The organism is Pseudomonas sp. SDO55104_S430 (assembly GCF_054070595.1).
Map to the genome: position 1 here is coordinate 1 of NZ_JBSVXG010000014.1, position 57,671 is coordinate 57,671.

Consider the following 57,671-nt stretch of genomic DNA (forward strand, 5'->3'; position numbering starts at 1 on the left):
AAGATCGCCTTCGCCGGCAAGCCGTGCTCCTACAGGGGGCTATTTTTGTTAGAATGCGAAACGCGCCGCTCACCCGGCGCGTTTTTTTTCGCATCCGGTTCACCCCTTACGAGGGTAGCCACCTGGAGATTCACCCATGACACAACCGATTGTCGTGGCGGCACTGTATAAGTTCGTCACCCTGGAAGATTACGTCGCCCTGCGCGAGCCACTGCTGCAGGCAATGGTCGATAACGGCATCAAAGGCACCTTGCTGATCGCCGAAGAAGGCATCAACGGCACTGTTTCCGGCAGCCGCGAAGGCATCGATGGCCTGCTGGCCTGGCTGCGCAGCGATGCGCGCATGGTCGACATCGACCACAAGGAATCCTACTGCGACGAGCAGCCGTTCTACCGCACCAAGGTCAAACTCAAGAAAGAGATCGTGACCCTGGGCGTCGAGGGCGTGGATCCGAACAAAAAGGTCGGCACCTATGTCGATCCGCAGGACTGGAATGCGCTGATCAGCGATCCGGAAGTGCTGTTGATCGATACCCGCAACGATTACGAAGTGTCGATCGGCACCTTCGAAGGCGCGATCGATCCAAAAACCACCAGCTTTCGCGAATTTCCCGACTACATCAAAGCCAACTTCGATCCGGCCGTGCACAAGAAGGTCGCGATGTTCTGCACCGGCGGCATTCGTTGCGAAAAAGCGTCGAGCTACATGCTCAGCGAAGGCTTCGATGAGGTCTATCACCTCAAGGGCGGCATTCTGAAGTACCTCGAAGAGGTGCCGCAGGAAGAAACCAAGTGGCAGGGCGACTGCTTCGTGTTCGACAACCGCGTGACGGTTCGCCACGACCTGACCGAAGGCGATTACGATCAGTGCCATGCCTGCCGTACCCCGGTCAGCGTCGAAGATCGCGCCTCCGAGCACTATGTGGCCGGCATCAGCTGCCCGCATTGCTGGGACAGCCTGAGCGAGAAGACCCGTCGCAGCGCCATCGACCGGCAAAAGCAGATCGAATTGGCCAAGGCACGCAACCAGCCTCACCCGATCGGCTACAACTATAAGCAAGCATCCTCCGAGGCCTGAACCATGTCTGCATGCCGCCTGCTCTATGTGATGGACCCGATGTGTTCCTGGTGCTGGGGTTTTGCACCGGTCGCAAACGCATTGGTCGAACAGGCGGCGGCAGCGGGAGTGGACGTGCATCTGGTGGTGGGCGGTTTGCGCACCGGCAGCGGCGCGGCACTGGAGCCGTCCACCCGGCGCTACATTCTTGAACACTGGCAGGCGGTCACCGAGGCCACCGGCCAGCCGTTCAAGGTAGAAGGCGCCTTGCCCGAAGGATTCGTCTACGACACCGAGCCTGCCTGCCGGGCATTGGTGACCGCCCGTAGTCTGGCGCCGGATTGCGCGTGGAAACTGCTGGGGCTGATCCAGCATGCGTTTTATGCGCAAGGGCGCGACGTTACCCACGCCAGCGTGCTGGTGGAACTGGCGGAACAGGCCGGTCTGCCACGCATCGAGTTCGCCGGCGCCTTCGACCGCGCCGACATGCACACCGCGACGGCTGCCGATTTCACCTGGGTCCAGGACCTGGGTATCGCCGGTTTCCCTACCTTGCTGGCTGAGCGAAACGGTCAATTGGCGCTGCTGACCAATGGCTATCAACCTCTCAGTGTGCTGTCACCGCTGCTCGGCCGCTGGCTGGAGCGCGCTGCCTGTGCATGACCTGCCCGACGACATTCAAACCGCAAAACGCGTCGACCGCTTGAGCTGGGCGGAAATCCGCCGTCTGGCCCTTCAACACAAAAAATCCCTGTGGATCGCCAACGGCGTCGCCGTGCTGGCGACCCTGTGCAGCGTCCCGATCCCCTTGCTCCTGCCATTGCTGGTCGATGAAGTGCTGTTGGGACACGGCGACGCCGCGCTGAAAATCATGAACCTGGCACTGCCCGAGGTTTGGCAAAAAGCCGCGGGCTACATCGGCCTCATGCTCATAGTGACCTTGGCCCTGCGTTGCGCGGCTCTGTTGTTCAACGTGGTGCAGGCGCGACTGTTCGCGTCCCTGGCCAAGGACATCGTTTACCGCATTCGTATCCGCTTGATCGAGCGCCTCAAGCGCATCTCCCTCGGCGAATACGAAAGCCTGGGCAGCGGCACGGTGACTACGCATCTGGTCACCGACCTGGATACCCTCGACAAATTCGTCGGCGAAACCCTCAGTCGTTTCCTGGTCGCCATGCTGACCCTGGTCGGCACCGCCGGGATTCTGATGTGGATGCACTGGAAGCTGGCGCTGCTGATCCTGCTGTTCAACCCGCTGGTGATCTACGCCACGGTGCAGTTGGGCAAGCGGGTCAAGCACCTGAAGAAACTCGAGAACGACAGTACCTCGCGCTTCACCCAGGCGCTGACCGAAACCCTCGACGCGATCCAGGAAGTTCGCGCCGGTAACCGTCAGGGCTTTTTCCTCGGTCGTTTGGGGCTGCGCGCCAAGGAAGTCCGAGATTACGCGGTCAGTTCGCAGTGGAAGACCGACGCCTCGAACCGTGCCAGCGGCCTGCTGTTCCAGTTCGGCATCGATATCTTCCGTGCCGCCGCGATGCTCACCGTGCTGTTCTCCGACCTGTCCATCGGCCAGATGCTCGCGGTGTTCAGCTACCTGTGGTTCATGATCGGTCCGGTGGAGCAACTGCTGAACCTGCAATACGCCTACTACGCCGCCGGCGGCGCGCTGTCGCGGATCAACGAACTGCTGGCCCGGGCCGATGAGCCTGAATACCCCAATGGCGTCGACCCGTTCACAGGTCGCGACACTGTAGGCATTGAAGTGCAGGGCCTGAGTTTCGGTTACGGCGACGAATTGGTGCTGAACCAGATGAACCTGTCCATCGCACCCGGTGAGAAGGTCGCGATCGTCGGCGCCAGTGGCGGCGGCAAAAGTACTCTGGTTCAACTGCTGCTGGGCTTGTACACGCCACAGGCAGGGACGATCCGTTTCGGCGGCTCGACCCAGCAGGAGATCGGTCTGGAAACCGTGCGGGAGAATGTCGCGGTGGTCCTGCAGCATCCGGCGCTGTTCAACGACACCGTGCGCGCCAACCTGACCATGGGCCGTGAGCGCAGTGATGAAGCCTGCTGGCAGGCGCTGGAAATCGCCCAGTTGCACGCTACGATCCGCGAATTGCCCAATGGCCTGGACAGCATCGTCGGGCGTTCCGGAGTGCGATTGTCCGGCGGGCAGCGCCAGCGTCTGGCGATTGCGCGGATGGTATTGGCCGATCCGAAGGTGGTGATTCTCGACGAAGCCACTTCAGCGCTGGACGCCGCCACCGAGTACAACCTGCACCAGGCGTTGGCCCGGTTCCTCAGTCACCGCACCACGTTGATCATTGCCCATCGCCTGTCGGCGGTGAAACAGGCCGACCGTGTGCTGGTGTTCGATGGCGGGCAGATTGCCGAAGATGGTGACCATCAGCAACTGATCGCCGATGGCGGTTTGTACGCCAAGCTTTACGGCCATTTGCAGCAGCATTGATCGGCACGCGACGCGCGCGGTGGTGGAAGCCGCGACGGGCTGATCCAGAAGGGCAACGCAAGTATTAATAATAAGTAGAGAGTGCGCCTGAATGTTTTCCATTCATGACTTGCCGGGATTTGTAACGCCCCCTAGTCTAGCTGTAGCGATCACGTTGGATGATGATCTGGCAGTGCTAAGTCAAGGGAACTCATGAAACAAGCGCGGACTCTCGCAACGCCTCGGTTGCTGGGCATCGTATGGCCCTTTATCGCCGTCGTGCTCTTCCAGGCCTTGTTGGGCGGCGTCAGCCTTTATGTACTGTCGGCCGTCCGGGGCTATGTAGCCGGTGAAAGCCTGTGGTCCAAGGGCCAGAAAGACGCCATCTATTACCTCAACCTCTACGCCGACAGTGGCGATGAGGCCATTTTTCTCAAGTACCAGAATGCGATTGCCGTACCCCAGGGCGGTCATGAGTTGCGCGTGGCGCTGGATCACGAGCCAACCGATATCGAAGCGGCGCGCAAGGCAATCATCAAGGGCGGCAACCATCCTGACGACGTCTCCAGCCTGATCTGGCTGTACCTCAATTTCCGACATTTCAGCTATCTCGAAAAAGCCATCGACCTGTGGACGGTCGGTGACTCCTACCTGGTCAAGCTCGATGACGTCGCCCAGGCTATGCACCGGCACATCAATGCCGGCCCCGCATCCCGTGCAGACATCCAGCGCTGGAAGGAACAGATTTTCGCCATCAACGATGAAGTGACGCCAGCGGCGAAAGCTTTCAGCGATGCTTTGGGTGAAGGCTCGCGGGTCATTCTGCGTCTGCTGCTGGTGACCAACCTCGCCACGGCGCTGATTCTGATCGCGCTGGCCCTGATGCGTACCCACAAGCTGCTCAAGCAACGCCACGCCTTTGCCGACGCGCTGCAACTGGAGAAAGACCGGGCGCAGATCACCCTGCAATCGATCGGTGACGGGGTGATCACTACCGATGTGTCGGGTGCCATTGCCTACATGAACCCGGCGGCCGAAGCCTTGACCCACTGGAAGGCCGAGCAGGCGACCGGTCTGCCGCTGGCGGCGCTGTTCAACCTGCTGGACGAGAACGCCCAGGCTGACGGTTTCAATTTGATCGAACGCATTTTGAGCGGTCATCTGAGCGGTGGCAGCGAACATTCCAAACTGATCCAGCGCCTGGACGGCAGCACGGTGTCGGTGACCCTGGTCGGCGCGCCGATCCGCAATGCCGGCAAGGTCAGCGGTACGGTACTGGTGCTGCACGACATGACCCAGGAACGGCAATACATCGCCAATCTGTCCTGGCAGGCGACCCATGATGCGCTGACCGGCCTGGCCAACCGCCGCGAGTTCGAATACCGCCTGGAGCAGGCGCTGCACAATCTGACGCGCCAGTCGGGGCGTCATGCGTTGATGTTCCTCGATCTGGATCAATTCAAATTGGTTAACGATACCTGCGGCCACGCCGCGGGCGACGAGTTGCTGCGGCATATCTGCGCACTGCTGCAATCCGGCCTGCGCGAGGGCGATACCCTGGCGCGTCTGGGCGGCGATGAGTTCGGCATCTTGCTGGAAAACTGCGGCCCGGATGCGGCGGAGAAAATCGCCGAAGGCTTGCGCCAGACCGTGCAGAACCTGCACTTCGTGTGGAAGGGCCGGCCATTCGTGACCACCGTGAGCGTGGGGCTGGTGCATGTTTCACACAATCCGACCACCCTCGAAGCCTCGCTGCGAGCGGCTGACATGGCCTGCTACATGGCCAAGGAAAAAGGCCGTAACCGGGTTCAGGTCTATCACCCCGATGATTCGGAGTTGTCACTGCGCTTCGGCGAAATGGCCTGGGTGCAGCGTCTGCACATGGCGCTGGAAGAGGACCGCTTCTGTCTGTACGCCCAGGAAATCGCGCCGCTGGGTACCAGCGACGAAGGCGGGCATATCGAAATCCTCTTGCGTCTGCACGATGAAGCCGGGCGCATGATCCTGCCTGACAGTTTCATTCCCGCCGCCGAACGTTACGGCTTGATGACTTCCCTTGATCGTTGGGTGGTGCAGAACGTTTTCCGCATCATTGCCCAGTGCCGGGCCGAGAAGCGCAAGGGCCCTCTGGCGATGTGTGCGATAAATCTGTCAGGCACGACCATAGGAGATGAGGCGTTTCTGGACTTCCTTAGGGAACAGTTCGTTACGTATTCGATTCCGCCTGAAATGATTTGTTTTGAAATCACCGAAACAAGCGCAATTTCCAATTTAGGTAGCGCAATCAGATTTATTAATGAACTCAAAGGGTTAGGTTGTCATTTTTCACTCGACGACTTTTGCGCCGGTATGTCTTCATTCGCTTATCTGAAACATTTGCCTGTAGACTTCTTGAAGATCGACGGGAGTTTCGTAAAGGATATGCTGGACGACCCGATTAACCGCGCCATGGTCGAAGTGATCAATCACATCGGCCATGTCATGGGTAAACGCACGATTGCCGAGTTTGTAGAGACGCCCCAGATCGAGCAGGCATTGCTGGAGATCGGTGTGGATTACGCTCAGGGCTATGTCATAGAACGCCCGCAATTGTTTACCTGCGACAGTTTGCAAAGTCGTCCTGCCAGGCCTCAGCCTTTGCTGTTCAAGGCGCCTGGCACATTTCGTTGAAGTCTCTTGCCGGTCCAACAATCACAATCAAAAGGAGCTCGACAGTGATCGACACATTCATCCGAACCGGCCCACTCATGGAAGCTGCAAGTTATCCTGCCTGGGCCCAGCGCCTGATCCAGGATTGCAGCGAGAGTAAGCGCCGGGTTGTCGAACACGAACTGTATCAGCGCATGCGTGATAACAAACTCAGCGCAAAAACCATGCGTCAGTACCTCATCGGTGGCTGGCCTGTGGTCGAACAGTTCGCGTTGTACATGGCACAAAACCTCACCAAGACCCGCTTTGCCCGTCATCCGGGCGAAGACATGGCCCGTCGCTGGTTGATGCGCAACATTCGCGTTGAACTCAACCATGCCGACTATTGGGTCAACTGGAGCCGTGCCCATGGCGTCAGCCTTGAAGATCTGCAGGCGCAAAGCGTGGCCCCGGAGCTTCACGCGCTGAGCCACTGGTGCTGGCACACAAGCTCGGCGGATTCGCTGATCGTCGCCATCGCCGCCACCAACTACGCCATCGAAGGCGCGACCGGTGAATGGTCGGCCGTGGTCTGCTCCACGGGCGTGTACGCCGAGGCCTTCCCCGAGGAAGAGCGCAAGCGTGCAATGAAGTGGTTGAAGATGCATGCGCAGTACGATGACGCGCATCCATGGGAAGCGCTGGAGATCATCTGCACGCTGGCGGGCATGAACCCGAGCAAGGCGTTGCAGGTGGAATTGCGTCAGGCGGTGTGCAAGAGCTACGACTACATGTACCTGTTCCTGGAACGTTGCATGCAGATCGAGCACTCGGAAAAAGCACCGGTAGCCCGTGAGCGGTTGGAGCTGGCGGAAAGCTGATCCAGAGGTATGCAATAAACCCTGTAGGAGCGAGCTTGCTCGCGATGGTAGACGATGCACCGCGGGACTACTGATGCCCCGCGTTATCGTTAACCTCCATCGCGAGCATGCTCGCTCCTACAGTTGTTTTGGGTGATCTTCAGCCCGCCATCGTCAGGCGGTTACGCCCCTCGCGCTTGGCGATGTACAGCGCATTGTCGGCGCGTCTCAACAGACTCTCGGCCGATTCCCCCGGCAGCAGGGTCGAACAGCCAATGCTGATGGTCAGGGCGATCGCACGACCCTCGGCCAGATAATCCTCGGCCTGCACCGCAAACCGCAATCTCTCGCCCACCATCGCTGCCGCTTCGCGCGGGGTGTTGGACAGCAGGGCCAGAAACTCCTCCCCGCCATAACGAAACACCATGTCCACGTTACGCAGCTGGCTTTTGATCGAAGTGGCCACGGCTCTGAGCACCTCATCGCCGACGCTGTGGCCATGGGTGTCGTTGATCAATTTGAAGTGATCGATGTCCAGCATCAGCAAAGACAGCGGCTGCAGGTGACGCCGCGCGACTTCGATCTCCCGCGCCAAGGTCTGGTCCATGGCAATCCGGTTGCCGGTGTCAGTCAGCGGATCGCGCAGCGCTTTCTGGGTCGCGGCGCGGTAGAGCAGGGTGTTGCGCATCGGGTAGAGCAAGGCTGCCAGCAGCGACTCGAGGCTGCCTTGATCCTGCTCGCTGAAACGCTGGCTGCGGCGAAATACCAGTTCGCCCAGATGTTCGCCTTCATGGCTGAGGCTGTAGCTGATCGAATGACGGCCGCGTTGACCGAATTCCAGGCGCAGATCGCTGCTCTTGTGCTCGTAGGTCAAGGCATCGAGAGGGACGAGTCGCTGAACTTCACGGAAAAACAGCCCGAGAATGCGTTGAGGCTCAAGACTGGTCTGCAGCTGCATGCTCAGTTGCTGGCGCAATTGCGCAAGACTGACTGGCCTTTCCAGAACCGGTGGCTGCTGACCAAAGCCCAGGCGTTGCAATTTGGCGCTATCGAAGTCAATTGCGTTGGTCTGGGAGGGTGATTTCATATGGCGCGTGCTCTTGAGCAATCAGGCTGTCATACAAGCTGGGTGAGAGCGGCCTGGGGCAGCGCGTCATACTGGTCCGTCAGTCCCGTAGGACATTTCTTACAAGTCTAATCCGCTTTGTACAAGTTTTGCCTGCGCAAATGCCGCGACGAGAGGTCGGCGCGGCACAAAAGCGACGTACGGCACTACTGGGCGTTGAAAGCCTGGCCGTTGATGCCCGTGCTGTCCGGGCCCATCAGGTACAGATAGACCGGCATGATCTCTTCCGGGGTCGGGTTGTTCAGCGGGTTTTCCCCCGGATACGCCTGGGCACGCATGCTGGTGCGCGTGGCGCCCGGGTTGATGCTGTTGGAGCGCACGGGCGCCACGGTGTCGACTTCATCGGCCAGGGTCTGCATCAGGCCTTCGGTGGCGAACTTGGACACGCCGTAAGCGCCCCAATAGGCGCGCCCCTTGCGCCCGACGCTGCTGGAAGTGAACACCACCGAAGCGTCCTGGGACAGCTTGAGCAATGGCAGCAGGGTGCTAGTGAGCATGAACATCGAATTCACGTTGACCTGCATCACGCGCATGAAGTTCTCGCCGGACAGTTGCTCGATCGGCGTGCGCGGACCAATGATCGACGCGTTGTGCAGCAAACCGTCGAGGTGGCCGAATTCAGTCTCGATCATCGCCGCCAGCTCATCGTATTGATGGGGCAGGGCGGTTTCGAGATTGAACGGGATCACGGCGGGTTGTGGATGCCCGGCAGCTTCGATTTCGTCGTAGACCTGGGACAGGTTGGCTTCGGTCTTGCCTAGTAGCAAGACGGTCGCGCCGTGGGCGGCATAGGTCTTGGCGGCGGCAGCGCCGATGCCACGACCGGCACCGGTGACCAGAATGACGCGGCCCTGGAGCAAATCGGGGCGGGCGGAGTAATCGAACATAAAGAACCTCGACAAGTCGGCGGTGCCCCAATGCCAGTCGGTTAAGAGATTCAACTGGCGATGAGGACATTGTGGCGAGGGGGCTTGCCCCCGTTGGACTGCGCAGCAGTCCCATTTTTTGGGGCCGCTTCGCGACCCAACGGGGGCGAGCCCCCTCGCCACAGGTATTGTGTTCGGCTTAACTGACGGGCATTAGGCCGAAACATTTTCAGGATGTGAAACCGGATCTCAGCAGCCACACAGCGCGCTATCAAGCACCTTGCGCAGCTCCAGCGGATGATCAACCACCACATCCGCCCCCCAATGCCGCGGATTGTCATCCGGGTGGATATAGCCAAAGGTTACCGCGGCAGTCTTGGTGCCGGCATCGCGTCCCGACTCGATATCACGCAAATCATCGCCGATGAACAACACGCTGGCAGGGTCCAGATCCAGCATCTTGCAGGCAAGGATCAACGGCTCCGGATCCGGCTTGCTGTTCTTCACGTGGTCCGGGCAGATCAGCAGCGCCGACCGCTCGGCCAGGCCGAGTTGCTGCATGATCGGCTCGGCGAAGCGCAGCGGCTTGTTGGTGACCACGCCCCAGATCAGGTTGGCCTTCTCGATGTCCGCCAGCAGTTCGCCCATGCCGTCGAACAGCTTGCTGTGAACTGCGCAACCCACCAGGTAGCGCTCGAGAAATTCCTGGCGCAGCTCCTCGAACCCCGGGGATTCAGGATCCATGGCGAAGGTCACGGCGACCATCGCCTTGGCGCCGCCGGAGATTTCATCCCGGATGTGCTTGTCATTGATCGGCGGCAGGCCGCGGTCGGCCAGCATCGCCTGACAGATCGCGATGAAGTCCGGCGCGGTGTCGAGCAGGGTGCCGTCCATGTCGAAAAGAACTGCTCTGATTGGCATCGGCTTATTCCTCGCGCAGGGTCTGGATCATGTAGTTGACGTCCACGTCGGCCGCCAGCTTGTAGTGCTTGGTCAACGGGTTGTAGGTCAGGCCGATGATGTCCTTGACGGTCAGGCCGGCCATGCGGCTCCAGGCGCCGAGCTCTGAAGGGCGGATGAACTTCTTGAAGTCGTGGGTGCCGCGCGGCAGCAGCTTCATGATGTATTCGGCGCCGACGATGGCGAACAGGTACGCCTTCGGGTTGCGGTTGATGGTGGAGAAGAACACCTGGCCGCCGGGCTTGACCATGCGGAAGCAGGCGCGAATCACCGAGGATGGATCGGGAACGTGCTCGAGCATTTCCAGGCAGGTGACCACATCGAACTGCTCCGGCATTTCTTCGGCCAGGGCTTCGGCGGTGATCTGCCGGTATTCGACGCTCACCCCGGATTCCAGTTGATGCAGTTGAGCGACCGCCAGCGGCGCTTCGCCCATGTCGATGCCCATTACGGTGGCGCCGCGCTGGGCCATGGCTTCGCTGAGGATGCCGCCGCCACAACCGACGTCGAGAACTTTCTTGCCCGCCAGGTTGACGCGCTCATCGATCCAGTTGACCCGCAGCGGATTGATGTCGTGCAGCGGTTTGAATTCGCTTTCCCGGTCCCACCAGCGATGGGCCAGGGCTTCGAACTTGGCGATTTCGGAGTAGTCGACGTTGCTCATGGTGTAGTCCTCGAAAAACTTGAAAAATCCTGATGCCCCGGTTTTGAGTCCGGGGGACTTACGATTCGGTGTGGCCGCTGATGCGCTCGCCCCAGCTCCTGGCCGTGGCGCAAAGCTGTTCTTCATCCAGGCGCGTCAGGCGACGGTCGTCGAGCAGTTGCTTGCCTGCGACCCAGACGTGTTTCACGCAATCGCGACCGGTGGCGTATATAAGCTGCGAAACCGGGTCGTAGACCGGTTGTTGAGCCAGGCCGGAGAGATCGAAGGCTACGATATCGGCAGCCTTGCCGACTTCCAGCGAGCCGACCTCGGCTTCAATTCCCAAAGCGCGGGCGCCGTTGAGGGTGGCCATGCGCAAGGCGCGATGGGCATCCAGCGCGCTGGCCGAGCCTGCGACGGCCTTGGCCAGCAGGGCGGCGGTGCGGGTTTCACCGAGCAAATCCAGATCATTGTTGCTGGCGGCACCGTCGGTACCCACGGCAACGTTGACCCCGGCTTGCCAGAGACGCTCCACCGGGCAGAAACCGCTGGCCAGCTTCAGGTTCGATTCCGGGCAATGAATGATGCTGGTGTTGCTTTCTACCAGTAGCGCCAGGTCTTCATCGCTGATCTGGGTCATGTGAACCGCCTGGAAGCGCGGCCCCAGCAAGCCCAGGCGAGCCAGGCGGGCCAGCGGGCGTTCGCCGGTCTGCTCCACTGCCTGCTGCACCTCGAAAGCGGTTTCATGTACGTGCATGTGGATCGAGGCGTCCAGCTCTTCGGCGATTACCCGGATTTTTTCCAGGTTTTGGTCGCCCACGGTGTAAGGCGCATGGGGGCCGAAGGTGATTTTGATGCGTTCGTGGTGCTTGAGATCGCCGAACAGCTCGACGCCCTGACGAATGGCTTCGTCCGCCGTGCTGGCGCCGGGAATCGGGAAATCGAGGATCGGAATCGCGATTTGCGCGCGAATGCCGCTGTTGTGCGCGCGTTCGCTGGCAACCTTCGGAAAGAAATACATGTCAGAAAAACAGGTGATGCCGCCTTTGATCTGCTCGGCGATCGCCAGATCCGTGCCGTCGCGCACGAAATCTTCGTCTACCCATTTAGCCTCGGCGGGCCAGATGTGGTTTTCCAGCCAGGTCATCAGCGGCAGATCATCGGCCAGGCCGCGAAACAGAGTCATCGCTGCGTGCCCGTGGGCATTGATCAGGCCGGGACTGAGCAGCATGTCTGGCAGTTCGCGGGTTTCGGCTGCGTTGAGTTTCGATGCGGCCGCGCGCGGGCCGATGAAGACGATGCGCCCATCACGGATGCCCAGCGCGTGATCCTTGAGGACAACACCGGCGGGTTCGACGGGTACCAGCCAGGTCGGCAGCAACAGCAGGTCGAGCGCAGCGGCAGTGTTCGGCATCGAGGGGCGGTTCCAGTGCTTTTGTAAAAGGATGGCGAAGTATACCCGAGCGTCTTGGCTGGGGGATCGCTATAATCGGCGGCTTTTGTTCATGAGTGCGGGGTGTGGGATGCGCGATCGACTGTTGGCAGCGGAGAAGGTGAAAGCCATCGATTGGCGAGATGGCGCCCTGCATCTGCTGGATCAGCGTATTTTGCCGTTCGAGGAAACCTGGATCGCCTACACCAGCGCCGCTGGCGTGGCCGAGGCCATTCGCTCGATGGTCGTGCGCGGCGCGCCGGCGATTGGCGTCACTGCCGCCTATGGCATCGTGCTCGCGGCCCGTGCCCGGATCGCTGAAGGCGGCGACTGGTACGCGGCGCTGGAAGAAGATTTCGCGCTGCTGGCCGATTCCCGTCCTACCGCCGTCAATCTGTTCTGGGCGCTCAATCGCATGCACGATCGCCTCGATCGCTTGAAAGAGAATGTCGATCCGCTGGCCGCGCTGGAAGCCGAGGCCATCGCCATTCATGAAAGTGATCGCGAAGCCAACCTGACCATGGCGCAACTGGGCGTGGATCTGATCCGCAAGCACCAGGGCAATGCCCAGACCATTCTGACTCACTGCAACACTGGAGCGCTGGCCACAGGCGGCTTCGGTACGGCGTTGGGCGTCATTCGAGCGGCGTTCATCGAAGGCATGGTCGAGCGCGTGTATGCCGGCGAAACCCGCCCGTGGCTGCAAGGCTCGCGTTTGACGGCCTGGGAGCTGGCGAACGAAGGCATCCCGGTGACGCTCAATGCCGACTCCGCTGCCGCGCACATCATGAGAACCAAGGGCATTACCTGGGTCATCGTGGGGGCCGACCGGATCACCGCCAATGGCGACGTGGCCAACAAGATCGGCACCTATCAGTTGGCGGTTAACGCGATGCACCACGGCGTACGTTTCATGGTAGTGGCGCCGAGTTCGACCATCGACATGACCCTGGCCAGCGGCGACGACATCCCGCTCGAAGAGCGTGACGGTCGTGAATTGCTGGAGGTCGGCGGTCAGCGGTTGGGCGCGGATGTCGATGCATTCAACCCGGTGTTCGACGTGACGCCGGCGGATCTGATCGATGCCATCGTCACGGAAAAAGGCATCGTCGAGCGTCCGGATACCGCGAAAATGGCGCAGTTGATGTGCCGCAAGCGCCTGCATTGATGGTTTTCTGCGCTTGAACAATCCATTCGCGGGCAAGCCTCGCTCCTACAGGTTCCATATTTCTGTAGGAGCGTGGCTTGCCCGCGAAGAACGATGACTCAATTTCCTCCTGTACTTTCACAAAATTCACTTGCAAATCCCGGGCTGCAATAGCTCTAAGCCCCTCAGATCCCCCTCAAGCCTGTCATCGGTCAACTAACTATGCTCCATGCGCATCTGGGGGATAGGTGCGTGGCGGCTCTTGTGATAACATCCGGCGGTTTCCAGGGTTGCCCGGCGTGGCGACCTTTACTACGCAGATCCAAGGCATAACTCGTTGATTTGTCGTAAGTCGGTGCATGGCATTCAGCCTGCAACGGCGAGCTTCGTTCTTCCCATATGGATGTGACGGAGTTTCACCAGAAAAAGGAATCAGGCTTCTCATGGGCGAACTGGCCAAAGAAATCCTCCCGGTCAATATCGAAGACGAGCTGAAGCAGTCCTACCTCGACTACGCGATGAGCGTAATTGTCGGTCGGGCACTGCCGGATGCGCGCGATGGCTTGAAGCCCGTGCACCGGCGCGTGCTGTTCGCGATGAGCGAGCTGGGTAACGACTTCAACAAGCCGTACAAGAAATCTGCCCGTGTTGTCGGTGACGTAATCGGTAAGTACCACCCGCACGGTGATACCGCGGTGTACGACACCATCGTTCGTATGGCGCAGCCATTCTCGCTGCGTTACCTGCTGGTAGACGGTCAGGGCAACTTCGGTTCGGTGGACGGCGACAACGCCGCGGCCATGCGATACACCGAAGTGCGCATGACCAAGCTGGCGCACGAGCTGCTGGCTGACCTGCACAAGGAAACCGTGGACTGGGTGCCGAACTACGACGGCACCGAACTGATCCCCGCGGTCATGCCGACCCGTATTCCCAACCTGTTGGTCAACGGCTCCAGCGGTATCGCCGTGGGCATGGCGACCAACATCCCGCCGCACAACCTCGGTGAAGTCATCGACGGTTGCCTGGCGCTTATCGACAATCCCGAGCTGACTGTCGATGAACTGATGCAATACATCCCCGGCCCGGACTTCCCGACCGCTGCGATCATCAACGGTCGCGCCGGCATCATCGAAGCCTACCGCACCGGTCGCGGCCGCATTTACATGCGCGCACGCTCGATCATCGAAGACATCGACAAGGTCGGTGGCCGTCAGCAGATCGTCATCACCGAACTCCCTTACCAACTGAACAAGGCGCGTCTGATCGAGAAGATCGCCGAGCTGGTTAAAGAGAAGAAGCTGGAAGGCATCACCGAACTGCGCGACGAGTCCGACAAGGACGGTATGCGCGTTGTCATCGAGTTGCGTCGCGGCGAAGTGCCTGAGGTCATCCTCAACAACCTCTATGCCCAGACCCAGCTGCAGAGCGTGTTCGGCATCAACATCGTTGCGCTGATCGACGGTCGTCCGCGGATCCTGAACCTCAAGGACCTGCTGGAAGCCTTCGTCCGTCACCGTCGCGAAGTGGTCACCCGCCGTACCGTGTTCGAACTGCGCAAGGCGCGCGAGCGCGGTCACATCCTCGAAGGTCAAGCCGTTGCCCTGTCGAACATCGACCCGGTCATCGCCCTGATCAAGGCCTCGCCAACACCGTCGGAAGCCAAGGAAGCGCTGGTCAGCACGCCTTGGGAATCCTCGGCCGTAGTGGCGATGGTTGAGCGTGCCGGTGCCGATTCGTGCCGTCCGGAAAACCTCGATCCGCAATACGGTCTGCGCGAAGGCAAGTACTTCCTGTCGCCAGAGCAGGCGCAAGCCATTCTGGAACTGCGTCTGCACCGCCTGACCGGTCTGGAGCACGAAAAGCTGCTGGCCGAGTACCAGGAGATCCTCAACCAGATCGGCGAGCTGATCCGCATCCTCAACAGCGCCACGCGCCTGATGGAAGTGATCCGCGAAGAACTGGAAGTGATCCGCGCCGAATACGGCGATGTGCGTCGCACCGAGATTCTCGACGCGCGCCTCGACCTGACCCTGGGCGACATGATTCCGGAAGAAGAGCGTGTCGTGACCATTTCCCACGGCGGCTATGCCAAGACTCAGCCACTGGCTGCGTACCAGGCTCAGCGTCGCGGCGGTAAAGGCAAGTCGGCCACCGGCGTCAAGGATGAGGACTACATCGCTCACCTGCTGGTCGCCAACAGCCACACCACGCTGTTGCTGTTCTCCAGCAAGGGCAAGGTTTACTGGCTCAAGACCTACGAAATCCCGGAAGCGTCCCGTGCCGCTCGCGGCCGTCCGCTGGTGAACCTGCTGCCGCTGGATGACGGTGAATACATCACCACCATGCTGCCGGTCGAGGAATACACCGAAGGTCACTACATCTTCATGGCGACTGCCCTTGGCACCGTGAAGAAGACCCCGCTGGAATCCTTCAGTCGTCAGCGCAGCGTCGGTCTGATCGCGCTGGAACTGGACGAAGGCGACGTACTGATCTCCGCGGCCATCACCGATGGCGAGCGTGAAGTGATGCTGTTCTCCGACGGCGGCAAGGTCACTCGCTTCAAGGAATCCGACGTCCGCGCCATGGGCCGTACCGCTCGCGGTGTTCGCGGCATGCGTCTGCCGGAAGGCCAGAAGCTGATTTCCATGCTGATCCCGGAAGAAGGCAGCGAGATCCTCACCGCTTCCGAACGCGGCTACGGCAAGCGTACGGCGATCACCGAGTTCCCTGAGTACAAGCGTGGCGGTCAGGGCGTTATCGCCATGGTCAGCAACGAGCGTAACGGCCGTCTGGTCGGCGCGGTCCAGGTGCTCGACGGCGAGGAAATCATGCTGATTTCCGATCAGGGCACTCTGGTTCGTACTCGAGTCGACGAGGTTTCCAGTCTGGGTCGTAACACCCAGGGCGTGACCCTGATCAAACTGGCCAAGGATGAAACCCTGGTCGGCCTTGAGCGGGTACAGGAACCTTCGGAAGTCGAGGGTGAAGAGTTTGAAGGTGAAGAGGGCGAGGTATTCGAGGGTGACGTCGTGATCGACGATGCCGTGGAAGACCAGCAACTCGACGCCGCCGCTGACGAAGAACCACAGGAATAAGCGTACATGCAGGGGGGCGGATGAGAATTCGCCCCCTTGTTGTTTATCCCTTATGAAAAAATCGACACCACCACGATTCCCTGTGGGAGCGGGCTTGCTCGCGAAGACGGACTGACATTCTCCAGCGATGTCGCCTGATACACCGCTTTCGCGAGCAAGCCCGCTCCCACCTTGAATCGGCGTCGACTGAAATGTTTGCACGACCTACCAAATCAGAGCGAGATTGGATGTGAGCAAGAGAGCCTATAACTTCTGCGCGGGTCCCGCGGCACTTCCCGAAGCTGTCCTGCAGCGCGCCCAGAGTGAACTCCTTGACTGGCACGGCAAGGGCCTGTCGGTGATGGAAATGAGCCATCGCAGCGATGAGTTCGTGTCCATCGCCACCAAGGCCGAGCAGGACCTGCGTGATCTGCTGAATATCCCGTCGAACTACAAAGTGCTGTTCCTGCAAGGCGGCGCCAGCCAGCAGTTCGCCCAGATTCCGCTAAACCTGCTGCCGGACAACGGCACGGCCGACTATATCGACACCGGTATCTGGTCGCAGAAAGCCATCGAAGAAGCCTCGCGCTACGGCCACGTCAATGTCGCCGCGACCGCCAAGCCTTACGACTATTTCGCCATTCCCGGCCAGAACGAGTGGAAGCTGTCCAAGGACGCGGCCTACGTTCACTACGCGCCGAACGAAACCATCGGCGGCCTGGAATTCCAGTGGATCCCGGAAACCGGCGATGTACCGCTGGTGGCTGACATGTCTTCCGACATCCTCTCCCGTCCGGTAGACGTCTCGCGTTTCGGCATGATCTACGCCGGTGCCCAGAAAAACATCGGCCCGAGCGGCATCGTCGTGAACATCATTCGCGAAGACCTGCTGGGCAAGGCCCGCTCCCTGTGCCCGACCATGCTCAACTACAAGGTCGCGGCCGACAACGGCTCGATGTACAACACTCCGCCAACCCTGGCCTGGTACCTGTCCGGCCTGGTGTTCGAGTGGCTGAAAGAGCAGGGCGGTGTCGAAGCCATTGCCAAGCTGAACGACGTGAAACAGCGCACGCTGTACGAATTCATCGACGCCAGCGGCCTGTACAGCAACCCGATCAACAAGTCGGACCGCTCCTGGATGAACGTGCCGTTCCGTCTGGCAGACGACCGTCTGGACAAGCCGTTCCTGGCCGGCGCCGACGAGCGTGGCCTGCTGAACCTCAAGGGACACCGTTCCGTGGGCGGCATGCGCGCCTCCATCTATAACGCCGTCGACATCAACGCAATCAACGCGCTGGTGGCGTACATGGCAGAGTTCGAGAAGGAACACGGCTAATGTCTGAGCAAGAACTCAAGGCACTGCGCGTTCGCATCGATGCTCTGGACACCAAGATTCTGGAGTTGATCAGTGAGCGTGCGCGCTGTGCCCAGGAAGTCGCACGAGTAAAGATGGCGTCGCTGGCTGAAGGCGAAGCGCCAGTGTTCTATCGCCCGGAGCGCGAAGCTCAGGTGCTCAAGCGTGTGATGGAACGTAATCAGGGCCCGCTGGGCAACGAAGAGATGGCGCGGCTGTTCCGCGAAATCATGTCTTCATGCCTGGCTCTCGAGCAGCCGCTGAAAGTGGCTTATCTCGGCCCTGAAGGCACTTTCACCCAGGCGGCGGCCATGAAGCATTTTGGCCACGCGGTGATCAGCAAGCCGATGGCGGCGATCGACGAAGTGTTCCGTGAAGTGGCGGCCGGTGCGGTGAATTTCGGCGTGGTCCCGGTGGAAAACTCCACCGAAGGCGCGGTCAACCACACCCTCGACAGCTTCCTCGAGCACGATATGGTGATCTGCGGCGAAGTCGAGCTGCGTATTCACCATCACCTGTTGGTTGGCGAAAACACCAAGACCGACAGCATCAGCCGTATCTACTCCCACGCTCAGTCCCTGGCCCAGTGCCGCAAGTGGCTGGACGCCCATTACCCGAATGTCGAGCGCGTGGCGGTGTCGAGCAACGCCGAAGCGGCCAAGCGGGTCAAGGGTGAGTGGAACTCGGCGGCGATCGCCGGCGACATGGCTGCTGGCCTGTATGGCTTGACCCGACTCGCCGAGAAGATCGAGGACCGTCCGGACAACTCCACGCGGTTCCTGATGATCGGCAACCAGGAAGTGCCGCCGACCGGCGACGACAAGACCTCGATCATCGTTTCGATGAGCAACAAGCCAGGTGCACTCCACGAGCTGCTGGTGCCGTTCCACGACAACGGCATCGACCTGACGCGCATCGAGACCCGTCCGTCGCGCAGCGGTAAATGGACCTACGTGTTCTTCATCGATTTTGTCGGCCACCACCGCGATCCGCTGGTAAAAGGTGTGCTGGAAAAAATCAGTCAGGAAGCAGTGGCACTCAAAGTGCTGGGTTCCTACCCGAAAGCAGTTCTCTAAGGGGCGGTAGCAATGAGTGGCAATTTCCTCGCTCTGGCACAGCCGGGCGTGCAACAACTTTCGCCTTACGTTCCGGGCAAACCCGTGGACGAACTGGCTCGCGAGCTGAATCTCGATCCGGCCAGCATCATCAAGCTGGCAAGTAACGAAAACCCGTTGGGCGCCAGTCCCAAGGTTGTGGCAGCCATCCGTGATGCGCTGGACGAGCTGACCCGCTATCCGGATGGCAACGGCTTTGCCTTGAAATCCCTGCTGGCCGAACAGTGCCGCGTCGAAATCGATCAGGTGACTTTGGGCAACGGTTCCAATGACATCCTCGAACTGGTCGCGCGCGCCTATCTGGCCCCGGGCCTGAATGCCGTGTTCAGCGAGCACGCGTTCGCCGTCTATCCGATTGCCACCCAGGCGGTCGGCGCCCAGGCCAAGGTCGTTCCCGCCAAGGAATGGGGGCATGACCTGCCGGCCATGCTGGCGGCCATCGACGCCAACACCCGCGTAGTTTTCATAGCCAACCCGAACAACCCGACCGGGACCTGGTTCGACGCCCAGGCACTGGACGACTTCCTGCAAGACGTACCCGAGCACGTGCTGGTCGTGCTGGACGAGGCGTACATCGAGTACGCCGAAGGCAGTGATGACATGCCGGACGGCCTGGATTTCCTCGCCGCCTATCCGAACCTGCTGGTTTCCCGGACCTTCTCCAAGGCTTACGGCCTGGCGTCGTTGCGGGTCGGTTACGGCCTGTCCACTCCGGTGGTCGCCGACGTCCTGAACCGTGTACGTCAACCTTTCAACGTCAATAGCCTCGCCCTGGCCGCCGCTTGCGCTGCGGTGAAGGACGACGAGTATCTGGCTGAAAGCCGCCGCCTGAACGAAGCCGGCATGCAGCAGCTGGAAGCGGGTTTCCGTGAGTTGGGCCTTAGCTGGATTCCGTCCCGCGGCAACTTCATCTGCGTCGATATCGGTCGCGAAGCCGCTCCGATCTTCCAGGGTCTGCTGCGCGAAGGCGTGATCGTGCGTCCGGTGGCCAACTACGGCATGCCGAACCACTTGCGTATCACCATCGGCTTGCCGGCGGAAAACAGCCGCTTCCTCGAGGCGCTGACCAAGGTTCTGGCTCGTGGTTGATGTCACTGCACTGCAATCTGCCGAGCCCATGATCGGTCGCCTGGTGGTGGTCGGTCTGGGATTGATCGGCGGTTCGTTTGCCAAGGGCTTGCGTGAAAGCGGCTTGTGCCGCGAAGTGGTGGGTGTCGATCTCGACCCGCAGTCGCGCAAGCTGGCGGTTGAATTGGGTGTAGTGGATCGCTGCGAAGACGATCTGGTTGCCGCTTGTCAGGGCGCCGACGTCATTCAGTTGGCTGTGCCGATCCTCGCCATGGAAAAAGTGCTCGCGCGATTGGCGAGCATGGATCTGGGCGGGGCGATTCTCACCGACGTCGGCAGTGCCAAGGGCAATGTCGTGCGCGCCGCCACCGAAGCGTTTGGCGGCATGCCGTCGCGTTTCGTGCCGGGTCATCCGATTGCCGGCTCCGAGCAGAGCGGGGTGGAAGCCTCCAATGCCGAGCTGTTCCGCCGTCACAAGGTGATTCTGACGCCTCTGAAGCAGACCGATCCGGCTGCGCTGGCGGTTGTCGATCGCCTGTGGCGCGAATTGGGCGCCGATGTCGAGCACATGCAGGTCGAGCGCCACGACGAAGTGCTGGCAGCGACCAGTCATTTGCCGCACTTGCTGGCGTTCGGTTTGGTCGACTCGTTGGCCAAGCGCAATGAAAACCTTGAGATCTTCCGTTACGCTGCGGGCGGTTTCCGCGATTTCACGAGAATCGCCGGAAGCGACCCGGTCATGTGGCATGACATCTTCCTCGCCAACCGCGAAGCTGTCCTGCGCACACTCGATACATTTCGCAGCGACCTCGACGCCTTGCGCGACGCGGTCGATGCAGGGGATGGGCACCAATTGTTGGGCGTTTTCACTCGCGCCCGGGTTGCTCGCGAGCATTTCAGTAAAATCCTGGCCCGCAGGGCCTATGTGGACGCTATGAATTCCAACGATCTGATTTTCCTGGCTCAACCTGGTGGCCGCCTGTCCGGTCGGATTCGCGTACCAGGCGACAAATCGATTTCCCACCGTTCGATCATGCTCGGTTCCCTCGCTGAAGGCGTCACCGAAGTCGAAGGTTTCCTCGAGGGCGAAGATGCCCTGGCCACCCTGCAGGCTTTCCGCGACATGGGTGTCGTGATCGAAGGCCCGCACCACGGTCGCGTGACCATTCACGGCGTCGGCCTGCACGGCCTGAAGCCGGCTCCTGGTCCGATCTACCTGGGCAACTCCGGCACTTCGATGCGTCTGCTGTCCGGCCTGTTGGCCGCGCAGAACTTCGACAGCACCCTGACCGGTGACGCTTCGCTGTCCAAGCGTCCGATGAACCGCGTGGCCAATCCGCTGCGTGAAATGGGTGCCGTGATCGAAACCGCCGCTGAAGGTCGTCCACCGATGACCATTCGTGGTGGCAACAAGCTCAAGGGCTTGACCTACACCATGCCGATGGCCAGTGCCCAGGTGAAATCCTGCCTGCTGCTGGCCGGTCTGTATGCCGAAGGCAAGACCACTGTGACCGAGCCTGCGCCGACCCGTGACCATACCGAGCGCATGCTGCGTGGTTTCGGTTACCCGGTGACCGTCAACGGCGCGACCGCTTCGGTCGAATCCGGCAACAAGCTGACTGCTACCCACATTGAAGTGCCGGGCGATATCTCCTCGTCGGCGTTCTTCCTGGTGGCGGCATCCATCGCCGAAGGTTCGGAGCTGGTGCTGGAACACGTCGGCATCAACCCGACCCGTACCGGCGTCATCGACATCCTGCGTCTGATGGGCGCTGACATCACTCTGGAAAACCAGCGTGAAGTGGGCGGCGAACCAGTAGCCGAGCTGCGCGTACGCGCGGCTAAACTCAAAGGTATCGAGATTCCCGAAGAGCTGGTTCCGCTGGCGATCGACGAATTCCCGGTGCTGTTCGTCGCGGCTGCCTGCGCTGAGGGTCGTACCATTCTGCGCGGTGCCGAAGAGCTGCGTGTCAAGGAATCGGACCGTATCCAGGTGATGGCCGACGGCCTGCTGGCGTTGGGCGTCAAGTGCGAGCCGACTCCGGACGGGATCATCATCGACGGCGGCCAGATCGGTGGCGGCGAAGTGCACGGTCACGGCGATCACCGGATCTCCATGGCGTTCAGCGTTGCCTCGCTGCGTGCTTCGGCGCCGATCCGCATCCATGACTGCGCCAACGTCGCGACCTCGTTCCCCAACTTCCTCGCGCTGTGCGCGCAGGTTGGCATCCGCGTTGCCCAAGAGGCTCAGTCGTGAAAAACATTGCACCGGTCATCACCATCGATGGGCCAAGCGGCTCCGGCAAGGGCACGGTAGCCGGGATTCTGGCCAAGCGTCTGGGCTGGAACCTGCTGGATTCCGGTGCGCTTTACCGCTTGCTGGCGTTCGCCGCGCAAAACCATGGCGTCGACCTGACCAACGAAGAGCTGCTGAAGAAACTTGCCGCTCATCTGGATGTGCAATTCATCGCGGCGACGGAAGGTCAGTTGCAGCGCATCATTCTGGAAGGTGACGAAGTCAGCGATGTGATCCGTACCGAGAGCATCGGTGCCGGTGCTTCCCAGGTGGCTGCATTGCCCGCCGTACGCGAGGCGCTGCTGCAGCGCCAGCGTGCATTCCAGGAAACTCCTGGTCTGGTGGCTGACGGTCGGGACATGGGAACGGTGGTTTTTCCGGACGCTCCGCTGAAGATTTTCCTTACCGCCAGCGCCGAGGAGCGGGCGCGCCGCCGATATTTGCAGTTGAAGGGCAAAGTCGAGGGTGTTAGTCTGTCGAGTCTGCTAGATGAGATACGTGCACGCGACGAGCGTGACACCCAGCGAGCGGTAGCCCCGCTCAAGCCGGCGGCTGACGCCATACAGCTGGATTCCACGGAATTATCCATCGATCAGGTGCTGGAACGCATCATGAGCGAGATCGCCATTCGCGATATCGCCGGGTGACCAAGAAGGCCGCAGGGGACCAGTCATAGTCCTGCAGCGCTTCTTTTAAATGAAACCAACCCACATCGTCTGGGATGTGGAGATGGGCGTATTTCTCGCCCTCATCAACAGGAATTAAAATGAGCGAAAGCTTTGCGGAACTCTTTGAAGAAAGCCTGAAAACCCTGAACCTTCAGGCAGGCTCCATCATCACCGGCGTCATCGTCGATATCGATTACCAGGCTCGCTGGGTAACCGTTCACGCTGGCCTGAAGTCTGAAGCACTCATCCCTCTTGAGCAGTTCTACACCGACGCTGGTGAGCTGAACATCAACGTTGGCGATGAAGTTCACGTTGCTCTGGACTCGGTTGAAGATGGCTTCGGTGAGACCAAGCTGTCCCGTGAAAAAGCCAAGCGTGCTGAATGCTGGATCGTTCTGGAAGCAGCCTTCGCAGCCGAAGAAGTGGTCAAGGGCGTTATCAACGGTAAGGTTAAAGGCGGCTTCACTGTCGACGTTAACGGCATCCGTGCGTTCCTGCCAGGTTCTCTGGTTGACGTCCGTCCAGTGCGCGACACCACGCACCTGGAAGGCAAAGAGCTGGAATTCAAGGTCATCAAACTGGACCAGAAGCGCAACAACGTTGTCGTTTCCCGTCGCAGCGTCCTGGAAGCCGAGAACTCCGCCGAGCGTGAAGCTCTGCTGGAATCCCTGCAGGAAGGCCAGCAAGTCAAAGGTATCGTCAAGAACCTCACCGATTACGGCGCATTCGTCGATCTGGGTGGCGTCGATGGCCTGCTGCACATCACCGACATGGCCTGGAAGCGTATCAAGCATCCTTCCGAAATCGTCAACGTTGGCGACGAGATCGATGTCAAGGTTCTGAAGTACGATCGCGAGCGCAATCGTGTTTCCCTGGGCCTGAAGCAACTGGGTGAAGATCCATGGGTTGCTATCAAAGCCCGTTACCCAGAAAGCACTCGCGTTACCGCTCGTGTAACCAACCTGACCGACTACGGCTGCTTCGCTGAGCTGGAAGAAGGCGTTGAAGGTCTGGTACACGTTTCCGAAATGGACTGGACCAACAAGAACATCCACCCTTCGAAAGTCGTACAAGTCGGCGACGAAGTGGAAGTCATGGTTCTGGACATCGACGAAGAACGTCGTCGTATCTCCCTGGGCATCAAGCAGTGCAAGTCGAACCCATGGGAAGACTTCTCTGGCCAGTTCAACAAGGGCGACAAGATCTCCGGCACCATCAAGTCGATCACCGATTTCGGTATCTTCATTGGTCTGGACGGCGGCATCGACGGTCTGGTTCACCTGTCCGACATCTCCTGGAGCGAAGTGGGCGAAGAAGCCGTTCGTCGCTTCAAGAAGGGCGACGAGCTGGACACCGTCATCCTGTCGGTTGACCCAGAGCGCGAGCGCATCTCCCTGGGCATCAAGCAACTGGAAAGCGATCCGTTCTCCGAGTACGTTCAAGAGAACGACAAAGGCGCCATCGTTAAAGGCATCGTGAAAGAAGTTGACGCCAAAGGCGCCATCATCACTCTGGCCGACGATATCGAAGCAACTCTGAAAGCCTCCGAAATCAGCCGTGACCGCGTTGAAGACGCTCGTAACGTTCTGAAAGAAGGCGAAGAAGTAGAAGCCAAGATCATCAGCGTTGACCGCAAGAGCCGCGTAATCCAGCTGTCGATCAAGTCGAAAGACGTTGAAGACGAAAAAGAAGCCATCCAGAGCCTGCGCGACAAGCCAGTAGCTTCGGATGCTCCAGTAGCCACCACCCTGGGTGACCTGCTGCGTGCTGCACAAGCGGAAAAGCAGAACTAAGTTCTGGCTTTCTGTAAAAAAGGGCGACTTCGGTCGCCCTTTTTTGTGCCCGAAATTCCTTCCCACCCCAACCCCTGTAGGAGTTGCCGAAGGCTGCGATCTTTTGCCTTTGCTTTTAATCAAGCTAGCCCACTGAAACCATCCCCCTTCCAACGCTGTCTTTTTCTTTAGAAGGATCAATTGCTTATTTGCAGCTAAGCTAACCCCCAAGCGAACGACGCTCGGCCAGCGCAGCCGGCATAAGGAAGTGAATGAACAAACTCATCGTCGCACTAGCAGTCGTGGTGGCTCTGGCAGGCTGTACCACGAACGCCAAGACCCACGCGGTGCGTGGTGTAAGCGGTATCGAAGTCGATTGTTCAGGGCTGGGTTCCAGCTGGGAGAAATGCAAGAAGCGGGCGGCTAAGGAGTGCAAGGGAGGAGGCTACAAAACGATCGTCAGATCCGACGACGCCAAGGAAGAAGATTATTTCCCGTTCGGCTTCAACCCGGCCGGCTACTTCACCCGCACCATGCTGGTCATTTGCCGATAGGAGTGCAGGCAGCTAACAGGCGATGGATGATTGAAGAGCCGCGCATTACGCGGTTTGCAGGAGGGTGTCAAAACTCATACTGTTCAAATCCATCCGGGCATGCTAAAACCGTCGGAGCGATTTTCCTAGCTGCTTGAAAAAGAAGGGAAAAATATGACGAAGTCGGAGTTGATCGAACGAATTGTCACCCATCAAGGGCTGCTCTCATCAAAGGATGTGGAGCTGGCCATCAAGACCATGCTTGAGCAAATGTCCCAATGCCTTGCCACCGGGGATCGAATCGAGATCCGCGGCTTCGGCAGCTTCTCTCTGCACTACCGCGCCCCGCGAGTAGGTCGCAATCCAAAAACCGGTCAATCTGTCAGCCTCGATGGCAAGTTCGTTCCCCATTTCAAGCCAGGGAAAGAGCTGCGTGATCGTGTGAACGAGGAAGAGGAGGGGGCGCTTTGACGTTCGCTGTAAATCAAGGAGCTGTCGATGCGTAACCTCAAGCGCGTATTGCTCGCGGTATTTGTTCTGCTGCTGGTTCTCGTGATACTGGCGTTTGTTCTAGAGAATCAGCAATCGGTTACTTTGTTGTTCCTGGGGTGGGCGGGACCAGAACTGCCGGTGTCTCTGGCTATAGTGTTGGCGGTTTTGATAGGCATGCTGATTGGCCCGCTTATAAATTGGGCTTTGGTACGTTCGTACAAAACTTCGCGCAAGCAGTCAGGCTAGTCACTCGCGGCCTGGCTTTCCTGGCAGCTTGTCTATATCCAATAGTAAAACCTTCGTTAAGCTGTAAAATGCTGGGCTTATTCGATAGTGGCATATTCGCATATCGGTTTAGATTGCCTCGGTCGAAGGCTTCCAGCTGACTGATGGTTTGCATTCATGGATTAGACAGTGCGCGACTGACAGCTCTGTCAACGACGCAAGGGTATGGTACCGCGTGAAAATTCTAGTTACCGGCGGCGCCGGGTTTATCGGCTCGGCAGTCATTCGCCACATCATCTCCAATACTACCGACTCCGTCGTTAACGTCGACAAGCTGACTTACGCCGGTAATCTGGAGTCACTGGCCGAAGTCAGTCAGAGTTCACGTTATGTGTTCGAGCGCGTCGATATTTGCGATCGCAACCAGATCGACCGTGTTCTGAGTGAGCATCAACCCGATGCGATCATGCATCTGGCTGCAGAGTCTCATGTTGACCGTTCGATTTCCGGACCTTCCGAATTCATTCAGACCAACATCATTGGCACATATACGTTGCTTGAGGCATCGCGTAAGTATTGGGCTGCGTTGGACGATAAACGCAAGTCGGGCTTCCGCTTCCACCACATCTCAACCGATGAAGTTTATGGGGATCTCGAAGGGCCGGAAGATCTCTTCACCGAAACGACGCCTTATCAGCCGAGTTCACCATATTCTGCCAGCAAAGCGAGTTCTGACCATCTGGTACGCGCCTGGGCTCGTACCTATGGTCTACCGACTCTTGTGACCAATTGTTCAAATAACTACGGTCCATGTCATTTTCCAGAAAAACTGATCCCTCTGATCATTCTAAATGCGCTCGAAGGCAAGCCGTTGCCGGTCTATGGCAAAGGTAATCAGGTGCGGGACTGGTTGTACGTCGAAGATCATGCGCGCGCCCTATACAAGGTTGTTACCGAAGGCGTAATTGGCGAGACATACAACATTGGCGGCCATAACGAAAAGCAGAACATTGAAGTTGTCAAGACACTTTGTGCACTGCTGGATGAGTTGTGTCCTGACTCCGCGCATCGTCCGTATGCGAGTCTGATCACTTATGTTCAAGATCGTCCGGGTCATGATCAGCGATACGCAATCGATGCGAGCAAAATTCAGCGTGAACTAAGTTGGACACCGCAAGAGACTTTTGAAACTGGTATCCGCAAAACGGTCGAGTGGTATCTCACTAATAAGGAGTGGGTCGCTAACGTGAAGAGTGGCAGCTACCAGCACTGGATCGATCAGAACTACGCGAATCGCTCGAACAAGGCATGAAAATTCTCCTGCTGGGAAAAAACGGCCAGATAGGTTGGGAGCTGCAACGCTCGTTGGCACCCTTGGGCGAATTAATTGCCGTGGATCGCCACTCCGTCGAAGGCCTTTGTGGCGACCTTTCCGATCTTGGCGGCCTGCGTGCAATGATCGGCAAGGTCAAGCCGGATGTGATTGTCAACGCGGCTGCTTACACGGGTGTCGACAAGGCTGAGACCGAGCGGTCGCTGGCTGACCTGATTAACAGCCAAGCCTGCCAGATCATGGCGCAAGAGGCTGCTGTGCTGGGTGCATGGGTTATTCACTATTCGACAGACTATGTATTCAGTGGCGAAGGTTCGGAACCTTGGGTCGAAACTGATGCCGTCTTACCCGTGAACCATTACGGCGCAAGCAAACTGGCCGGTGAGCAGGCGATCATTGCCTCAGGCTGTCGACATCTCATTTTTCGCACCAGTTGGGTCTACGGCGCCCGAGGCAATAACTTCGCCAAAACCATGCTGCGTTTGGCAAAGGAGCGCGAAACCTTGAGCGTTATCGCCGACCAGATAGGTGCCCCGACAGGCGCAGATCTGATTGCCGATATAACCGCGCTGGTCATTCAGCAAGTCCGGCAGCGTCCTGAACTGGCCGGTCTCTATCATCTCGCGGCTGCCGGCGAAGTGTCTTGGTACGGCTATGCCGGCCATGTGATCGATTTTGCCCGGGAGCATGGCGAAGATCTGCTGGTGTCAGTGATCAGTCCAATCGATACAACTGCCTATTCCACTCCCGCACGCCGGCCTTTGAATTCAAGATTGAATACCCAAAAGCTGCGTACCAATTTTTCTCTACACTTGCCGGATTGGCAAAGTGGTGTAACCCGAATGCTTAGGGAAGTTCTGAATAAATGAACACGATCAATCGCAAAGGCATCATTCTCGCTGGTGGTTCTGGCACGCGCCTGCACCCCTTAACCCTTGGTGTCTCCAAGCAGATGCTGCCGATCTACGATAAACCGATGATCTTTTATCCATTGTCGGTGCTGATGCTTGCTGGGATGCGCGAAATCCTGATCATCTCCACGCCGCAAGACCTATCGTGTTTTCGCAAACTGTTGGGGGATGGCAGTCTGTACGGCATAAAACTGTCGTATGCAGAGCAACCTAGCCCGGATGGCCTGGCACAGGCCTTCATAATTGGTGAGGAGTTCATCGGTGAGGATCCCTGCTGTCTGATTCTGGGCGATAACATCTTTTACGGTCAGCACTTCTCGGACAATTTGCGTTCGGCTAACTCCCAGCGGCAGGGTGCTACCGTTTTCGGTTATCACGTCTCCGATCCGGAGCGTTTTGGTGTCGTCGAATTCGACAAGACCGGGCGTGCGCTGAGCATCGAAGAAAAACCGCTCAAACCTAAATCGAACTATGCCGTCACCGGTCTGTATTTTTACGACAACGATGTCGTAGAAATTGCCAAGTGTATCAAGCCCTCTGAGCGTGGCGAGCTGGAAATTACCGACGTCAATCGAGCCTATCTCGACAAGAAGATGCTGAATGTCGAAATGCTCGGTCGGGGTTTTGCCTGGCTAGACACTGGTACTCACGAATCGCTGCTGGAAGCTAGTCACTTCGTCCATACCATCGAGCACCGTCAGGGCTTGAAAGTTGCGTGTCTTGAAGAGATTGCCTACAACAATGGGTGGATTACTTCTCAGCAATTGGCGACCCAGGCTAACGCCCTGAAAAAGACCGGTTATGGTCAGTACTTGCAGAAGCTGCTGGATTCGCCGTCACGCTGAGCAGTGTCATTCGCTCTAACAGTCGAGTTTAACAATGCAAGCAGGAATGGCATGTCAGTAAAACATCCTAAAGTCGCGGTTTTGCTGGCTGCCTACAATGGAATGCAATGGATCGAAGAACAGCTATCTTCAATCCTCGCGCAGTCAGCTGTCGACGTCACCGTTTTCATCAGTATTGACCCATCAGCCGACGGTACCGAAGTGTGGTGTACAGCTTATGCAGCCACTCATAAGGGTGTTGTTGTCCTACCACCCGCTGGCAGATTCGGTGGGGCCTCGGCGAATTTTTTTCGCTTGATACGCGATGTGGGTTTCGACGACTTCGATTTTATTGCATTTGCTGATCAAGATGATCGCTGGTATGCAAACAAGCTGCAACGAGCGACAGAGTTCCTCCAGTGTGAGCAGAGCGATGCTTATTCCAGTAATGTTTCGGCGTTTTGGCCGGATGGTAGTATGCACGTTCTGAACAAGGCGCAACCCCAAGTCAAATGGGACTTCCTATTTGAGGCTGCAGGACCCGGGTGTACGTATGTTATGACGCAACGTCTTGCCCAAGCGTTGAAGATTTCAGTCATTGGACACTGGGATTGCTTGCAGCAGATCAGCCTGCATGACTGGTATTGCTATGCCTTTGCCCGAAGTCACGATTTTGCGTGGTACATCGATCCCATTCCGTCGATGGACTATCGCCAGCATGAGCGCAATCAGGTAGGGGCGAACAAGGGGCTGAGTCCCTTGATCGCTCGCTACAAAACCATCCATGACGGGTGGTGGTTCAATCAGGTGCGAAGGATTGCAATTCTGGTCGGCCAGGATCAAACATCTTTTGTCAGAAGCTGGTTGCCTTTGCGGCGCTGGCAGCTTATCAGGCTGTCATTTAGTGCTTGGAGTTGCCGTCGGCGCTTGCGAGATAAAATCTTTTTCTTTTGTATCTGCTGGGCCACAGCCTTGATTGGAAACAGAGCAGCATGACAGCTTCTAAAGTTTTGGTGACCGGTGCGACGGGTATGGTCGGGGAGGCAGTGGTGTTCAGGTTGTTGCTGGATAAGCGTTTCGCTCCTGTTGCGACGGCCCGGGGAAGCACGCGGTTGCACGGCTTGTGCGAAGTCGTTCCCTTCGAGCTGACGGGCGGGCAGGAGATTGCTTCGCTTGAGGACGTTCAAGTTGTGGTACACGCAGCCGCTCGCGTGCACGTGATGAATGAGACTGCGACCGACACTTTATGGCAGTTTCGCAAGGTCAACTTGAATGGCACGCTCGACTTGGCCCGTAAGGCAGCAAAATCAGGGGTTAAGCGGTTTGTTTTCATCAGTTCGATCAAGGTTAATGGTGAGAGCACACGCTTGGGTGAACCGTTCAAGGCCGATGACAAGCCTTGTCCAAGTGATCCTTACGCCATTTCCAAGTGGGAAGCGGAGCAGGCTCTGTGGCAGCTCGGTAATGAAACCGGTATGGAGATCGTCATTATCCGCCCTCCGCTCGTGTACGGTCCGGGGGTTAAGGCGAACTTCCTGAGTATGTTGAACTGGCTCGAAAAAGGCATACCGTTGCCATTAGGAGCCATCAAAAATCAGCGCAGTCTGGTGTTTCTGGACAATCTGGTGGATCTGATAGTTACGTGTATCGATCATCCTGCCGCAGCCAATCAAATCTTTCTAATAAGTGATGGTGACGATGTTTCAACGACACGCCTACTGAAATGCCTCGCCTTTGCTTTGGACAAAAAAGCCTATTTGTTGCCTGTGCCTCAATGGTTGCTGACTGTGGGCGCATCTCTTCTGGGTAAGCATGCTGTTGCCAGCAGAGTCTTGGGTTCTTTGCAGATCGATATCAGCAAGAATCGAGATCTGCTGGGTTGGACTCCACCCGTCAGTCTGGCTCGGGCCATGCGTCAGACCGCTGACCACTATCGGGAAAAGTCAAAGAAATGATGCTTATCGCTTTGCTGTTGGCAGTGTTCCTTGTGTCATGGCTGATGACGCTGATCCTGCGTCACTATGCACTGGCGAAAAGCATGGTGGATATTCCCAATGAGCGCAGTTCGCACTCGATCCCTACGCCACGGGGTGGTGGCGTGGCGATTGTCCTGACGTTCGCTTTGAGCCTTCCATTCCTGTCCACTCTGGGGCAAGTCGAAACGCCGACCTTGTATGGATTGCTGGGAGCTGGGTTGTTGGTAGCAATGATTGGATTTGCCGATGACCATGGCCATATCGCGGCCCGATGGCGCCTGATGGGGCATTTCATCGCGGCTATATGGGCTTTGATCGGATTGCACGGTTTGGGTCCGATACAACTGTTTGGCATAGTGGCCGATCTAGGCTGGCTTGGGCATGTCCTAGCGGTTTTCTACCTTGTTTGGATGCTCAATCTCTACAACTTCATGGACGGTATCGACGGTCTCGCCAGCCTGCAAGCAATCTTTGTGTGTCTGGCTGGCAGTCTTGTCGCGTGGTGGACCGGGCATTTTGCATTGATTGGTGGACCGCTGTTGCTCGCTGCCGCCGTGAGCGGGTTTCTCGTATGGAACTTCCCCCCGGCACGCATCTTCATGGGCGATGCAGGGAGTGGTTTTCTTGGCTTGATACTGGGAGCATTGTCACTTGAAGCGGGGGGGCGGTCCCCGGAGCTATTGTGGAGTTGGCTCATTTTGCTGGGGGTATTCATCGTTGATGCGACAATTACTCTGCTCAGGCGCATGTTCCACCGCGAAAAGGTGTATCAGGCACATCGCAGTCACGCTTATCAACATGCCTCTCGACAGTATTCCAGCCACAGAGCTGTAACCTTTGGGGTGATTGGCCTGAATGTGATCTGGCTCCTGCCGATGGCAATCGCGGTGGCGGCAGGCATACTGGATGGCCTCACGGGGCTGGTCCTAGCTTATCTCCCGTTGGTCGTGCTGGCCTTCAAATTCAAGGCAGGAAAGCGAGAAACAACTTAAGTTGCTGCGATGAATTCGATGGCTGTTGAATGCCATAGGATATTTCAGGGATTGATGAGCTAAATGATGTTCTCCGGGGGCTTGCGATTGTTTTCTGCTCCCCGGTGGCACTGTGAATGGGTCTTTATCCGTATTAAGAAGTTATAAGCGGTGTTTGGTCGTATTTTCCAATTGTTGGAGAAAGCAATTTTGACTTCTATTCAAGCTTTGGCGCGTTGTTCACTGTCATGGCGGTGAGCATTTCGCTAGCGGCAAAAGATTTTCTCATTACTGAGCCATTTCGGTAATTGTGGAATATTTTTTTCGCTATCTACCTTATCCATTTTCCACTGCTTCCGTGCAAAGCGGAGTATTTCGTGAATTTGGCATTGCAGTATTTTCACTGTTGGGGCGCGTTGAGGGTCGCAGCCATTCCTACGCTGTCAGTTATTTGGCTAAATGTCGAGATTTTTAGGAAAGTTTTTTATTTTCCACCGAACCGACTTTCTAGATGAATTGGAAAAGTATCTTCTGCTTATCTAATCTTCCGAAGCTGAAAGATGTTAAAAAGATTGATCAAGCTATCCAGATAGCTGGCCAGACATTTTGAGCCAAAACCTGCCTTGAGCGGGTTTTTTAATCTAAAAAATTCTGCCTGGCCTCAATTTAGCTCTGTTTCACTCCAGTCCAGCTTGTGCTGGCTGAGCGAATGTAGGCGCGAGCTGGTTTTTCTACGAGTGAATAGGTCGCAGATGAGATAGCTATTAGTGCTGCTAAGTAAATATAGAATTTTTCTGTTTCTGAGCTATTAATATGCGGCGCAACGTAGATAAGGAATAGCAGATAAAGCGGGAAGTGTAGGATGTAAACTGCATAGCTAGCTTCGCCAAGAAAAATAGCGACACGGGACTCAAGTTTTCCGGTGTTTTTACTGTTGGTAAGCGAAAGGATCAGCAGGCCGAAAGGCAGTACGATCATCGGCAATCTGAAATAAATCCATACCCCTAATAGAACACACATTGCCAAGGCCGAAGAGGTGATTGCTATAATCGACGCTGGAATCTGACGGTTTTTTGCGAAGGTGCCCATCACGTTGCCAGCCAAAAAGAATGGCAGACTACGTAAAGGGAAGTACGGGCCAAGATAATCAATCAGTGGATTTACTGGTGTTCCATTCGTATGGGCATGAATCAGATATAAGTTGAGTGCCTCATGAGCCAAGCATGAGACTATTGCCACGATAGCCCCAATCCATAAATTTCCTTTTTTCAGAATAAATAATACTGCAGGGAATACTGCGTAGAAAAACACTTCAACAGAAAGCGACCAACCTGGGTTGTTCATCGATAGTGCATGTGATGGTGACCAGGCCTGCGTCAGAGACATATTCAGTATTAGAGTTAGCGGGTCCGGGGTGCTCAATAGCACAGACAGCCCGAGTCCAATAAGATAAACCGGATAAATTCTTGCAAATCGGGCAATCCAAAATTTAGACTTGTTAAATGTTGCTGGAAAGTTAGTGGCATAGACGCTTGCCATAATGAATCCAGAAAGAAAGAAAAAATATTGAACAGCGTAAGGTCCTTGTCTTAAAATTTTTGCAATATCTTCATTGTTGAACGGAGGAATATTCGCTCCAAAGTGAAAAGCCACAACAATTAAAACGGCAACAAACCTTGTGAAGGTAAGTCGGGAGAGATTGTTAACTGCCGTATTCATGCAAAATGTTCCGAGGGCTTCTTGATTCAAGGGTCGAACTATTTACCACATTTGACAGGATCAGGCCAAACCTGTTTGGAGCATCTCATTCCCATCGCCCTCCAACAACTGCTGCAGTTTCTCTCAAACGCCGGCCCGAATGCCGGCGTTTGTTCCTGTCCTGCATACGGCGATGCAGCGCCACCAGAGCAGGCCGCTCGATTGCTTGGAGCAGCACACGGCATGGCTCCGCTCATGGGGTGATTGCCATTGAATGCGATGCTGAAGGGGTTGCAAAGAAGTCGCGGCAAGAGTACCGCTGTGCGTTAGAGCTCGCATACGATACCGTTGCGTCGTCGAATCGGCCTGTTTCGAAAAAGTAATTTCAGTTACACAGAGGTGCGCGATGCGATTATGTTAGTCTTCCATTTTTTATTAGTACGCAGAATGGGAATGCTATGATCGCCGAGCTATCGGATGTATTGCAGAAGGGAGAAGTCGACTCCGGGGTCGTCATTGTAGGGTCTGGCCTGGCAGCATTTGCGGTGGCCTACACCCTTGAGGCAAAGGGTATAAAGAGTATTATTTTTGAGTCGGGGGAGGCAGTTGGACAGCGTGAGTGGAATATCACGTCTGAGGAAATTGCAATGGCTGATTACGGTGTGCCGGACAGCTACCCCAAGTTGCACTGCCGACGAGAGCGAGGGGGCGGCTCCAGCGTATGGGGGGGGTGGTGCAGTTCTCTCCGTCCCCATAACTACAACCGAACAGACCTTCCTAACTATCCCTCCTGGCCGATCACCAAGGATGAATTGCTTCCATCATACGTAAAGGCTAGCGAATGGCTGCAGCTAGATAATGGTGAGCGTGCCATACTCGACGATATTCCTGTGGACGGTATTCCACACTTAGTCGCCAAGCCTTCGGATTTTCTCCTCCTACGCGTTACGATACAACTCTTCGAGATCACGTAGAAAAATCCGAACTCATTACTCTTGTCAGCAGTGCTACCGTAAATTCCTTTATTGGCAATAAAGGCAGGGTTGTTGGGGTAGAGTTCACCTCTCCATCTGGCATGAAAGTTTTAAAGGTACATGCTGACGTGGTCATGGCTGGTGGTGCGGTCGGTAATGCACGAGTTATAGCTCGATCCAATCTTGGACTATCTAGTCATACAGAATCCTTTGTCGGAACTCATCTCTTTGAGCATCCCCATTGCTACTTCATTGGTAAGGTTCTGTTTTCTCCTGATGTCACAAATATTATATTGAAGGCAGAGTATTGGTCTCGCGATTTTTGCTCAATGGCTCCAACAGCTGAATACTTGCAGAAAAACTCTCTAACTGACTTTAATTATCAGTTTACAAAGGCACCGACGGCGTCGTATACAAAAGAAGAGGCCGCGTTGGCAGGTAACTATAAAGCCTTGTACGGCGTCGATGCGCAGTTCTTTCAGTGCACGCTTGGTACTGAGCAGGTTGCACTCTCTAAAAATACAGTTCTCGACTCAAGCGTAATCGAAGGCGCACGTGATGGGCACTTGTCTATTGATCTCGATACACAAAAGCCAATTGTGACTGCAGCAAAGAAATGGCTTCTGGGTCTTGGTGTTCACGCTTGGAGTGAACCAGTCAAGGCTGCTCCTATCCAGGCAGTTGGGCATATGCACGGCACCACGCGGATGGCGGCTGCGGCAGAGAACGGCGTAGTAGATAAAAATTGCTGTGTCTTCGGAGTTAAAAATCTATACGTAGCAGGAAGTTCAGTATTTCCAAGCGGTGGTTTTGTAAACCCAACCCTGACAATTGTCGCTCTTGCAATTAGACTAGGTGAACATATTTCGGAGGGCGCGAAATGACTACTCGTCGTCAGTTTATGTTCATTGCTCCAGCAGCGATGGTTATGCTCTCTGGTTGTTCCTTTACAAGTGATACTTGTGAAGAACGGCAGAGGCGATCGATTAAAAGAATAGTTAAATATGTTGATGAAAAAATTTCACCTCTTGATCAAGTGTCTCTTGATGAGAAGATGATTGATGTTGCATCAGTAGTTTCTGGATTGTCGAGTATTATCGGTGATCAAGAGATAAAAAGCGATTCTGATGCGGCGGCAGTTATCGTTAAGGCAATAAAAAAAGACTCGGAAAGCAAGAATTATGTGGTGTTGGGCGGTATGACCGTCACCCGTACAGAAGGGTTTATTTACTTGATCAAGAGTCCGCAAGGGTTTTCGTTGAAAGACGATCGTCTTACGGTTTTAAACGGTTGTCCCACTAAAGAGTTAAAATAACTGCAAGGTTAAATACTAAAAATTGTAAATAGTCCCGCCAAGTGCGTAATGCTGTTTACTAAAGCGGAGCACCCTTACGGTCTACCGGAAAATGGGTTTTTGACATCTTCACCGTCCTTGGTCTCGCAGACCTTGGACGGTGATCTAGAGATAGCCCATCGACACCTTTTCTTAACTCCAGCATCCGTCTTCCTGTCGTGGATACAGGGGGGCAACTGCCATCACAATGAATTGAACCTTAATGTATTGGCACGCCGGTTTGAAGCGTATGTCCGGCGGTGCTCGGCCAAGCGCCACCGCCGCATGGCTGGCTTCCCGACGAGTCACGTTGTAGGCCCGCAAAAGTTCCCACACCTCCTGATAGATCAAGTCGAATTTTTTACTGCGCAAGATCATCGCGCTCTGCTGCATCGAACTTTTGATATCTTAAACCCCAATTCGATTTTCCATCGTTCCTCATAAAGAAACCGGCTTGGTGCTGTAGGTTTCGGCTGGCAACGATTTCGTGACGTTTTTGAGTTTGCCTTGAATCTTTTAACTAACTTTGCGCGCTTCCCGACGGGTTGGAGGCTCTGGGGTTTCGCTTCTTGGCTTGCGGTAAAGCCTCCATCCGCAGCACTCGATCATGTTTGTTGTAGCGGATTATTCCCTCGTAGACCGTTCCTTTTTTGCCGGAATCAACTGGTGCCGCGGCTGCCGGCATTGTGCAAGCTCGACAGCAGTTCGGCTCCACATAACCTTTTACCGAACAAAGTGAACGAATGATCGGAAATTTGCTGAAGAAACTCGTCGGCGAGGCGAATTTACTGCGTCGATAGGTACTCAATCGAGCATCCAGGATGACGCACGTTCATCAGTACAGCCAGTCGCAGCATTGGGAGCGTGGTCTGGCGGTCGCTCGGGGTATTTGCCGATACGAAATGCTCTCGTAGCTCGGGCGTATCCCGGGGGTATGCATGAGTGCTCCGTCCACCGCGAACACCTGCAAGTCATCTCAGTTGTCACCGTCATAGCGCGCCGTACCCCAATGGGTTCCGAACTTGCGGTACAACCACTCAACGGGACCGGCCCTGAGCCGTTGCGGCTTCAGTGATACCACTGCGCGCCAGCAGATGATCGGAAGGCAGGCCTTGGGACAAATGATCAAACGCCTCGCCACTTCGTGTGCCGGCTCGTCGCGAAAAAGTGCCACACCGATCACCAGCCAGAGGACTTGGTCAGCGAACAGGCGACGTCGACGGATGGTGGCCCGTCTGGAGAACTCCAGCGCATAGGCTATCCACTCGATGGGATGTTTTGGTGTAGGTGCTGAGGTCGCAGATGTTGAAAAGGTCGATCAAGTCGAGTTCTTCTTGAACAGACATAAAAAATCCGATGCCAGAGGTCTGGCATCGGATTTATAGGGAAGCCCGGCTTGGACCCAAATGCTTAAGTGAATTGCATTACAGTTGATGTTTGGCTTCTTTGGTTATGATTTTTTGAGCGAGACTTTCGATGGTTGATTCACCGAGAAACTACCGCAAGACGGCGATAACTGCCGCGGTAAGTTTGTAATGCCTGATACTGTCAAGGTGCAATTAATTACCACATGCCTCGATAAAGATCAGAATAATCGTATTGTGGTCCGGACATGGTAATGGTTGAGACGGAGAAAAATAGCGTTGCCGATATCAGCAACGCCAACCCTACCCATAACCAGTTTTTACTGATTGTGTCTTTGAGTGAACTAAAGTCGGTGGTAAAGGCGAGAGCGCAATAGATAGATACGTGCAGCGCTAGGAAGAACCGGGTTTCAATTGCTCCTGGGACAATCGCTATGACTGGCAACAACGTTAGAAGCGTCCAGAAGGTAGCGTTAATTTTCTGCTGCTTAGCAGCTCTTTGCTGTGAAATGGCCAAGGTTATGACAAGGAAGCCTGCGAATAGAATAAGAAAGTTTACCAGCGCCAGTCCATTCCTTCTCCAGGGTTGCCCAGTCGTGTAGACCTCACCATCTCGCAGGTCGAGGCCGTTCACAACGTGCCGACCATAAATGGCGATAAAGTCGATGGGATGTTGCAATGCCAGCTTCAGATATGCGCTTAGCCCGAAACGTTCTTTACCAATGTTATTATCTGCAAACAGGCGCTCGCCGGCCTTGTCTAGATAAAACACTCCTGCTCCTGGGGAAGTTTTGTCGACCGAGGTTTCATACCGTTGTAATGTAATTCCCCAAAGCAACTGACTGGCAAACAGCGAGCGGTTGTAAGGGGAGGTCGTGATCACCATTGGAGAATAGGAATTCTGATTTTTATGGTTGATCACGATCTGGGGAATGCTGGCGATTGCAGCGCCTAGAAAGAAGGCCAGTGAGGCGTAAACTCGAGTTCGAGCATCGTGCTTGTAATACACTATTAGACCCGTGGCCAATGCCAGTGCGCCAGCGGGAAAAAGGAATATTGTGCGGGTGTTATAGGCGCCGTAGGCAAGCAATCCTGCAAGCAACAACAGCATATATCGCTTCAGACGGGTAGTGGCGTCGACTGAGGACAATACGCAGGCCGATGCACCAATCATCAGTGCCAAAGCCGGAAGGTCACTCAGGCTGAAGATAATTACGCCAGGAAAGAGTATGGCTACCAGTAATGGTGTGATCAGGCGACGCAGGAAAGAGATTTGCCCTCCAAATACCTGAACATAGAAAGCCGGTACCAATATTGCGAAAAAGTAAGCATAGGCCAGCGAGGAAATGATCCGGTAGGGCAAGAGGCCCAGTACGGGAATTGAGTCCGACACGAAGCGAGCTGGTGCCAGCAATGCTGGATAGAAATACCCCCTGATTCCTTTCGGAAAATCAAATAGCAGATTGGCCGCGCTGAGCTTCCAGTAACCGCCGGCATCCCAAGGAAACTCGGCAACGCCTTTGATCTTGTGCAGTATCATGAAAATTAGTGCGGCAGTTAAAAAAGCTGCTAGTTTCTGATGTTGATCGGCTAAACGAATAATATCCGTTCGCTGGGTCATCAAGTTGCATTCCATTTGGGTCATATAACACCGTGATTGATATTAAGCAGTGGTGGAAGACCCTTAGCGCCGGGCGACATCTACCGAATTTCCTTGCAGCGACTAAAGAACCTTGACGGGAGGGCTGCCACCGTCAGGTTATCGGTTGTTACGTCGTTTCAAATCAGATCTGAGGCGTCAAATCGGGTTCGCCAGCTACTGGCTGCCTTGAACTCTTCCGCGCGCGCCAATGTCATTTGATATTTCAAAGCATTGCCGATGGCCTCCCTGACTTCAATCTGGGTATCGCAGAGAAAGATCCCTTCCTCATGCCCTCTATAAAACATTTCGCCGAAACGGGTCGATATCACTGGCAGACCCAGAGCTTTGTACTCGTAGTACTTGATAGGGTCTACCGACGCGGTCAACTCGTTTTTTACGAAGGGAATAATCGCGACGTCAAATGACAGCATCCTGACCAAGGCATCCTTATGGCTGCAGGGAGGGAACACCTTGATGTTTGTCGGTAGTTTTGACGTATACGGTTTGAATATCGGACCAACGATGTGAATCAGATCGTCAGGACGTGACTGCGCAAACCGGATGACCCACTGCCAATCGAACCAGGCGCCAACGGTCCCGAGATAACCAAAGATCTTTGGAGCATTGGAGCTGATTTGGAGGCGTGTGGAGGGAAGCAGCGCAGTATCCAGGCCATTGGGTACCAATCTGACATTTGCACTATGTTGCTCCCATTTTTGCCTTAGCCGGGTCGATGAGGCGAGGATCGTTTTGACTTTGCGACCAATCGCCAATTCCCTACGGGCCATTGCCGAGCGGGAAAGACCGCTGAAGAACGTAGGGAAGTCGTCCATCGCGTCGTAAACGGCATCACACTTCTCCAATCGTTTAAGTACCTGCAATGCAAGGACGGTTGGTTTGCCGATTACGAGCAAGGTTTCTTGGCATTTCGCGAATTGGGTAACTGTATCTAGCAATTCCGACCAATAGAGGCGACCGTTGATCAAACCTGATGCGGGAAATGGCTCGATCGGTAAAGCCTTTGGTTTCAACACAGTTAGCCAAGGCTCATGCGGATCGGTTTCGGTTTTGTCACTGACGCCAATTTTGCTGAAATCGGCAAGGCACGGAAAACGGCTTGGGTACGGCTCGAGCCACAGCACTTCGCCGCTGGTCTTTTCATGAAACCAGCGAACAAACTTCTGGGGGCGCTGGGCAAAGCTTGCCCAAGGCACCGGAGATAAATATACGAGGCGCATTAAGCGCAATGCTCTTTGAGCACCGCCACAATGCGTTCTGCACCTTTGCCGTCACCATAAGGCGAAACGCCGCGAGCCATTGCCTTATAGGCCTCTTTGCTGTCCAGTAGCGTTTGTGCTTCCAGGAGGATGCGCTCGCGGTTAGGGCCAACCAGTTTGACTACACCCATTTCTACTGCTTCCGGACGCTCGGTTTCGTCGCGCAGAACCAGTACCGGAATCGCCAGTGCTGGCGCTTCTTCTTGTACGCCACCGGAGTCACTGATGATCAGGTAAGCCTTTTTCATTGCAGCGATGAATGGGGCGTAATCGAGCGGATCGCACAGAATGATGTTGGGAATGTTACCCAGCACCTTATAAGCCGTGTCCTTGACGTTCGGATTCGGATGCACCGGATAAAGGATTTGTACATCGTCATTGCGTTCGGCCAGGGTTTTGAGCGCGTGGCAGATTTCTTCGAAGGGAGCGCCGAAATTCTCGCGGCGGTGCGAAGTCACCAGGATCAGGCGTTTGCTGTCGTCAAGCTCAATGTCTAAGGTTAGCTCCTTTGCGGCTGTCATCAGCAAGGCATCGATAACAGTGTTGCCAGTTACCGTGATGTCTTTTTCCGCAAACCCTTCTTTCAAAAGATTTGCCTTCGAGCTTTCGGTCGGAGCAAAGTGCCAGTGTGTCAGGCTGCCAGCCAATACGCGGTTGGCTTCCTCCGGGAACGGGTTTTGCATATCCCAGGTACGTAGACCGGCTTCAACGTGACCGAACGGAATCTTATGATAGAAGCATGCCAGCGCCATGGCGAACACCGTGGTGGTGTCGCCTTGAGCAAGTACGACGTCGGGTTTTTCTTCCAGGAGTACTTTGTCCAGCTCCAGCAATAGTCGTGCAGTCAGCTCTGTCAGGTTCTGATTGGGTTTCATGATGTTCAGATCGATATCCGGGCGGATGTCGAAGAAGTCCATTACCTGATCCAGCATTTGTCGATGCTGGGCGGTCGCCAGAACGCGGACTTCTGCCCACGGTTCCTGTTTGAGCGCCAGAATGACTGGGGCCATTTTGATGGCTTCTGGGCGGGTGCCGACCGTGCAAATGATTTTCATCGGGTCTTTCCTTTGCAAATTGGAGCGAATTGACAGCTGGATCAGGTGCGATGCAGAAACCAGCGGGTCAATACGAAAGTAACAGGGATGGTCACTACAATGACGACCAGTGGTGCGACACCTTGGGGGATGCCAAAGCGCTCGACGAAGACACTCAGCAGCACTGCTGACAACAGATATTGCGCCAGGTACACCAACGGAAAGGCAAAAAAGCCTTTCCAGCTGACGGGCGTTCTGAACACAATCGTGGCGTTGAACCAGTACGAAAAAACGATACCTGTAGCGAATGCAAGGGCATAAGCCACCTGATAGGGCAGCACGATCTGCAGGACGTAGTACAACGCGAAGGTAAAGGCAGTGTTGATGCCGCCGCCGATTACAAACTTGATCAGGTCAGTGAGTTTTTTCTGTTTCGACATCCAGTCAGGCCTGCTGGGATTTGATCAGGCCGACGAATTCGCTGTAATCGCGAATATAGTCGGCAGAGTCGTAATAGTCGGATGCGAAAACCAACAGCATGGCGTCCTGCGAGTACTTGTACTGGATGCCCCAAGTCATTGGTGGCAGGTAAAGGCCCATATTGGGCTTATCCAAGGTGATTTCTTCGCGCGTCTTGCCATCGTCTACGACCACACGGATGCTGCCTCGGGCCGCAATCAAAAACTGGTGGCACTGATGGTGTGCGTGCTCGCCGCGGGTGTCGGCGGTAGGTACGTCGTAGACGAGAAAGTAGCGTTTCGGTGTGAATGGGATTTCCCGCTCGAACTCACCTACTGACAGACTACCCCTCAAATCGGGAACGGCTTTAAATGTATGTAGGGTCACGCCAGCAACATTAGTTCCAGTTACAGCTGGTTTCGATGAAGCACTGACTTTCATGCTTTCGCTGGAGTTATCTAAAGCGTCGGCATAGCCAATGATTTTGGCCGGGTTGCCGACCACGATAGCAAACGGTGGAACCGACCGGGTCACGACCGCGCCAGCACCGACCATGGCGTTTTCTCCGATGGTCAAACCCGGAAGAATGGTTGCGTTGGCACCGATACTCGCCCGAGCTTTCACCACGGTGCGCAGGAACTCGTCCGGGTACTGCTTGCTGCGCGGCATCCGGTCATTGGTGAACGTGGCATTGGGGCCAATGAACACATCATTCTCGATATTTATGCCGTCCCACACTTGTACTCCGCACTTGATCGTGACGCGATCGCCGATGACCACATCGTTTTCGATGAAGACGTTGTCGCAGATATTGCATTCTGCCCCCATGCGCGCTTCAGGCAGCACGTGCGCGAAGGCCCAGATCTTGGTGTCTTTGCCGATGTGAGGCGATTCGCACAATCCGTTCGGGTGAACGAAGAATTCAGCATTTTCATTTGTCATGATTAAAACTCTCGGTCCTCATCGGGATGGCTAGTGGCCGTGCCTTGGTGTTTTCATAGGTACGCCATGCGTACGAACCCACGATGCCCAGGCCCAGCAGGTTGGCAGCCCCAAGGAAGACGATGGCATTGATGGTCATTGCATAGCCCGAAACCGAGATCAGCCCCAGCAAGCGCGCAATGGTGACGACGATACCGAAGCCCGCCGCGAGCAAGGTGGTCACGCCCCCCAGTCGGGTAAGCAGGCGGATGGGCAGATCCGTGAAAGCGAAGATGCTGTCCATCATGTAGTTCACCTTTTTGGAGAACGTCCATGCCGACTTGCCATGCTCGCGTTTCAGGCGATTGTAGGAAATGGTTTTGCGGCGATAGCCCAGCCAGAAAATCTGCGCGATCAACGAGCTGTGTCGTTCATCCAGAGTTAGCAGCGTATCGCGAAAGGCCTTGTTGCAACCGAACACATCCACGCCGCCTTCCGGAATCTCTGGCACCACGTAGCGACGGTACAGGTTCCAGAACGTCTTGGAGGCGATGCGCGATAACAACGGATCGTCGCGTCCCTCGCGTACACCGAGCACGACGTCGTACTGCCCAGTCAGCAGTTGCGTGTTCATCTCGAGCGCCAGTTCGGGCGGTTCCTGCAGGTCGGCGGCCATGACCGCAAAACGATCCCCTCGACCGGCTTCAAGACCCACCCGAATGGCCGGGAACGAGCCGAAGTTGCGCGACAGCAGCACTAATCGCGACTCGAAGTGCTGTTTGGGCAATTCATCGCGCAAGATTTCGTAGCAACGGTCAGGGCTGCCATCGATCACAAATACAGCTTCGAAATCGCCTGCCAGCTTGCTATTCAGTCCATCGATGGCGACTAACAAGTCTGGCAATGAGCCTTCATTTTTGTAGACAGGGATGACTAACGTTAGCAAACGATGGCGCTCCTTATCCGAAGTATTTCTGAACGGCGACAATCACGGTTGCTACCTGTTCATCCGTCATGCCAGGGAAGCAAGGCAAGGTCACCAGATCCTTACAGGAACGCTCGGTCACCTCGAGGGAGCCGGCGATGCAAGGCTCGGTGTAGGCGGCTTGCTGGTGATCTGGAACTGGATAGTGAACGTCCGTGGTCACGCCGTGAGACTTGAGGAAGTTACGGAAGGCGTCACGATTCTCGATGCGCGCCACATACAAATGCGCGGCATAGGAGTCATCGACCGATGGCAGCCCCTTGAAGCCCAGACCTGAAAAAGCTGCATTGTAGCGAGTCGCGATGCTACGGCGAGACTCATTCCAGCTTTCAAGCTGCGGCAGTTTGACCCGTAGGATCGATGCCTGAATTTCATCCAGGCGGCTGTTTTTACCACCTATATGACCGACGTGATACTTGGACGACCAGCCATACTGGCGAAGGGTCTTGAGTTGTGCGGCGATTTTCTCGTCGCTGGTCACTACCGCACCGCCATCACCCATGGCGCCGAGATTCTTAGTCGGATAGAAGCTGAAGCAGGCCGCATCGCCGAAGCTGCCCGCCTGACGACCATCACGTTTGGCACCATGGGATTGGGCGCAGTCCTCGATCAGCTTGATGCCAGCGGCATGGGTCAGGGTCAGCAATTCTTCGATATTTGCCAGTTGACCGTAGAGGTGCGTGACGATCACGCACTTGGGTTTCAGCTCCAGAGCCTTGGCCAAGGCTTGTGGTGACATTGTCATGGTGACCTCATCAATGTCGACATACAGCGGCGTTGCGCCAATTCCATGAATAGCTGTACTGCTATAGAAACCGGCGTTGGCGACGGTTACGACGAGGTCGCCACGTTCTATTCCCATGCTGCGCAGTGCAATTTCAATGGCGTCGGTACCGTTAGCCATGGACACACAGTGACGAGCGCCCACGTACTGAGCAAACTCCGCCTCAAATCCTGTTACCTCTTCACCCAGGACATACCAATTCCGGTCGAGAACTTTCTTGATCGCGCCAAGGAAATCAAGGTTCTTGTTCATTGCCACGTCTGAAAAGAGGGGGATCATATCGATGCTCCTTGGGTGCTCAAGCTGGAATCGGTTGCAGAAAAATTGGTTTTTTTAAAGAAATGTTTTTTCAGGCGGAGAGCCCGCTTCTCTATCAGGTGCCACGAAACAATGCCACAAGCCAACGCTAAGGCCATGGAAGTCACGCAATTCTGCACGCCCGTAAAGTGAGGAAAAGCCCACGCGGTCAATTGTTGTGCTGGCCAGCCATAAAGATAAACGCCATAGGAATAATCGCCCCATTTGTCCATCCAGGCGAATTGCTTGAAGAAGCTCACGGAGCAGAAGAAGGTGACGAGCAGCAGTACGTAGCCGAACGGGAAGCGATCGGTGTTCAGCGTGATACCCGCTAAAAACAGGGCCATCAGTAGAAAGTAGGGGCTTACAGGCACGCTGTCCCGGTTGATGTACAAGAATGAGCCAATATAAAAAAACAGGATGACGTGCAGCATTGTTGTGCCCTGCAGAGGGGCCGGTAGCCAGGATTTGTCAGACCAGATGGCGACGATCATTACGAAAAACAGGCAATTGAAGAGCGCGCGACTGCGCATGATCCCGAGCAGGTAAGCCACCAGCACTGCGACATACAGCCAAACCTCGATGACAACAGACCAGATTGAACCGTTGACAGCCTGATTCGGATTTTGTGTAAACACTCCAGGAAGGAAGAAGGCGCCCTGGTAAGTCAGCGCCAACCCTTTGAAATAGGCCCAGGTTTGCGGACTCAAAAGATACTCAGTTAGCGGCAACGTGGTGACGATGCCGCCCAGAACAAAGGTGACCAGGATCAGATTCACCCACAGAGCCGGATAGATTCTTAATACTCGGGAGACAACATAATTCTGTACCCCGCTGTTCAGAATGCTGGCAGTCACCAGAAAACCACTGATCAGGAAAAACAGGTCAACAGCAACACCGCCAGCGAACGCATACCCCGTTGTCACTACGATCCAATCTGGCGTTGCTCCCGGCACAATTGCCGTTGTGTGGCCATAGATGACCGCCAGCGCAGCGAGCAGGCGAATAAAGGTCAGGTTGTTGCTTTTGCCAATAAAAGTATCCGCAAGTGTACGCATTAGTGAGCCCCTGCGATTATCAGTTTCAGGCAGCCTGCTTGCGCTTCGGGGGTGTCGGTAACGACCATTCGCCCCTTGGAAGAGGCAGCACCCTGCTGGATGCCAGGATAGAGGGGATTATTCTTGTCCATGACAATGTTCCAGACTGTGTGAAGGCTCATTACGGTTTCTAGATACTGACCGCTATGCATATACCACGGAGAGAACGAGTTGGCGCCGTAAACGCAGACAGAAGAAGCGGCGTTGATGGCGTCCTTGTTGTCTTCCAGTTGTTTGAAGACCTTGGCGTTGTCGGAGCCGACGATATCGTACCAGTGAGCAACGCTGGTACGTCCCGGTGTATCCACGATATACAGAGGCGCGGCAAGCGCGCCCATTAATGCACAGACCAGATAGGCGCGGAGCGGTGACGGTGCTTCAGTTTTCAGCAGCTCAGCCAATGCCACGTACACTGAACCAACGATGAATGGCAGCCATATCAGTTCGTAATATGCGTTGACGTGGTTCGGTAGTACCGAATACGGAGCGATCAGAGTCAGCACCGCACCGACGAAGTAAAGAGTCTTGGGTATTTTCCTGTCGCGTATCAGGACAACTAGCACCATAACCGCAGAAAAGACTATCGATGCAGCGATGATTTTGCCGTGCACAAGCATTGTCGGATGTCCGGCTCCGGTCAGGTAGCGCCACACGGTATTCGCAACGCCGGTCACGGAGATGTCGATGAAGTACGAGGATTGCGCATCGCTGGCACCCAGGAAGCTGGATGCAGCGAGAAACTTCGCCCCGGCTACCATCAGCAGCGACGCCGCCAGGCCGGTCAGGCCGGTCAGTATCCGTTTCTTGACCGGTTTCTCCGACTTGATCAGGACATAGGCAAAGGAGAATAGGTAGAACAGAATGAAGTCCTCCTTGGCCAACGTGGACAGCAGCAACATCATCAAAGATACATACAGCCAAGTGTCACTGATTTCGCGATCGTCTTTGAACAGAAAGTAAACAGATGCGAGGCCCAAGCACCCCGACATCATGTGCGTCACCATGCCCGTGTATCGGGCGTATTCGGCAATGATCGGCGTGGAGAGGGAAGCGATGACGAACAAGACCAGAGTGATCCAGAATTGACGCGGTTGTACGACTTCGATCAGGATCTTCCAGCACAGAAATACATAGGTTGCGGTTAAAATCCGGACCGCCCAAATCAGATAATCCGGCCCAAGCGAGGAAAGCAGGAAGATCAACCAGGTTGACAGTGGGCGAATCCAAGACAAACCCAAGCCGCCGGCGGCAGACGAATAATTGGTGTAGTCGTCATGGTGGACCGGGATGGAGGTTGGCAGGAAGTCCGAGACTGAGTAGTAGGCCATCAAATAAAAGACAGCCGAAATCAGTGCAAACGACAGGATGTTCGAATGCTTTGATAAGAACGGTGGTGGCGTGGAGTTCATGGGGCCGCTCATTTCTTTTCTTCGTTTTTATAATTGTGTGGAGTCCAAGTCCCCCACTTGGCCTCATAGGTCGCCTTGTTCTGCTCGAACAGTGCCTGGCGATCAGCACTTCGAAGCTTGTTGAACGAAGCCGACAGGTGATGATGGATGAATACGTCTTCTGCGCAGCAGATGGTCCTACCCAATTGCTCTACGCGACGGCAGTAGTCATCATCTTCGAAAAAACCGCGGCCGAAGGCTTCGTCCAGCGGCCCCACCGCTTCATAAACTTCGCGGGAAAACATGACGCAGAAAAACGCAGCTGTCTGGATGTTCTGCAACTTGCCGATGTGGCTGTGGGTGTACTTCGCCGCTTCCACGAGCATTTCATTCATATTCTGATAGCTGATCTGGATCTTGGCTTCGTTACCAATGTTGTTGGTCACCGGCCCGATGATTCCGATCGATTTGTTGCGTTCCAAATGGCGATAAAGCGTACGAATCCAGCCTGGTGTGACAAACGTATCGTTGTTGAGCAGAACCAGGTATTTACCATCGGCAATGGCTAGGCCCTGATTGTTGCCGGCGGCGAAGCCACGGTTGTCTTCGTTGAGGATGATTCTACGGTTCTTGCCTTCTGTGACCCACTCATTGAGCAGAGTTGGCGTGCCATCCACGGAGGCATTGTCGACAACAATGATTTCCAGGTTTTCGTGGTTGGTATTCGCATCAAGGCTTGCCAAGCAAGCCTTGGTCAGTTCGATGTTGTTGTAGGTCACCACGATGACACTTACTCGTGGCACGCTTCGGTGGTTTTCGATCCGCTGGATCATCTGCTCGGCGCGATGACTCCACGTCTGGTTTCTGGCGAACGCCTGGCGGGCTGGAATGCGGGCGATCGCATCGGGCGCATCCAGTTCCTCGCTGACCGCTCGGATGAAGTCTTCCGAAGTCGGCGCCGCGTGCACGAGGTTTTCGAATTGTTTGATTTCAGGCAAGTCGACGGACACCACCGGTTTACCTGCACTGAGGTATTCATAGACCTTGACCGGGTTTGTGGCGAGGGTCAGTGGAATCACCTGGAATGGCAACAGGCAGACGTCGAAGGCATGCAGATACTTCGGTAGCTCGCTGTAAGGCATTTCACCGGTGAACGTGACGTTGCTCAGATGCGCCAGCTTTCCGCGGGCGTCGACGGTGTCGGCACCGATCATCAGAAGACAATGCTGAGGGAAGGCCTTGGCAACATTTTCTATCAGCTCCAGATCGAACCATCCGGCGATGGCGCCGTAGTAGCCAATGATCTTGCGTTGCTTAGGATCGACATACACATCAGCCGGACGCGTAGCAAAGTGTTCGAACTCGCCCGCATTGCGAATCAAGATCCGGTTTTGAGTGTGCTGCGATACGATGTCATCCAGCCAAGTGGATGTAGTGATTGTGATGTCGGCATTGCGCATAAGTGCGCGCTCGATCGCTAGCACGTCTTCGGAAACGTCGCCGAATCCCTCGTGGTGATCCATACAGTCATACACCACTTCGCTGTCCGGCAACATGGAGCAGGTCTCATACCAGAATGGATGTTGAACCATGGAAACAATCTGACGGCTTGCAGTCCAATCCAGAACATGGCCGATTGAACCTTTTAGTTGCTCGGCAATGTCGAAACCCGGCGCGGAGGAATAGATTATCGGGGCACCTTTGGCGTACAAGTTGATCTGAAACAAGCGACCGTGCTCGTCCAACTGCTCGACTTCGAAGCCTGGGCGCGGGTCGTCAATCAGATTGACGGATACATAGAACACTCGCCGACCTGTACTGGCCAATGCCTGCGCGAGTTGTTGCGGCCGCTGGTGACGGAAATGCCAATCAATGACACCCCAGAAAATGTAGTCGGCAATACCTTGCTGCTGCTCTGCTGGGCGCATCATCGGGAGGTTGAAGGAGCTCCCATTAAGCAGTTGGTTCTTCATGACAGACATCGGCGCTTCGACTAATGTCGAGTAGGATTGCCGTATGGCTTTTCTGAACGCAGCTGGCAAGGGGAGCTTGTGATAGATGCGGCGCAACTGGTATTTCAATGCGCGCGTCTCCGCTGTCGAAAACCCATGGCGGGCCATTCGCAGGGCCAACCGCAATGGCTTGGTCAGTTTCCAAGAATGACTGTCGATCATCTGAGTGTACTGCGCTTCAACGCGTTTGAGCTGTTCGAAAACAATCCTGTGAGCTTCCACGGTCGCCTGATTCGCCGCTTCGCTAGCCTCCAGAGCAGCCTTCGTCTCAGCTTGGGCTGCAACCAGTTCAGCCTGTTGGTCTTCCAGATTGCGACGAATTTTCTCGAACATCGCACGTTCCTTCAACTTTACCCATTCTAAGTTGTCATTTTCGATATGGAGGTCGCGCAAATGCAGTTGCGTGTCCTGGTGATTGTCCAAGTTCGAATACACCAGCAGGATTTGCTCGCCACGCCAATAGTTTGGTTCGTCCTGCGAGGTATCAATGATGCTGCTGTGGGTTAACGCCCATTTGCCGAAGCTGGCCGGGATATTTTCGTAGTTGAATGAGTAAAAGTGTTCATCGATCAACTCCTGCTCTCTGAACGGCAGAAGCAGCACAATAAATTTCTCTGCCGTGGCGCTGACCTGCTTAAGCACATCCCACGGCGTAGCGAAATGTTCGAGCGTATTGGACGAAAATATGACGTCCCATGTGTTGCTGCTTCCGTTGCCCAGAAAATTCTCACAGAGAAATTTGACGGTCGGGAAGGTGGCGGATGCTTTTTCGATGGCTTCGGATGAAAAGTCCACGCCAACAAGGCTCGGCAACTCTAGACGTTTGGCTAGGTACTGCGTTCCGTCGCCCTGCGCGCAACCCCAATCGCACATTGTCAGGTTTTGATCCTTGATTTGTGTGAGGAGCCAGGACGGGAAATTGTTAGCAGCCACTTCACTGAAAAAGATGCTTTGTTCACGGCCGAAGTTTTCTTCCCAGTCGTTAGCAAAGCGATGGTCCCAGTAAGTTTTGGAGTTGACTTCACCAGTTTCAATTGAATCGTCTTTCGGGTTTTTCATGGTGTAAGTGCTCCTTTACTCACTGTATTGTTTTCGATAGCCATGGAAATTCTCGGAACGAACAGCCCCGATGCGTTGCTTATAAACGACGAAGAAAAATACTGCGCCCCTTCCACGTATTCATAGTAGTGAATAGCTGCTGAAGTTCTGTTTTCAACGGCAGCCACCAATAGGTAATCGCCGGAGCACAAGAAATTTTCCACCTCGAAAAGTACTTCCTGCCCTGCACCGTCGTCGTGATCAAATGTCAGTTTTTCATTCCAAGTACTGCCAACGATAAGGTCGTTGCCCGCAAGATTCTTGAACGAAAACGATACGGACAGACCTTCAGTCGATTTTAAGGCGCGCGTGCTAAACCTGATCTTGACGATCATTTTTTCGTGACCGATGTACAGACTCTTGCGGACCCCATAGTCATCGTAGATGCCAGCACTTTCGATCACACCGGTGTGCGATCCCCAATGATTGATGGGTTGCTCCACATGACGGGGTTGTACCGTGGCATCGGGTGACGAAAAGTCCGGCGTATTTTCGCGAGCGCCATCGAACAGGTATTCCGTGTACTGGGCGGTGACTGGGAAAACATCACCGATCGCGCGAACGATGCCCTTGTCCAGCCACAATGCTCGGTCGCAGAGGGTACGAACTGCCGCCACATCGTGGGATACGAACAGGATGCTGACGCCCGAGTCTTTCATCTGCTTGATACGGTCCAGACACTTAGCCTGAAAGCGTGCGTCACCTACCGATAGGGCTTCATCAACCACCAAAATACTTGGTTGAGTATGAACAGCCACGGAAAATGCCAAGCGCACGTACATGCCCGAAGAGTAGGTTTTGACTGGCTGATTAATGAACTCGCCGATTTCCGCGAAAGCTTCGATCTCGGAATATCTTCCGTTGATCTCATCAAGCGACAAACCCAGAATCGCCGCGTTCAGATAGACATTTTCCTTGCCAGTGAACTCTGGGTTAAAACCGGCTCCAAGCTCCAAAAGCGCGGCGATACGACCGCGCACACTGATTTTGCCGGAGCTCGGATTCAACGTGCCGCACAGCATTTGCAGCAGGGTCGATTTTCCCGACCCGTTGCTGCCTATAATACCTACAGTTTCACCAGCGTTGACTTCGAACGAAGCACTTTTCAAAGCCCAGAATTCGCTGAAATATTTACGCTTGTCGCGAAACAGCATTTGTAAAAGCCGTTTGTGTGGCTTGTCATAGATTTCGTAGCATTTGCTTAGGTTTTCGACGGTGATAGCCGGCTCAGAGTACATCGGCAAACCCCTTGCGAGTCTTTTGGAACCAAGCAAAGCCACAACAAGCTACGACGATCCCAAAAGCAAGCATGATGCACCAGGTCGTGAGGTCAGGAATTTGGCCGAAAATCAGAATATTTCGACTTTGTTCGATGATATAGGCCAGTGGATTGATCCTGATCCAGAATTGATATTTTTCCGGCAAAGCAGTTATTGGGAAGAACACGGCGGACATAAAGAGCATCACAGTGGTGAACATTGCCGTAATCTGGCCGATGTCGCGCATATATACGCCCAGCGAGGCGAACGTCCAGCTCATGCCCATAATGCCAAGAAACAGCGGAAGCATGACGAATGGAAGCAATAATGCTGTCCATGGAATGGAGTGATTGATGATGATTTGAGCCAGCAACAGAACACTCAGGCTGATAACAGCATGAAAAAGTGCCGATAGGAATGTCACCCAAGAAAGTATTTCAAGCGGGAAAACAACTTTTTTCACGTAGCTTACATTAGATGTTATGAGGGCAGGCGCGCGGTTGATGCATTCCGCGAACAGGCCATGGATCAGAAGTCCGACAAAAAGAATGATTGCGAAGTCGGTCTTGCTTTCTTCGTTTGAAACACCCCAGCGTGCTTTGAAAACAACTGAAAAAACGAATGTATATATAATTAACATCAAGATCGGGTTGAAAAAAGACCACGACAAACCCAATGTCGAGCCACGATAGCGTCCCAGGACTTCACGTTTACTCAACTGTATTATCAAACGTTTGTTACGCCAGAAACTGGCAACCATTTCTACTGGGTTTGCTGAATAATTTTGCATCAGTGGTTTGACTCGCCTTCTTGTGCAGGTGGCCTGTTGACGTTCAATTTTTATATTAAGGAGCAATTGTCCTTTTTTCGGTAAGCTAGGGCGTCGCCCGATGAGTTTACCGGAATTAATCCATGAATTTCGCCTCAAATTTGGACGGAAGGCTCCTTGATCTGTGTTGCCTGCGTTGACAGCTCAGCGTCTCGATCACGCCGCGCATGGTATCGTATTAGGGCATGCTATTTCACCCTGTAATCTACGTATTCCAACGTTGGTGCCGGCTGGTAAGCACTCCCGTGCCAGTCTTGGCGCGGAATTGGCGCTTTCTCTTCATCCAGTAAGGCAGGCAGGTATAGGGCTGGCTCTGGACTCGCGTTGGAGCGCAGTGGGCGGCGTTACATTGATGAAACAGTAATGGCAGTGTGCAACGTGCAAATTCACCAGGCGGGCTTCCACGGGCGAGCGCCATCCCGGCCCCCCGTATTCAATAGGCGTCCTGAATACGAGTACCATTGACAGATTAAGGTTTCCTCACCGCAAAAAAAGGTGTCCGGTTGCGAATGATAATGGCTTGCGGAGATATTTTGCTATATTTCAAGATGCTCTGTGTTTCCATTTACGTACAATAGCGCACAGATTTGCGATTAGACATAGTTGATAGAGCGACTGGATTTATGGATAAATTTAGGATTTTTTTACTGAGTTTGCCCCGCCGACAAAAGCGGTTACTGCAAGTGGCGACTGACTGCATGCTTGTCTGGCTGGCACTTTGGTTGGCATTCATCGTCCGTTTGGGCATCGATGACATGTATAACCCGTTGCGTGTTCATTCTTGGCTGTTCGCTTGCGCGCCTCTAATTGCGATTCCATTGTTCATTCGTTTCGGTATGTACCGCGCCGTAATGCGCTATTTCGGCAATGATGCTTTGCTTGCAATCATCAAGGCGGTCAGTCTTTCGTCATTGATTCTGGCACTTGTGGTGTACTGGTACAGCAATCACGAAGCGGTCATTCCTCGTTCGATAATTTTCAACTATTGGTGGTTGAGCCTTGTCATTGTTGGAGGGCTACGTCTCTGTATGCGCCAGTACTTCATGGGTGACTGGTTCAACTCGGTGCAGCATGTACCCTTTGTCAATCGGGATGACGGGCTGACCAAGGTCGCGATATACGGCGCGGGCGTGGCAGGCAACCAGCTGGTCGCAGCGCTGCGGATGGGGCGAGTCATGCGTCCGGTAGCGTTCATTGATGATGACTCCGGTATTGCGGATCGAGCCATTGCCGGCTTGCAGGTCTACAAGCCCAAGCACATTCAGCAGATGATCGATGAAACCGGGGCCCAGGAGATTCTCCTCGCGTTGCCGTCCTCAACCCGCGCGCGGCGTCGGGAAATTCTGACTTTCCTGGAGGGATTTCCGTTGCACATCCGAAGTGTGCCCAACTTCGCGGACCTCGCCAGTGGCCGGGTGAAAGTCGAAGACATCCAGGAAGTGGATATCGCCGACTTGCTTGGTCGAGATTCCGTACCAGCCCAGCCAGATCTGCTCGAGCGCTGCATCAAGGGTAAGGCAGTCATGGTGACCGGGGCTGGTGGTTCGATCGGCGCAGAGCTGTGCCGGCAGATCTTTGCGCTTGGCCCGACCACGCTTTTGCTCTTCGATCACAGTGAGTTCAACCTCTACAGCATTTTGGCGGAGCTGGAGCAGCGCGCCAGTCGCCAGTCGGTTCCTGTTCAATTGCTGCCGATTCTGGGCTCCATCCGTCACCAGGACAAACTGCTGGATGTCATGAAGACCTGGGGAGTGGACACCGTTTATCACGCCGCGGCCTATAAACACGTGCCGATGGTTGAGCACAATATCGCCGAGGGCGTGTTGAACAATGTCATCGGCACGCTTAACACTGCACAGGCTGCATTGCAGTCTGGTGTCTCGAACTTCGTGCTGATCTCCACGGATAAGGCAGTTCGCCCCACAAATGTGATGGGCAGCACCAAGCGCTTGGCTGAGTTGACGTTGCAAGCCTTGAGTCGAGAGATCGCTCCAGTACTGTTCGGGGATAAGGCCAATGTGTCCCGGGTTAACAAAACCCGATTCACCATGGTTCGTTTTGGCAATGTATTGGGATCTTCTGGTTCGGTGATTCCGCTGTTCCATAGCCAGATCAAGTCCGGTGGGCCACTGACCGTGACTCATCCGAAGATCACTCGTTACTTCATGACCATTCCTGAAGCGGCGCAGTTGGTGATCCAGGCTGGTTCCATGGGGCAGGGTGGCGACGTTTTCGTGCTCGATATGGGCGAGCCGGTGAAGATCGTAGAGTTGGCTGAAAAGATGATTCACCTGTCCGGCTTGAGCGTGCGCTCGGAGAAAAATCTGCAGGGCGACATCTCGATCGAATTCACGGGCCTTCGACCTGGCGAAAAGCTTTACGAGGAATTGCTGATTGGCGACAACGTATCGGCAACTCAGCATCCAATGATCATGAGCGCCAACGAAGATCATCTGCCCTGGGATGTTCTCAAGGGGCGTTTGCGGGAGCTGCTGGTTGCCGTTGATGAGGATGATTACACCCGCGTTCGCCAGCTCCTGCGTGAAACTGTCAGTGGCTACACCCCTGACGGCGATATCGTTGACTGGATCTATCAGCAGCGTCGTCTCGAACCCTGATTGTTTCATATCCCGTAACGTACACACTTTTGACAGGCTTCAGGCATCGCCTAAGTTTGGGAGGCAGCTTCGGAAAGCTGCTTCCTCAAACGATGTCATGGAGCTTCAACTATGCGTAAAGGCTATCTCTCTTCCTTGGTATTTGCCCTGCTCACCAGTCTCTCTACTGCCGCAATCGCGGCACCCGCGGTGAAACCAGAAGCTGTCAGCGCGCCGATGAGCCAGGAAATGGCGCCGAAGGCTCAGACCGGAAAAATTGATCTCAACGGTGCTGATGCACCCACGCTGCAACGTGAGCTCGCGGGTGTCGGCGAAGCGAAGGCCAATGCGATTGTTGCGTATCGTGACATCAATGGACCTTTCGCATCCGTGGAGGAATTGCTGGAAGTGAAGGGCATCGGCAAGGCGATTCTGGATCGCAACCGCGAGAAGCTGGAAGTGAACTAAGCTTTCTGTTCAACGCCAAGGGGCCGGTCATTGACCGGCCTTTTTGCATATTAGCGGACGCTAAGACAGAAGCCTCCTGTCTGGAAATTCAAAATTACGGCTATCATATTCAAATTAAATTATGTATATAATCAATAGGTCATTCGTCCCGACGCGTTGAATTCCAAGCGTTTGGTTTCCCTTAAAGCACTCCCCAGGAGCACACCCATGAATCCCGCCAAGTCCCAAGGTACAGCCCTCGTCACCGGCGCTTCTTCCGGTATCGGCGCGGTTTACGCACAGCGCCTTGCCTCCCGTGGTTTTAATCTGTTGCTGGTCGCTCGCGATCAACAACGGTTGGACGAGGCAGCGAGCAAGCTGCACACCGAACACGGCGTCCAGGTCGAGGTGCTCAAAGCGGACCTCACGCAAAAAGACGACGTGCTCAAACTTGAACAACGCCTGCGCACGGACTCGAGCATTAGTCTGCTGGTGAATAACGCCGGTATGGCGGCAGATGGGTTACTGGCCAATGCAGACACCGATCAGCTGGAGCGAATGATTCAGCTGAACATCACCGCAGTCACGCGCCTGGCTTCTGCTGCAGCGGCCGGTTTTGCCAAGGCAGGCAGAGGAACGATCATCAATATTGGCTCTGTGGTGGCGCTGTTTCCTGAGCGCTTCAACGCCACCTACAGTGCCAGCAAGGCATACGTTCTGAGCCTGAGCCAATCGCTGAATGCTGAACTGCAGGGCACCGGCGTCAAGGTCCAGGCTGTGTTGCCAGGCGTAACACGTACCGAGATCTGGGAGCGCTCCGGTATCGATGCTTCACAGATTCCGGCGGACATGGTCATGGAAGCTGGGGAGATGGTCGACGCGGCGCTGTCGGGGCTGGATCAGGGGGAGTTGGTGACGATTCCTTCGCTTCCGGATGCCGCTGACTGGGAGGCCTTCGTTGCGGCGCGTCATGTGATGGCGCCGAACCTTTCCAAAAGCAAAGCAGCGACGCGTTATAAATGAAGCGTGACAAAAGCCGACAAGAGGTGATGCGGGATGAGTGATCGTCGAGTAGTCGTTACGGGCATGGGCCTTGTGTCTCCCTTGGGTAGTGGTGTTGAAGCGGTCTGGACGCGCCTGCTGGCCGGGCGCTCCGGCATAAAGAATCTGCCGGACGATGTAGTGGCCGATCTGCCGGCCAAAGTCGGTGGTGCAGTGCCGACTATTGTTGAAGATCCCGAAGCTGGATTCGACCCGGACCGGGCAACGCCCCCGAAAGAACAGAAGAAGATGGACCGCTTCATTATGTTTGCGATGGAGGCGGCCCGTCAGGCACTGGAGCAGGCTGGTTGGCAAGCGCAGACCACCGACACCCAGGAGCGCACCGCGACCATCATCGGTTCCGGCGTCGGTGGTTTCGGGGCGATCGCCGATGCGGTGCGGACCACCGATACTCGGGGCCCACGACGTTTATCACCGTTCACCATCCCGTCTTTCCTGGTCAATCTGGCGGCCGGGCATGTGTCGATTCAGCACGGTTTCAAGGGCCCGTTGGGCGCACCCGTGACAGCCTGTGCCGCCGGGGTCCAGGCGATTGGTGACGCTGCTCGGCTGATTCGCTCAGGCGAAGCGGACATCGCGATATGCGGTGGCGCGGAGGCTGCGATCGATCGAGTCAGTCTCGCCGGGTTCGCCGCGGCTCGCGCATTGTCCAGCGCTTACAACGACACCCCTGAACGCGCTTCACGCCCTTTCGACCGCGACCGCGACGGTTTTGTCATGGGCGAGGGCGCCGGTCTGCTGGTGATCGAATCCCTGGAACATGCCCTGGCCCGCGGTGCCAAGCCCATTGCAGAGATTGTCGGTTACGGCACCAGCGCCGACGCCTATCACCTGACCGCCGGCCCCGAGGATGGCAGTGGTGCGCGCCGCGCAATGTCGCTGGCTTTGGCTCAGGCGGGTGTTACACCGCAACAGGTCCAGCATCTCAATGCCCACGCCACATCAACCCCGGTTGGGGACTTGGGAGAACTGGCGGCGATCAAATCGCTGTTCGGCGCAGACAACAAGATCGCGGTGACTTCGACCAAATCCGCCACCGGCCACTTGCTCGGTGCGGCAGGGGGGATCGAAGCGATTTTCACCCTGTTGGCAATCCGTGATCAGGTCGTTCCCGCAACGCTCAACTTCAACAACCCTGACCCAGCCGCCGAAGGTGTGGATATCGTTCACGGTCAGGCCAGGCCGATGCCCATTGAATACGCGTTATCCAATGGCTTCGGGTTTGGTGGCGTCAACGCCAGCGTGCTGTTCAAGCGCTGGGAACGTTAACCGAGGTTCTTTTTGAGGTGTTCGCGGGTGACGTCGAGGATGCGTTGAGCAAATTCGGC

The 57,671-nt window shown here is 55.5% G+C and carries 49 protein-coding genes (1 of these 49 running past the window's edge); 29 read left to right on the top strand and 20 right to left on the bottom strand.

The features are described 5' to 3' along the window. Positions 1-136: 136 nt before the first annotated feature. From trhO to ACW9JE_RS04625, 5 genes are all read left to right on the top strand, one after another. Positions 137-1,078 (top strand): oxygen-dependent tRNA uridine(34) hydroxylase TrhO, encoded by a 942-nt coding sequence (gene trhO, locus ACW9JE_RS04605; protein ID WP_224541547.1) that lies wholly within the window; start codon positions 137-139, stop codon positions 1,076-1,078. A 39-nt stretch (positions 1,079-1,117) separates the two neighbouring features. Further along, the gene (locus tag ACW9JE_RS04610) at positions 1,118-1,720 is read left to right on the top strand and encodes a DsbA family protein (protein WP_175378411.1); all 603 of its coding nucleotides are present in this window, start codon (positions 1,118-1,120) and stop codon (positions 1,718-1,720) included. Beyond that, a complete protein-coding gene (locus ACW9JE_RS04615; protein ID WP_457432083.1) occupies positions 1,713-3,530 on the top strand; it encodes an ABC transporter ATP-binding protein in 1,818 nt (605 codons plus the stop codon). The genes ACW9JE_RS04610 and ACW9JE_RS04615 overlap by 8 nt, the downstream gene beginning before the upstream one ends. A 192-nt stretch (positions 3,531-3,722) precedes the next feature. Continuing rightward, entirely contained in the window at positions 3,723-6,179 is a 2,457-nt protein-coding gene (locus ACW9JE_RS04620) for an EAL domain-containing protein (protein WP_224541553.1), read from the top strand. A 77-nt stretch (positions 6,180-6,256) separates the two neighbouring features. Further along, entirely contained in the window at positions 6,257-7,018 is a 762-nt protein-coding gene (locus ACW9JE_RS04625; RefSeq protein ID WP_263488138.1) for a TenA family transcriptional regulator, read from the top strand. 139 nt (positions 7,019-7,157) lie between these two features. On the opposite strand, the gene ACW9JE_RS04630 is transcribed toward ACW9JE_RS04625, so the two are convergent. From ACW9JE_RS04630 to ACW9JE_RS04650, 5 genes are all read right to left on the bottom strand, one after another. Next, positions 7,158-8,084, bottom strand: a complete 927-nt coding sequence (locus ACW9JE_RS04630) for a GGDEF domain-containing protein (protein ID WP_457432084.1) — start codon at positions 8,082-8,084, stop codon at positions 7,158-7,160. Between the two features lie 185 nt (positions 8,085-8,269). Further along, a complete protein-coding gene (locus ACW9JE_RS04635) occupies positions 8,270-9,010 on the bottom strand; it encodes a YciK family oxidoreductase (protein ID WP_457432085.1) in 741 nt (246 codons plus the stop codon). A gap of 228 nt (positions 9,011-9,238) precedes the next feature. Then, positions 9,239-9,910, bottom strand: coding sequence for an N-acetylmuramic acid 6-phosphate phosphatase MupP (gene mupP, locus ACW9JE_RS04640; RefSeq protein ID WP_224536706.1), 672 nt, complete (start codon positions 9,908-9,910; stop codon positions 9,239-9,241). 4 nt (positions 9,911-9,914) lie between these two features. Next, positions 9,915-10,613, bottom strand: coding sequence for a bifunctional 2-polyprenyl-6-hydroxyphenol methylase/3-demethylubiquinol 3-O-methyltransferase UbiG (gene ubiG, locus ACW9JE_RS04645; RefSeq protein WP_224536703.1), 699 nt, complete (start codon positions 10,611-10,613; stop codon positions 9,915-9,917). Between the two features lie 58 nt (positions 10,614-10,671). Beyond that, positions 10,672-12,006, bottom strand: coding sequence for a TRZ/ATZ family hydrolase (locus tag ACW9JE_RS04650; RefSeq protein WP_457432086.1), 1,335 nt, complete (start codon positions 12,004-12,006; stop codon positions 10,672-10,674). A gap of 109 nt (positions 12,007-12,115) precedes the next feature. On the opposite strand from ACW9JE_RS04650, the gene mtnA reads away from it, so the two are divergent. From mtnA to ACW9JE_RS04735, 17 genes are all read left to right on the top strand, one after another. Further along, positions 12,116-13,192 carry an S-methyl-5-thioribose-1-phosphate isomerase gene (gene mtnA, locus ACW9JE_RS04655; RefSeq protein ID WP_457432087.1) on the top strand — a complete coding sequence of 359 codons (1,077 nt, stop codon included), beginning with the start codon at positions 12,116-12,118 and terminating at the stop codon, positions 13,190-13,192. A 422-nt stretch (positions 13,193-13,614) separates the two neighbouring features. Continuing rightward, complete coding sequence (gyrA, locus tag ACW9JE_RS04660; RefSeq protein WP_457432088.1) at positions 13,615-16,269, top strand: DNA gyrase subunit A; 2,655 nt, start codon at positions 13,615-13,617, stop codon at positions 16,267-16,269. 229 nt (positions 16,270-16,498) lie between these two features. Beyond that, a complete protein-coding gene (gene serC / locus ACW9JE_RS04665; RefSeq protein ID WP_457432089.1) occupies positions 16,499-17,584 on the top strand; it encodes a 3-phosphoserine/phosphohydroxythreonine transaminase in 1,086 nt (361 codons plus the stop codon). Next, positions 17,584-18,678, top strand: coding sequence for a prephenate dehydratase (pheA, locus tag ACW9JE_RS04670; RefSeq protein WP_457432090.1), 1,095 nt, complete (start codon positions 17,584-17,586; stop codon positions 18,676-18,678). Before serC ends, pheA begins: the two co-directional genes overlap by 1 nt. A 12-nt stretch (positions 18,679-18,690) precedes the next feature. Further along, on the top strand, positions 18,691-19,806 hold the full coding sequence (hisC, locus tag ACW9JE_RS04675; RefSeq protein ID WP_457432091.1) for a histidinol-phosphate transaminase: 1,116 nt from the start codon (positions 18,691-18,693) through the stop codon (positions 19,804-19,806). A 28-nt stretch (positions 19,807-19,834) separates the two neighbouring features. After that, positions 19,835-22,042 (top strand): bifunctional prephenate dehydrogenase/3-phosphoshikimate 1-carboxyvinyltransferase, encoded by a 2,208-nt coding sequence (locus ACW9JE_RS04680; protein WP_457432124.1) that lies wholly within the window; start codon positions 19,835-19,837, stop codon positions 22,040-22,042. After that, on the top strand, positions 22,039-22,728 hold the full coding sequence (gene cmk, locus ACW9JE_RS04685) for a (d)CMP kinase (protein ID WP_224536687.1): 690 nt from the start codon (positions 22,039-22,041) through the stop codon (positions 22,726-22,728). Before ACW9JE_RS04680 ends, cmk begins: the two co-directional genes overlap by 4 nt. A 119-nt stretch (positions 22,729-22,847) precedes the next feature. Next, positions 22,848-24,542, top strand: a complete 1,695-nt coding sequence (gene rpsA, locus ACW9JE_RS04690; RefSeq protein WP_457432092.1) for a 30S ribosomal protein S1 — start codon at positions 22,848-22,850, stop codon at positions 24,540-24,542. A gap of 251 nt (positions 24,543-24,793) precedes the next feature. Next, positions 24,794-25,075, top strand: a complete 282-nt coding sequence (locus ACW9JE_RS04695; RefSeq protein WP_457432093.1) for a hypothetical protein — start codon at positions 24,794-24,796, stop codon at positions 25,073-25,075. Between the two features lie 153 nt (positions 25,076-25,228). Beyond that, positions 25,229-25,525, top strand: a complete 297-nt coding sequence (gene ihfB / locus ACW9JE_RS04700) for an integration host factor subunit beta (RefSeq protein ID WP_457432094.1) — start codon at positions 25,229-25,231, stop codon at positions 25,523-25,525. A 27-nt stretch (positions 25,526-25,552) separates the two neighbouring features. After that, positions 25,553-25,792 (top strand): lipopolysaccharide assembly protein LapA domain-containing protein, encoded by a 240-nt coding sequence (locus ACW9JE_RS04705; RefSeq protein WP_457432095.1) that lies wholly within the window; start codon positions 25,553-25,555, stop codon positions 25,790-25,792. Between the two features lie 214 nt (positions 25,793-26,006). Next, positions 26,007-27,083, top strand: a complete 1,077-nt coding sequence (gene rfbB / locus ACW9JE_RS04710; protein WP_457432096.1) for a dTDP-glucose 4,6-dehydratase — start codon at positions 26,007-26,009, stop codon at positions 27,081-27,083. Then, complete coding sequence (gene rfbD, locus ACW9JE_RS04715) at positions 27,080-27,973, top strand: dTDP-4-dehydrorhamnose reductase (protein WP_457432097.1); 894 nt, start codon at positions 27,080-27,082, stop codon at positions 27,971-27,973. The genes rfbB and rfbD overlap by 4 nt, the downstream gene beginning before the upstream one ends. After that, the gene (gene rfbA, locus ACW9JE_RS04720) at positions 27,970-28,860 is read left to right on the top strand and encodes a glucose-1-phosphate thymidylyltransferase RfbA (RefSeq protein ID WP_457432098.1); all 891 of its coding nucleotides are present in this window, start codon (positions 27,970-27,972) and stop codon (positions 28,858-28,860) included. Before rfbD ends, rfbA begins: the two co-directional genes overlap by 4 nt. A 51-nt stretch (positions 28,861-28,911) precedes the next feature. Then, positions 28,912-29,835 (top strand): glycosyltransferase, encoded by a 924-nt coding sequence (locus ACW9JE_RS04725; protein WP_457432099.1) that lies wholly within the window; start codon positions 28,912-28,914, stop codon positions 29,833-29,835. Continuing rightward, complete coding sequence (locus tag ACW9JE_RS04730) at positions 29,832-30,794, top strand: UDP-glucose 4-epimerase family protein (protein WP_457432100.1); 963 nt, start codon at positions 29,832-29,834, stop codon at positions 30,792-30,794. Before ACW9JE_RS04725 ends, ACW9JE_RS04730 begins: the two co-directional genes overlap by 4 nt. Beyond that, positions 30,791-31,807: an MraY family glycosyltransferase gene (locus ACW9JE_RS04735; protein WP_457432101.1), complete on the top strand. Its 1,017-nt coding sequence runs from the start codon at positions 30,791-30,793 to the stop codon at positions 31,805-31,807. The genes ACW9JE_RS04730 and ACW9JE_RS04735 overlap by 4 nt, the downstream gene beginning before the upstream one ends. Positions 31,808-32,452: 645 nt before the next feature. On the opposite strand, the gene ACW9JE_RS04740 is transcribed toward ACW9JE_RS04735, so the two are convergent. Next, the gene (locus tag ACW9JE_RS04740; protein WP_457432102.1) at positions 32,453-33,505 is read right to left on the bottom strand and encodes an acyltransferase family protein; all 1,053 of its coding nucleotides are present in this window, start codon (positions 33,503-33,505) and stop codon (positions 32,453-32,455) included. A gap of 437 nt (positions 33,506-33,942) precedes the next feature. Here ACW9JE_RS04740 and ACW9JE_RS04745 point away from each other — a divergent pair, with 437 nt between their 5' ends. Genes ACW9JE_RS04745 through ACW9JE_RS04755 form a run of 3 tightly spaced genes read left to right on the top strand, consistent with a single transcriptional unit; the run spans position 33,943 to position 35,773 of the window. Beyond that, positions 33,943-34,458, top strand: coding sequence for an NAD(P)-binding protein (locus tag ACW9JE_RS04745; protein WP_457432103.1), 516 nt, complete (start codon positions 33,943-33,945; stop codon positions 34,456-34,458). A 14-nt stretch (positions 34,459-34,472) separates the two neighbouring features. Then, positions 34,473-35,342 (top strand): GMC family oxidoreductase, encoded by an 870-nt coding sequence (locus ACW9JE_RS04750; RefSeq protein ID WP_457432125.1) that lies wholly within the window; start codon positions 34,473-34,475, stop codon positions 35,340-35,342. Beyond that, entirely contained in the window at positions 35,339-35,773 is a 435-nt protein-coding gene (locus ACW9JE_RS04755) for a hypothetical protein (RefSeq protein ID WP_457432104.1), read from the top strand. Before ACW9JE_RS04750 ends, ACW9JE_RS04755 begins: the two co-directional genes overlap by 4 nt. Before the next feature lie 994 nt (positions 35,774-36,767). On the opposite strand, the gene ACW9JE_RS04760 is transcribed toward ACW9JE_RS04755, so the two are convergent. The 13 genes from ACW9JE_RS04760 to ACW9JE_RS04820 all read right to left on the bottom strand — a co-directional run bounded on the left by ACW9JE_RS04760 (position 36,768) and on the right by ACW9JE_RS04820 (position 52,198). Next, positions 36,768-37,061 (bottom strand): transposase domain-containing protein, encoded by a 294-nt coding sequence (locus ACW9JE_RS04760; protein ID WP_457432126.1) that lies wholly within the window; start codon positions 37,059-37,061, stop codon positions 36,768-36,770. A gap of 293 nt (positions 37,062-37,354) precedes the next feature. Continuing rightward, a complete protein-coding gene (locus ACW9JE_RS04765) occupies positions 37,355-38,776 on the bottom strand; it encodes a hypothetical protein (protein WP_457432105.1) in 1,422 nt (473 codons plus the stop codon). A 158-nt stretch (positions 38,777-38,934) separates the two neighbouring features. Beyond that, positions 38,935-40,035, bottom strand: a complete 1,101-nt coding sequence (locus tag ACW9JE_RS04770; protein ID WP_457432106.1) for a glycosyl transferase — start codon at positions 40,033-40,035, stop codon at positions 38,935-38,937. Further along, positions 40,035-41,129 carry a non-hydrolyzing UDP-N-acetylglucosamine 2-epimerase gene (gene wecB, locus ACW9JE_RS04775; protein ID WP_457432107.1) on the bottom strand — a complete coding sequence of 365 codons (1,095 nt, stop codon included), beginning with the start codon at positions 41,127-41,129 and terminating at the stop codon, positions 40,035-40,037. The genes ACW9JE_RS04770 and wecB overlap by 1 nt, the downstream gene beginning before the upstream one ends. Positions 41,130-41,170: 41 nt before the next feature. Further along, positions 41,171-41,548: a GtrA family protein gene (locus tag ACW9JE_RS04780; protein ID WP_457432108.1), complete on the bottom strand. Its 378-nt coding sequence runs from the start codon at positions 41,546-41,548 to the stop codon at positions 41,171-41,173. Positions 41,549-41,552: 4 nt separating this feature from the next. Beyond that, positions 41,553-42,509 (bottom strand): WxcM-like domain-containing protein, encoded by a 957-nt coding sequence (locus ACW9JE_RS04785; protein WP_457432109.1) that lies wholly within the window; start codon positions 42,507-42,509, stop codon positions 41,553-41,555. After that, positions 42,499-43,434: a glycosyltransferase family 2 protein gene (locus tag ACW9JE_RS04790; protein WP_457432110.1), complete on the bottom strand. Its 936-nt coding sequence runs from the start codon at positions 43,432-43,434 to the stop codon at positions 42,499-42,501. The genes ACW9JE_RS04785 and ACW9JE_RS04790 overlap by 11 nt, the downstream gene beginning before the upstream one ends. Before the next feature lie 13 nt (positions 43,435-43,447). Beyond that, on the bottom strand, positions 43,448-44,536 hold the full coding sequence (locus tag ACW9JE_RS04795) for a DegT/DnrJ/EryC1/StrS family aminotransferase (RefSeq protein WP_457432111.1): 1,089 nt from the start codon (positions 44,534-44,536) through the stop codon (positions 43,448-43,450). Further along, complete coding sequence (locus ACW9JE_RS04800) at positions 44,533-45,612, bottom strand: acyltransferase family protein (RefSeq protein ID WP_457432112.1); 1,080 nt, start codon at positions 45,610-45,612, stop codon at positions 44,533-44,535. Before ACW9JE_RS04800 ends, ACW9JE_RS04795 begins: the two co-directional genes overlap by 4 nt. Further along, positions 45,612-47,060, bottom strand: a complete 1,449-nt coding sequence (locus ACW9JE_RS04805) for a hypothetical protein (protein WP_457432113.1) — start codon at positions 47,058-47,060, stop codon at positions 45,612-45,614. Before ACW9JE_RS04805 ends, ACW9JE_RS04800 begins: the two co-directional genes overlap by 1 nt. Before the next feature lie 8 nt (positions 47,061-47,068). Continuing rightward, on the bottom strand, positions 47,069-50,110 hold the full coding sequence (locus tag ACW9JE_RS04810) for a glycosyltransferase (protein WP_457432114.1): 3,042 nt from the start codon (positions 50,108-50,110) through the stop codon (positions 47,069-47,071). Then, entirely contained in the window at positions 50,107-51,387 is a 1,281-nt protein-coding gene (locus ACW9JE_RS04815) for an ABC transporter ATP-binding protein (RefSeq protein ID WP_457432115.1), read from the bottom strand. Before ACW9JE_RS04815 ends, ACW9JE_RS04810 begins: the two co-directional genes overlap by 4 nt. Next, on the bottom strand, positions 51,377-52,198 hold the full coding sequence (locus tag ACW9JE_RS04820) for an ABC transporter permease (protein ID WP_457432116.1): 822 nt from the start codon (positions 52,196-52,198) through the stop codon (positions 51,377-51,379). Before ACW9JE_RS04820 ends, ACW9JE_RS04815 begins: the two co-directional genes overlap by 11 nt. 662 nt (positions 52,199-52,860) lie before the next feature. Here ACW9JE_RS04820 and ACW9JE_RS04825 point away from each other — a divergent pair. The 4 genes from ACW9JE_RS04825 (at position 52,861) to fabF (ending at position 57,612) form a co-directional block, all read left to right on the top strand. Then, entirely contained in the window at positions 52,861-54,855 is a 1,995-nt protein-coding gene (locus ACW9JE_RS04825) for a polysaccharide biosynthesis protein (protein ID WP_457432117.1), read from the top strand. Between the two features lie 111 nt (positions 54,856-54,966). After that, entirely contained in the window at positions 54,967-55,302 is a 336-nt protein-coding gene (locus ACW9JE_RS04830) for a ComEA family DNA-binding protein (protein ID WP_457432118.1), read from the top strand. A 207-nt stretch (positions 55,303-55,509) separates the two neighbouring features. Beyond that, positions 55,510-56,304: an SDR family NAD(P)-dependent oxidoreductase gene (locus tag ACW9JE_RS04835; RefSeq protein ID WP_457432119.1), complete on the top strand. Its 795-nt coding sequence runs from the start codon at positions 55,510-55,512 to the stop codon at positions 56,302-56,304. Between the two features lie 33 nt (positions 56,305-56,337). Continuing rightward, entirely contained in the window at positions 56,338-57,612 is a 1,275-nt protein-coding gene (fabF, locus tag ACW9JE_RS04840; RefSeq protein WP_457432120.1) for a beta-ketoacyl-ACP synthase II, read from the top strand. On the opposite strand, the gene ACW9JE_RS04845 is transcribed toward fabF, so the two are convergent. After that, positions 57,609-57,671, bottom strand: partial view of a TetR/AcrR family transcriptional regulator gene (locus ACW9JE_RS04845; protein ID WP_457432121.1) — the end only. 495 nt of this gene lie beyond the right edge of the window; the window shows 63 of its 558 coding nt (coding positions 496-558); its start codon lies beyond the right edge, outside the window — the gene reads right to left on this strand; the stop codon is at positions 57,609-57,611. The two genes, fabF and ACW9JE_RS04845, sit on opposite strands and share 4 nt — an antisense overlap.

What these genes read in the sequence shown, in the direction of transcription:
- ACW9JE_RS04805 (WP_457432113.1), bottom strand. Translation starts at nt 47,060, where the DNA reads ATGAACTCCACGCCACCACCGTTCTTATCAAAGCATTCGAACATCCTG.
- ACW9JE_RS04740 (WP_457432102.1), bottom strand. Translation starts at nt 33,505, where the DNA reads ATGAATACGGCAGTTAACAATCTCTCCCGACTTACCTTCACAAGGTTT.
- hisC (WP_457432091.1), top strand. Translation starts at nt 18,691, where the DNA reads ATGAGTGGCAATTTCCTCGCTCTGGCACAGCCGGGCGTGCAACAACTT.
- trhO (WP_224541547.1), top strand. Translation starts at nt 137, where the DNA reads ATGACACAACCGATTGTCGTGGCGGCACTGTATAAGTTCGTCACCCTG.
- pheA (WP_457432090.1), top strand. Translation starts at nt 17,584, where the DNA reads ATGTCTGAGCAAGAACTCAAGGCACTGCGCGTTCGCATCGATGCTCTG.
- ACW9JE_RS04625 (WP_263488138.1), top strand. Translation starts at nt 6,257, where the DNA reads ATGGAAGCTGCAAGTTATCCTGCCTGGGCCCAGCGCCTGATCCAGGAT.
- ubiG (WP_224536703.1), bottom strand. Translation starts at nt 10,613, where the DNA reads ATGAGCAACGTCGACTACTCCGAAATCGCCAAGTTCGAAGCCCTGGCC.
- mupP (WP_224536706.1), bottom strand. Translation starts at nt 9,910, where the DNA reads ATGCCAATCAGAGCAGTTCTTTTCGACATGGACGGCACCCTGCTCGAC.
- ACW9JE_RS04830 (WP_457432118.1), top strand. Translation starts at nt 54,967, where the DNA reads ATGCGTAAAGGCTATCTCTCTTCCTTGGTATTTGCCCTGCTCACCAGT.
- ACW9JE_RS04610 (WP_175378411.1), top strand. Translation starts at nt 1,118, where the DNA reads ATGTGTTCCTGGTGCTGGGGTTTTGCACCGGTCGCAAACGCATTGGTC.
- rfbA (WP_457432098.1), top strand. Translation starts at nt 27,970, where the DNA reads ATGAACACGATCAATCGCAAAGGCATCATTCTCGCTGGTGGTTCTGGC.
- ACW9JE_RS04735 (WP_457432101.1), top strand. Translation starts at nt 30,791, where the DNA reads ATGATGCTTATCGCTTTGCTGTTGGCAGTGTTCCTTGTGTCATGGCTG.
- ACW9JE_RS04835 (WP_457432119.1), top strand. Translation starts at nt 55,510, where the DNA reads ATGAATCCCGCCAAGTCCCAAGGTACAGCCCTCGTCACCGGCGCTTCT.
- rfbD (WP_457432097.1), top strand. Translation starts at nt 27,080, where the DNA reads ATGAAAATTCTCCTGCTGGGAAAAAACGGCCAGATAGGTTGGGAGCTG.
- ACW9JE_RS04695 (WP_457432093.1), top strand. Translation starts at nt 24,794, where the DNA reads ATGAACAAACTCATCGTCGCACTAGCAGTCGTGGTGGCTCTGGCAGGC.
- ACW9JE_RS04650 (WP_457432086.1), bottom strand. Translation starts at nt 12,006, where the DNA reads ATGCCGAACACTGCCGCTGCGCTCGACCTGCTGTTGCTGCCGACCTGG.
- mtnA (WP_457432087.1), top strand. Translation starts at nt 12,116, where the DNA reads ATGCGCGATCGACTGTTGGCAGCGGAGAAGGTGAAAGCCATCGATTGG.
- ACW9JE_RS04630 (WP_457432084.1), bottom strand. Translation starts at nt 8,084, where the DNA reads ATGAAATCACCCTCCCAGACCAACGCAATTGACTTCGATAGCGCCAAA.
- ACW9JE_RS04785 (WP_457432109.1), bottom strand. Translation starts at nt 42,509, where the DNA reads ATGACAAATGAAAATGCTGAATTCTTCGTTCACCCGAACGGATTGTGC.
- ACW9JE_RS04815 (WP_457432115.1), bottom strand. Translation starts at nt 51,387, where the DNA reads ATGTACTCTGAGCCGGCTATCACCGTCGAAAACCTAAGCAAATGCTAC.
- ACW9JE_RS04825 (WP_457432117.1), top strand. Translation starts at nt 52,861, where the DNA reads ATGGATAAATTTAGGATTTTTTTACTGAGTTTGCCCCGCCGACAAAAG.
- ACW9JE_RS04810 (WP_457432114.1), bottom strand. Translation starts at nt 50,110, where the DNA reads ATGAAAAACCCGAAAGACGATTCAATTGAAACTGGTGAAGTCAACTCC.
- ACW9JE_RS04780 (WP_457432108.1), bottom strand. Translation starts at nt 41,548, where the DNA reads ATGTCGAAACAGAAAAAACTCACTGACCTGATCAAGTTTGTAATCGGC.
- ACW9JE_RS04795 (WP_457432111.1), bottom strand. Translation starts at nt 44,536, where the DNA reads ATGATCCCCCTCTTTTCAGACGTGGCAATGAACAAGAACCTTGATTTC.
- ACW9JE_RS04755 (WP_457432104.1), top strand. Translation starts at nt 35,339, where the DNA reads ATGACTACTCGTCGTCAGTTTATGTTCATTGCTCCAGCAGCGATGGTT.
- fabF (WP_457432120.1), top strand. Translation starts at nt 56,338, where the DNA reads ATGAGTGATCGTCGAGTAGTCGTTACGGGCATGGGCCTTGTGTCTCCC.
- ACW9JE_RS04765 (WP_457432105.1), bottom strand. Translation starts at nt 38,776, where the DNA reads ATGACCCAGCGAACGGATATTATTCGTTTAGCCGATCAACATCAGAAA.
- gyrA (WP_457432088.1), top strand. Translation starts at nt 13,615, where the DNA reads ATGGGCGAACTGGCCAAAGAAATCCTCCCGGTCAATATCGAAGACGAG.
- ACW9JE_RS04635 (WP_457432085.1), bottom strand. Translation starts at nt 9,010, where the DNA reads ATGTTCGATTACTCCGCCCGCCCCGATTTGCTCCAGGGCCGCGTCATT.
- ACW9JE_RS04820 (WP_457432116.1), bottom strand. Translation starts at nt 52,198, where the DNA reads ATGCAAAATTATTCAGCAAACCCAGTAGAAATGGTTGCCAGTTTCTGG.
- ACW9JE_RS04745 (WP_457432103.1), top strand. Translation starts at nt 33,943, where the DNA reads ATGATCGCCGAGCTATCGGATGTATTGCAGAAGGGAGAAGTCGACTCC.
- ACW9JE_RS04730 (WP_457432100.1), top strand. Translation starts at nt 29,832, where the DNA reads ATGACAGCTTCTAAAGTTTTGGTGACCGGTGCGACGGGTATGGTCGGG.
- ACW9JE_RS04770 (WP_457432106.1), bottom strand. Translation starts at nt 40,035, where the DNA reads ATGCGCCTCGTATATTTATCTCCGGTGCCTTGGGCAAGCTTTGCCCAG.
- rpsA (WP_457432092.1), top strand. Translation starts at nt 22,848, where the DNA reads ATGAGCGAAAGCTTTGCGGAACTCTTTGAAGAAAGCCTGAAAACCCTG.
- ACW9JE_RS04620 (WP_224541553.1), top strand. Translation starts at nt 3,723, where the DNA reads ATGAAACAAGCGCGGACTCTCGCAACGCCTCGGTTGCTGGGCATCGTA.
- ACW9JE_RS04680 (WP_457432124.1), top strand. Translation starts at nt 19,835, where the DNA reads ATGATCGGTCGCCTGGTGGTGGTCGGTCTGGGATTGATCGGCGGTTCG.
- ACW9JE_RS04800 (WP_457432112.1), bottom strand. Translation starts at nt 45,612, where the DNA reads ATGCGTACACTTGCGGATACTTTTATTGGCAAAAGCAACAACCTGACC.
- ihfB (WP_457432094.1), top strand. Translation starts at nt 25,229, where the DNA reads ATGACGAAGTCGGAGTTGATCGAACGAATTGTCACCCATCAAGGGCTG.
- ACW9JE_RS04725 (WP_457432099.1), top strand. Translation starts at nt 28,912, where the DNA reads ATGTCAGTAAAACATCCTAAAGTCGCGGTTTTGCTGGCTGCCTACAAT.
- wecB (WP_457432107.1), bottom strand. Translation starts at nt 41,129, where the DNA reads ATGAAAATCATTTGCACGGTCGGCACCCGCCCAGAAGCCATCAAAATG.
- ACW9JE_RS04705 (WP_457432095.1), top strand. Translation starts at nt 25,553, where the DNA reads ATGCGTAACCTCAAGCGCGTATTGCTCGCGGTATTTGTTCTGCTGCTG.